The sequence below is a fragment of the Tistrella mobilis genome (assembly GCF_041468085.1).
Classification (GTDB): Bacteria; Pseudomonadota; Alphaproteobacteria; order Tistrellales; family Tistrellaceae; genus Tistrella; species Tistrella mobilis_A.
Genome location: NZ_CP121017.1, coordinates 3,533,260 through 3,587,956 on the forward strand (window position 1 = coordinate 3,533,260; position 54,697 = coordinate 3,587,956).

At 68.3% G+C, this 54,697-nt stretch carries 57 protein-coding genes, 2 tRNA genes and 2 pseudogenes (2 of these 61 running past the window's edge); 19 read left to right on the forward strand and 42 right to left on the reverse strand.

Features of this window, described 5'->3' with window-relative positions; translation table 11 throughout:
* The 5 genes from P7L68_RS21405 to P7L68_RS21425 all read left to right on the forward strand — a co-directional run.
* Positions 1-862, forward strand: partial view of a DMT family transporter gene (locus P7L68_RS21405; protein ID WP_372001500.1) — the 3' portion only. Its footprint begins 74 nt before the window's first position; the window shows 862 of its 936 coding nt (coding positions 75-936); its start codon lies beyond the left edge, outside the window; the stop codon is at positions 860-862.
* A 33-nt stretch (positions 863-895) separates the two neighbouring features.
* Positions 896-2,176 (forward strand): M20/M25/M40 family metallo-hydrolase, encoded by a 1,281-nt coding sequence (locus P7L68_RS21410; RefSeq protein WP_372001501.1) that lies wholly within the window; start codon positions 896-898, stop codon positions 2,174-2,176.
* 48 nt (positions 2,177-2,224) lie between these two features.
* Positions 2,225-3,097 carry a LysR family transcriptional regulator gene (locus P7L68_RS21415; RefSeq protein WP_372001502.1) on the forward strand — a complete coding sequence of 291 codons (873 nt, stop codon included), beginning with the start codon at positions 2,225-2,227 and terminating at the stop codon, positions 3,095-3,097.
* A 235-nt stretch (positions 3,098-3,332) separates the two neighbouring features.
* Positions 3,333-4,310 carry a DUF1852 domain-containing protein gene (locus P7L68_RS21420; protein WP_372001503.1) on the forward strand — a complete coding sequence of 326 codons (978 nt, stop codon included), beginning with the start codon at positions 3,333-3,335 and terminating at the stop codon, positions 4,308-4,310.
* Between the two features lie 46 nt (positions 4,311-4,356).
* A complete protein-coding gene (locus P7L68_RS21425; protein WP_372001505.1) occupies positions 4,357-5,394 on the forward strand; it encodes a methionine synthase in 1,038 nt (345 codons plus the stop codon).
* Between the two features lie 49 nt (positions 5,395-5,443).
* On the opposite strand, the gene P7L68_RS21430 is transcribed toward P7L68_RS21425, so the two are convergent.
* The 19 genes from P7L68_RS21430 to P7L68_RS21520 all read right to left on the reverse strand — a co-directional run bounded on the left by P7L68_RS21430 (position 5,444) and on the right by P7L68_RS21520 (position 21,774).
* Positions 5,444-6,124, reverse strand: a complete 681-nt coding sequence (locus P7L68_RS21430) for a DUF6064 family protein (RefSeq protein ID WP_372001507.1) — start codon at positions 6,122-6,124, stop codon at positions 5,444-5,446.
* On the reverse strand, positions 6,124-7,059 hold the full coding sequence (locus P7L68_RS21435) for an aldo/keto reductase (RefSeq protein ID WP_372006914.1): 936 nt from the start codon (positions 7,057-7,059) through the stop codon (positions 6,124-6,126). The genes P7L68_RS21430 and P7L68_RS21435 overlap by 1 nt, the downstream gene beginning before the upstream one ends.
* Before the next feature lie 125 nt (positions 7,060-7,184).
* Complete coding sequence (locus tag P7L68_RS21440; RefSeq protein WP_372001508.1) at positions 7,185-7,832, reverse strand: trimeric intracellular cation channel family protein; 648 nt, start codon at positions 7,830-7,832, stop codon at positions 7,185-7,187.
* A 13-nt stretch (positions 7,833-7,845) separates the two neighbouring features.
* A complete protein-coding gene (locus P7L68_RS21445; RefSeq protein WP_372001510.1) occupies positions 7,846-8,016 on the reverse strand; it encodes a hypothetical protein in 171 nt (56 codons plus the stop codon).
* Positions 8,006-8,458 (reverse strand): hypothetical protein, encoded by a 453-nt coding sequence (locus P7L68_RS21450; RefSeq protein ID WP_372001512.1) that lies wholly within the window; start codon positions 8,456-8,458, stop codon positions 8,006-8,008. The genes P7L68_RS21445 and P7L68_RS21450 overlap by 11 nt, the downstream gene beginning before the upstream one ends.
* An 81-nt stretch (positions 8,459-8,539) precedes the next feature.
* Positions 8,540-9,325: an SDR family NAD(P)-dependent oxidoreductase gene (locus P7L68_RS21455; protein WP_372001514.1), complete on the reverse strand. Its 786-nt coding sequence runs from the start codon at positions 9,323-9,325 to the stop codon at positions 8,540-8,542.
* A gap of 26 nt (positions 9,326-9,351) precedes the next feature.
* Positions 9,352-10,146, reverse strand: coding sequence for an SDR family NAD(P)-dependent oxidoreductase (locus tag P7L68_RS21460; RefSeq protein WP_014748513.1), 795 nt, complete (start codon positions 10,144-10,146; stop codon positions 9,352-9,354).
* Between the two features lie 31 nt (positions 10,147-10,177).
* Positions 10,178-11,464 carry a TRAP transporter large permease gene (locus tag P7L68_RS21465; protein ID WP_372001516.1) on the reverse strand — a complete coding sequence of 429 codons (1,287 nt, stop codon included), beginning with the start codon at positions 11,462-11,464 and terminating at the stop codon, positions 10,178-10,180.
* Positions 11,461-12,075, reverse strand: coding sequence for a TRAP transporter small permease (locus tag P7L68_RS21470; protein ID WP_372001518.1), 615 nt, complete (start codon positions 12,073-12,075; stop codon positions 11,461-11,463). Before P7L68_RS21470 ends, P7L68_RS21465 begins: the two co-directional genes overlap by 4 nt.
* A gap of 4 nt (positions 12,076-12,079) precedes the next feature.
* Positions 12,080-13,066 carry a TRAP transporter substrate-binding protein gene (locus P7L68_RS21475; RefSeq protein ID WP_372001520.1) on the reverse strand — a complete coding sequence of 329 codons (987 nt, stop codon included), beginning with the start codon at positions 13,064-13,066 and terminating at the stop codon, positions 12,080-12,082.
* Positions 13,067-13,294: 228 nt separating this feature from the next.
* Entirely contained in the window at positions 13,295-13,480 is a 186-nt protein-coding gene (ccoS, locus tag P7L68_RS21480) for a cbb3-type cytochrome oxidase assembly protein CcoS (protein WP_372001522.1), read from the reverse strand.
* A 27-nt stretch (positions 13,481-13,507) separates the two neighbouring features.
* Complete coding sequence (locus P7L68_RS21485; RefSeq protein WP_372001523.1) at positions 13,508-15,970, reverse strand: heavy metal translocating P-type ATPase metal-binding domain-containing protein; 2,463 nt, start codon at positions 15,968-15,970, stop codon at positions 13,508-13,510.
* A gap of 8 nt (positions 15,971-15,978) precedes the next feature.
* Positions 15,979-16,539: a FixH family protein gene (locus P7L68_RS21490; RefSeq protein ID WP_372001524.1), complete on the reverse strand. Its 561-nt coding sequence runs from the start codon at positions 16,537-16,539 to the stop codon at positions 15,979-15,981.
* Positions 16,540-16,616: 77 nt separating this feature from the next.
* The gene (gene ccoG, locus P7L68_RS21495; RefSeq protein ID WP_372001526.1) at positions 16,617-18,128 is read right to left on the reverse strand and encodes a cytochrome c oxidase accessory protein CcoG; all 1,512 of its coding nucleotides are present in this window, start codon (positions 18,126-18,128) and stop codon (positions 16,617-16,619) included.
* Between the two features lie 72 nt (positions 18,129-18,200).
* Positions 18,201-19,070, reverse strand: coding sequence for a cytochrome-c oxidase, cbb3-type subunit III (gene ccoP, locus P7L68_RS21500; RefSeq protein WP_372001528.1), 870 nt, complete (start codon positions 19,068-19,070; stop codon positions 18,201-18,203).
* A gap of 12 nt (positions 19,071-19,082) precedes the next feature.
* Positions 19,083-19,250: a cbb3-type cytochrome c oxidase subunit 3 gene (locus P7L68_RS21505; protein WP_081599090.1), complete on the reverse strand. Its 168-nt coding sequence runs from the start codon at positions 19,248-19,250 to the stop codon at positions 19,083-19,085.
* 13 nt (positions 19,251-19,263) lie between these two features.
* Complete coding sequence (ccoO, locus tag P7L68_RS21510; RefSeq protein WP_372001529.1) at positions 19,264-19,989, reverse strand: cytochrome-c oxidase, cbb3-type subunit II; 726 nt, start codon at positions 19,987-19,989, stop codon at positions 19,264-19,266.
* Positions 19,990-19,993: 4 nt separating this feature from the next.
* Positions 19,994-21,478, reverse strand: a complete 1,485-nt coding sequence (gene ccoN / locus P7L68_RS21515; protein ID WP_372006916.1) for a cytochrome-c oxidase, cbb3-type subunit I — start codon at positions 21,476-21,478, stop codon at positions 19,994-19,996.
* 38 nt (positions 21,479-21,516) lie between these two features.
* On the reverse strand, positions 21,517-21,774 hold the full coding sequence (locus P7L68_RS21520) for a hypothetical protein (protein ID WP_372001531.1): 258 nt from the start codon (positions 21,772-21,774) through the stop codon (positions 21,517-21,519).
* 197 nt (positions 21,775-21,971) lie between these two features.
* Between P7L68_RS21520 and P7L68_RS21525 the strand changes: the two genes are divergently transcribed.
* The gene (locus tag P7L68_RS21525; protein ID WP_372001533.1) at positions 21,972-22,880 is read left to right on the forward strand and encodes a sulfite exporter TauE/SafE family protein; all 909 of its coding nucleotides are present in this window, start codon (positions 21,972-21,974) and stop codon (positions 22,878-22,880) included.
* Between the two features lie 6 nt (positions 22,881-22,886).
* Here the strand turns inward: P7L68_RS21525 and P7L68_RS21530 are convergent, their stop codons facing one another.
* The 9 genes from P7L68_RS21530 to P7L68_RS21570 all read right to left on the reverse strand — a co-directional run bounded on the left by P7L68_RS21530 (position 22,887) and on the right by P7L68_RS21570 (position 28,851).
* Entirely contained in the window at positions 22,887-23,129 is a 243-nt protein-coding gene (locus P7L68_RS21530; protein WP_372001535.1) for a hypothetical protein, read from the reverse strand.
* Positions 23,130-23,223: 94 nt separating this feature from the next.
* A complete protein-coding gene (locus P7L68_RS21535; protein ID WP_372001537.1) occupies positions 23,224-23,919 on the reverse strand; it encodes an ABC transporter ATP-binding protein in 696 nt (231 codons plus the stop codon).
* Positions 23,916-24,668, reverse strand: coding sequence for an ABC transporter ATP-binding protein (locus P7L68_RS21540; protein ID WP_372001539.1), 753 nt, complete (start codon positions 24,666-24,668; stop codon positions 23,916-23,918). The genes P7L68_RS21535 and P7L68_RS21540 overlap by 4 nt, the downstream gene beginning before the upstream one ends.
* The gene (locus P7L68_RS21545) at positions 24,665-25,687 is read right to left on the reverse strand and encodes a branched-chain amino acid ABC transporter permease (RefSeq protein WP_372001541.1); all 1,023 of its coding nucleotides are present in this window, start codon (positions 25,685-25,687) and stop codon (positions 24,665-24,667) included. Before P7L68_RS21545 ends, P7L68_RS21540 begins: the two co-directional genes overlap by 4 nt.
* A gap of 70 nt (positions 25,688-25,757) precedes the next feature.
* Positions 25,758-26,675, reverse strand: coding sequence for a branched-chain amino acid ABC transporter permease (locus P7L68_RS21550; RefSeq protein ID WP_372001543.1), 918 nt, complete (start codon positions 26,673-26,675; stop codon positions 25,758-25,760).
* Positions 26,676-26,756: 81 nt separating this feature from the next.
* Entirely contained in the window at positions 26,757-27,944 is a 1,188-nt protein-coding gene (locus tag P7L68_RS21555) for an ABC transporter substrate-binding protein (protein ID WP_372001545.1), read from the reverse strand.
* A 91-nt stretch (positions 27,945-28,035) separates the two neighbouring features.
* Positions 28,036-28,278, reverse strand: a complete 243-nt coding sequence (locus P7L68_RS21560; RefSeq protein ID WP_014748532.1) for an Lrp/AsnC ligand binding domain-containing protein — start codon at positions 28,276-28,278, stop codon at positions 28,036-28,038.
* A gap of 225 nt (positions 28,279-28,503) precedes the next feature.
* A tRNA-Leu gene (locus P7L68_RS21565) sits at positions 28,504-28,590 on the reverse strand.
* A 174-nt stretch (positions 28,591-28,764) separates the two neighbouring features.
* Positions 28,765-28,851: transfer RNA gene (locus P7L68_RS21570), tRNA-Leu, on the reverse strand.
* Between the two features lie 546 nt (positions 28,852-29,397).
* Between P7L68_RS21570 and P7L68_RS21575 the strand changes: the two genes are divergently transcribed.
* From P7L68_RS21575 to P7L68_RS21595, 5 genes are all read left to right on the forward strand, one after another.
* Positions 29,398-29,976: a TMEM165/GDT1 family protein gene (locus P7L68_RS21575; RefSeq protein WP_372001548.1), complete on the forward strand. Its 579-nt coding sequence runs from the start codon at positions 29,398-29,400 to the stop codon at positions 29,974-29,976.
* A 124-nt stretch (positions 29,977-30,100) separates the two neighbouring features.
* Complete coding sequence (locus P7L68_RS21580; protein WP_372001550.1) at positions 30,101-31,324, forward strand: GNAT family N-acetyltransferase/peptidase C39 family protein; 1,224 nt, start codon at positions 30,101-30,103, stop codon at positions 31,322-31,324.
* Between the two features lie 4 nt (positions 31,325-31,328).
* Positions 31,329-32,834: a RimK family protein gene (locus P7L68_RS21585; protein ID WP_372001551.1), complete on the forward strand. Its 1,506-nt coding sequence runs from the start codon at positions 31,329-31,331 to the stop codon at positions 32,832-32,834.
* A gap of 151 nt (positions 32,835-32,985) precedes the next feature.
* Positions 32,986-33,312, forward strand: a complete 327-nt coding sequence (locus P7L68_RS21590; protein WP_372001552.1) for a hypothetical protein — start codon at positions 32,986-32,988, stop codon at positions 33,310-33,312.
* 42 nt (positions 33,313-33,354) lie between these two features.
* The gene (locus P7L68_RS21595; protein WP_372001553.1) at positions 33,355-35,427 is read left to right on the forward strand and encodes a TonB-dependent receptor family protein; all 2,073 of its coding nucleotides are present in this window, start codon (positions 33,355-33,357) and stop codon (positions 35,425-35,427) included.
* A gap of 32 nt (positions 35,428-35,459) precedes the next feature.
* Here P7L68_RS21595 and P7L68_RS21600 read toward each other — a convergent pair whose 3' ends face one another.
* From P7L68_RS21600 to P7L68_RS21640, 9 genes and pseudogenes are all read right to left on the reverse strand, one after another.
* Positions 35,460-35,678, reverse strand: coding sequence for a hypothetical protein (locus P7L68_RS21600; protein ID WP_372001554.1), 219 nt, complete (start codon positions 35,676-35,678; stop codon positions 35,460-35,462).
* Between the two features lie 87 nt (positions 35,679-35,765).
* Entirely contained in the window at positions 35,766-36,275 is a 510-nt protein-coding gene (locus P7L68_RS21605; protein WP_345959593.1) for a PaaI family thioesterase, read from the reverse strand.
* A gap of 40 nt (positions 36,276-36,315) precedes the next feature.
* Positions 36,316-37,974: a class I adenylate-forming enzyme family protein gene (locus tag P7L68_RS21610; protein WP_372001555.1), complete on the reverse strand. Its 1,659-nt coding sequence runs from the start codon at positions 37,972-37,974 to the stop codon at positions 36,316-36,318.
* A gap of 42 nt (positions 37,975-38,016) precedes the next feature.
* Positions 38,017-38,676: an ATP-binding cassette domain-containing protein gene (locus P7L68_RS21615; protein ID WP_372001556.1), complete on the reverse strand. Its 660-nt coding sequence runs from the start codon at positions 38,674-38,676 to the stop codon at positions 38,017-38,019.
* Positions 38,677-38,695: 19 nt separating this feature from the next.
* Positions 38,696-39,445 (reverse strand): ABC transporter ATP-binding protein, encoded by a 750-nt coding sequence (locus tag P7L68_RS21620; protein WP_372001557.1) that lies wholly within the window; start codon positions 39,443-39,445, stop codon positions 38,696-38,698.
* Positions 39,442-40,452, reverse strand: coding sequence for a branched-chain amino acid ABC transporter permease (locus P7L68_RS21625; protein WP_372001559.1), 1,011 nt, complete (start codon positions 40,450-40,452; stop codon positions 39,442-39,444). The genes P7L68_RS21620 and P7L68_RS21625 overlap by 4 nt, the downstream gene beginning before the upstream one ends.
* A 14-nt stretch (positions 40,453-40,466) precedes the next feature.
* Positions 40,467-41,363: a branched-chain amino acid ABC transporter permease gene (locus P7L68_RS21630; RefSeq protein WP_372001560.1), complete on the reverse strand. Its 897-nt coding sequence runs from the start codon at positions 41,361-41,363 to the stop codon at positions 40,467-40,469.
* Between the two features lie 114 nt (positions 41,364-41,477).
* Positions 41,478-42,780 (reverse strand): annotated as a pseudogene (locus P7L68_RS21635) (ABC transporter substrate-binding protein).
* A 615-nt stretch (positions 42,781-43,395) separates the two neighbouring features.
* Positions 43,396-44,001 (reverse strand): DUF2239 family protein, encoded by a 606-nt coding sequence (locus P7L68_RS21640; protein ID WP_372001561.1) that lies wholly within the window; start codon positions 43,999-44,001, stop codon positions 43,396-43,398.
* Positions 44,002-44,121: 120 nt separating this feature from the next.
* Here P7L68_RS21640 and P7L68_RS21645 point away from each other — a divergent pair, with 120 nt between their 5' ends.
* On the forward strand, positions 44,122-44,466 hold the full coding sequence (locus P7L68_RS21645) for a GIY-YIG nuclease family protein (RefSeq protein ID WP_372001563.1): 345 nt from the start codon (positions 44,122-44,124) through the stop codon (positions 44,464-44,466).
* An 18-nt stretch (positions 44,467-44,484) separates the two neighbouring features.
* Here P7L68_RS21645 and P7L68_RS21650 read toward each other — a convergent pair whose 3' ends face one another.
* Entirely contained in the window at positions 44,485-45,129 is a 645-nt protein-coding gene (locus P7L68_RS21650) for a rhomboid family intramembrane serine protease (RefSeq protein ID WP_372001565.1), read from the reverse strand.
* 143 nt (positions 45,130-45,272) lie between these two features.
* Entirely contained in the window at positions 45,273-46,031 is a 759-nt protein-coding gene (locus P7L68_RS21655) for an SDR family oxidoreductase (RefSeq protein WP_372001567.1), read from the reverse strand.
* A gap of 252 nt (positions 46,032-46,283) precedes the next feature.
* Here P7L68_RS21655 and P7L68_RS21660 point away from each other — a divergent pair, with 252 nt between their 5' ends.
* Complete coding sequence (locus tag P7L68_RS21660; protein ID WP_372001569.1) at positions 46,284-47,090, forward strand: SDR family oxidoreductase; 807 nt, start codon at positions 46,284-46,286, stop codon at positions 47,088-47,090.
* A gap of 224 nt (positions 47,091-47,314) precedes the next feature.
* On the forward strand, positions 47,315-48,589 hold the full coding sequence (locus P7L68_RS21665) for an ABC transporter substrate-binding protein (protein ID WP_372001571.1): 1,275 nt from the start codon (positions 47,315-47,317) through the stop codon (positions 48,587-48,589).
* 13 nt (positions 48,590-48,602) lie between these two features.
* Here the strand turns inward: P7L68_RS21665 and P7L68_RS21670 are convergent, their stop codons facing one another.
* Complete coding sequence (locus tag P7L68_RS21670) at positions 48,603-49,301, reverse strand: DJ-1/PfpI family protein (protein ID WP_372001573.1); 699 nt, start codon at positions 49,299-49,301, stop codon at positions 48,603-48,605.
* A 91-nt stretch (positions 49,302-49,392) separates the two neighbouring features.
* On the opposite strand from P7L68_RS21670, the gene P7L68_RS21675 reads away from it, so the two are divergent.
* On the forward strand, positions 49,393-50,331 hold the full coding sequence (locus P7L68_RS21675) for a GlxA family transcriptional regulator (RefSeq protein ID WP_372006917.1): 939 nt from the start codon (positions 49,393-49,395) through the stop codon (positions 50,329-50,331).
* Between the two features lie 37 nt (positions 50,332-50,368).
* Here P7L68_RS21675 and P7L68_RS21680 read toward each other — a convergent pair whose 3' ends face one another.
* Positions 50,369-51,847, reverse strand: a complete 1,479-nt coding sequence (locus P7L68_RS21680) for an FAD-binding domain-containing protein (protein ID WP_372001575.1) — start codon at positions 51,845-51,847, stop codon at positions 50,369-50,371.
* A gap of 140 nt (positions 51,848-51,987) precedes the next feature.
* Here P7L68_RS21680 and P7L68_RS21685 point away from each other — a divergent pair, with 140 nt between their 5' ends.
* Both P7L68_RS21685 and P7L68_RS21690 read left to right on the forward strand, forming a co-directional pair.
* Positions 51,988-52,413, forward strand: a complete 426-nt coding sequence (locus P7L68_RS21685) for a type II toxin-antitoxin system HigB family toxin (RefSeq protein ID WP_372001577.1) — start codon at positions 51,988-51,990, stop codon at positions 52,411-52,413.
* A complete protein-coding gene (locus P7L68_RS21690) occupies positions 52,301-52,711 on the forward strand; it encodes a type II toxin-antitoxin system HigA family antitoxin (RefSeq protein WP_372001579.1) in 411 nt (136 codons plus the stop codon). The genes P7L68_RS21685 and P7L68_RS21690 overlap by 113 nt, the downstream gene beginning before the upstream one ends.
* A gap of 16 nt (positions 52,712-52,727) precedes the next feature.
* Here the strand turns inward: P7L68_RS21690 and P7L68_RS21695 are convergent, their stop codons facing one another.
* A complete protein-coding gene (locus P7L68_RS21695) occupies positions 52,728-54,194 on the reverse strand; it encodes a YdiU family protein (protein WP_372001581.1) in 1,467 nt (488 codons plus the stop codon).
* A gap of 188 nt (positions 54,195-54,382) precedes the next feature.
* Between P7L68_RS21695 and P7L68_RS21700 the strand changes: the two genes are divergently transcribed.
* Complete coding sequence (locus P7L68_RS21700) at positions 54,383-54,634, forward strand: type II toxin-antitoxin system Phd/YefM family antitoxin (RefSeq protein ID WP_372001583.1); 252 nt, start codon at positions 54,383-54,385, stop codon at positions 54,632-54,634.
* A gap of 56 nt (positions 54,635-54,690) precedes the next feature.
* Positions 54,691-54,697: pseudogene (locus tag P7L68_RS21705) on the forward strand (hypothetical protein); its annotated part runs 143 nt beyond the window's last position; the annotation flags it as partial.

Here is a 54,697-nt window from a genome sequence, read left to right on the forward strand (position 1 = left end):
GCTCGACCGCCTGAAGGGCATCGGCCTGATGATCGTGGCGGTGGGCCAGTTCGTGGCCATGGACACCATCGCCAAGCTGCTCTCGGAAACCCAGCCGGTGCCGCAGCTGGTCTGGGCACGCTATGGCTTCCATCTGCTGTGGATGCTGCCGCTGATCCCGGTCTTCGGGCTCAGGCGGATGATCTCCACCCGCGTGCCCGGCCGTCAGCTCGCCCGCTCGGCCCTGCTGATCTCGTCCACCGTCTTCGCCTATCTGGCGGTGCACCGCCTGCCGCTCACCCAGCTCTATGCGGTGAATTTCACGGCACCGCTGATGGTCACCCTGATGTCGGGGCCGCTCCTGGGCGAAGCGATCGGCCCGAAGCGCTGGGCGGCGGTGCTGCTCGGTCTCGGCGGCGCGCTCATCGCCGTGCGCCCGGATCCGGGCAATCTCGACCCCGGCATCGTTTACGCCTTCGCCATGGCGCTCAGCTTCGCGGTCTATCAGATCATCACCCGCCAGATCTCGCCCTATGACGGGCCGCTGGTCGGGCTGTTCTATGCCGCCCTGTTCGGCTTCACGCTCACCTCGATCGCGGTGCCGTTCTACTGGGCGCCGGTCGATGCCCGCACCTGGGTGATGATGGCACTGCTCGGCCTGTTCGGCGCGCTGGGGCATCTGGCGCTCATTTCGGCGCTCCGCCTGGCTCCCGCCTCACTGATCTCGCCCTTCAGCTACACCCAGCTGATCTGGGCGACCGCGGTCGGCTTCGTGATCTTCGGCCATCTGCCCGATCAGTGGACGCTGACCGGGGCCGCGATCGTGGTCGCGGCCGGGCTCTATCTCGCTTTCGGGGAACGGCTCAGGCTCCGCCGGCGTTGAAGGGGCAGGCCATCTTTAAGGAGCCCCCCAGCCGTGAGCGCGCCCGCCAGCCCCAACACAGATACCGATACCGACGCCGCCCGCCTCGCCGACATCGTCGACCGCAATCACGAGACCGCGGTCGATTTCCTTTCCGAACTGGTCCGCACCCCCTCCGACGCGCCGCCCGGCGACTGCACCGCCATCGCCGAGGTCACCGCCGGCTGGCTGGAAACGTTGGGTTTCCAGGTGGAGCGGCTGCATGTGCCCGAAGCCGCCTTCGGGGCGGCCGGTATCGCCGCCGCCCCCAATCTGATCGTGCGCGAGGAATTCGGCCCCGGCCCCGTCATCGTCCTGGCGGCCCATGGCGACGTACCGCCGCCCGGCCATGACTGGTCGGTCGAACCCTATGCCGCGGTGGTGCGTGACGGGCGGATGTACGGCCGCGGCACCGCCGTCGCCAAATCCGACATCGTCGCCTATGCCCTGGCGCTTCGGGCGATCAAACAGGCCGGCCTCCGGCCCGGCGGTACGATCGAACTGCATGTCACCTGGGACGAGGAAAGCGGCGGCGAAGTCGGCCCGATGCTGATCCTGGAGCGGCGGGAAAGCCGGCCCGATTTTGCGATCTGCTCGGGCACCTCTCATGCCGTCGGCACCCGGCAGAACGGCTGTCTGCATCTGGAGGTGACGGTGGAGGGCCGCTCCGCCCATGCCGCCCGGCCCGAGAGCGGCGCAGATGCGATCGAGGCGGCGCTGCGGATCATGCAGGCGGTCTACGAGTTGCGCGACCGGCTCGCCGCCGACGGCGGTCCGCCGCTGGTGATCGGCAGCCTTGCCGCCGGCACCAACCCCAACATGGTCGCCGACCGCGCCCGCTTCGTGATCGACCGCCGCATCACCCCCGATGAAGATCCCGAAGCGGTGGAGGCCGAGCTGATCCGCCTGGTCGAACGGACCGGCGCCGGGGCCGGTGCGCTCAAGACCCACTGCACGCGCCTGCTGCTCGCCCGCCCCCTCACCCCCGTGGGCGAGGTCGCCCGGCTGTCGGCCGCGATCCGCCGCGCCGCCGCTCAGGAGCTGGGGGAAGAGATCGGCGAGGCCACCTCCCCGCTCTATTCCGATGCCCGCCACTACGCCGCGGCCGGCATCCCGACCGTCACCTATAGCGCCGGCCCCCGCGACCAGCACGGCGCCCATGGCCACCGCGCGGACGAGCGCATCGACCTCGACGACCTGCGCCGCGCCACCCGCATCATCGCTGCTGCCCTGGTCGAACTGCTGTCGGCGGACCCGGCAACGAATGAGAGCAACCCGGCCCGGGCATGGCCATGACAGAAGATCTGCTATAAATGTCGACCATGTGACAGGGAGTCATGTCTCATGATCGATATCCAGCCTCTGACCATCCTGCGCGAGATCGACCGGACAGGCAGCCTGACCCTTGCCGCCGACCGTTTGAATCTGACCCAATCGGCGGTCAGCCATGCGATCCGGCGGTTCGAGGAGCGGCATGGCGTCAAGCTCTGGGAGCGCGAGGGGCACAAACTTCGCCTCACACAGACGGGAGACTATCTTCTGGGGCTGGCGCTGCGGGTGCTGCCGCAGCTTGAACACGGCGCGACGGTGCTCGAAGACTATGCGCGCGGACGACGCGGCGCGATCCGTGTGGGGATGGAATGCCACCCCTGCCAGGACTGGCTGATGCGGGTGGTGGACCCGTTTCTGGCGGAATGGCCGGATGTCGAACTGGATGTGACCACGGCCTTCCAGTTCGGCGGGCTTGCCGCGCTCCTGGGCCATGAGATCGACATTCTCGTCACCCCCGATCCCGTTGAGCGTCCCGGGCTCGAATACACCCCCGTTTTCGACTACGAACTGGTCCTGGCGGTGGCCGAGACACATCCTCTGGCACGGAAACAGCGGGTCGATCCCGAAGATCTGGCAGGCGAGACCCTGATCACCTACCCCGTCTCGCGCGAGAGGCTGGACATCTACACCCGCTTTCTTATCCCCGCTCACGCCCTGCCGCGCCGCCATCGCACGGTGGAGACGACCGATCTGATGCTCAGGCTGGTGGCATCGGGCCGCGCCGTCAGCGCGACACCCGACTGGCTTCTGCGCGAGGCCAACGGCGTCACAGGCGTGCAGCTCGGCGAGGGCATCGCGAAGTCGATCCATCTGGGCCAACGCAGCGGCACGACGGCCGGTTATCTGGACGGGTTCATTCATCTGGCCAGGCGCGTGCGGATCTGACGCGCGCCCCATCCTCGGCGGAGGCTTCCGTTTCGTCCCGGACGCATGCGTTTGACGGGCACGTTTCGCGGACAGGACGATTCCGGATGCGGATCGCGTCGACATGTCAGCGAGTCATGGATCTCTGAAATATCATCATTTTTCTTCATGTTCTGGCTCGGGCATACAACAGATGTTGCCCAACCCGCCAATACAGGTCGGGGCTTGGCCTCTGAAGCCGGGAGAGCAGATCGCGATGACCAGAGACTTCACCTTCACGATCAAGAGCATTCGGTTCGACGAAGACTACATGCCAGCCGACAGCACCCGGCTCACCACCAATTTCGCGAACCTTGCGCGCGGGAAGAGCCGGCAGCAGAACCTGCGCAACGCGCTGAGGATGATCGACAACCGCTTCAACGCCCTCACCCAATGGGACAATCCCGAGGGCGATCGCTACGGCGTTGAGCTGGATATCGTCTCGGTCGATCTGGATATCGACGGCTCGGGCAAAGCCTTTCCGGCCATCGAGATGCTGAAGACGACGATCCTCGACCGCAAAACCGGCGCGCGGATCGACGGGATCGTCGGCAACAACTTCTCTTCCTATGTGCGGGACTACGACTTCAACGTCCGGTTGCCGGAATACAACAAGGGTCGCGCCGGCTTCGGCATTCCGGACGACTTCGGCGACCTGCACGGCAAGCTGTTCCAGAGCTTCGTCATCTCAGACACCTACCGGGCGCATTTCCGTAAACCGCCGGTGATCTGCCTGAGCGTCTCCCACGACAAGATCTATCGGCGGACAGCGAATCAGCACCCCGTTCTTGGCTTTGAATACCAGCCGAACGACCCCTCCCTGACCGAGCAATATTTCCGGAAGATGGGACTTCAGGTCCGCTACTTCATGCCCCGGGGCAGCATGGCACCGCTGGCATTCTACTTTTCTGGAGATCTTCTCAATAATTACACCGATCTGGAGCTGATCGGCACTATCTCTACGATGGAGACCTTCCAACGGATCTACCGACCCGAGATCTACAATGCCAATTCCGCCGCCGGTGCGGTCTATCGGCCCAGCCTTGAGCATCAGGATCATTCGCTGACCCGGATCGTCTACGACCGCGAAGAACGAAGCCGACTGGCCACCCAGCAGGGCAGATTCGCCGAAGACCACTTCATCAAGCCGCATCGGGCCGTTCTGGACGCATGGTCCGCCCGCTTCGCCGCCTGACCCGCCCCCAAGACATACAAGCCCCAACACATACAAGGCTAACTCAATGACCAGGCTCCTCCCCACATCGACCGCCGGCAGTCTCCCCAAACCCTCCTGGCTGGCCGAGCCCGAAAAGCTCTGGTCGCCCTGGAAGCTGCAGGGCGCGGACCTTATCGAGGGGAAACAGGACGCTCTGCGCGCGACCCTGTCCGAGCAGGAGCGTGCGGGGATTGATATCGTCTCCGACGGTGAACAGACGCGTCAGCATTTCGTCACCACCTTCATCGAGCATCTGACCGGCGTCGATTTTGAAAAGCGCGAGACCGTGAAGATCCGCGACCGCTACGATGCGAGCGTGCCCACCGTCGTGGGGGCGGTGTCCCGCGACAGGCCGGTCTTCGTCGAGGATGCCAGGTTCCTGCGCGCACAGACCGCCAGCCCGATCAAATGGGCGCTGCCGGGGCCGATGACGATGATCGACACGCTCTACGACGCCCACTATCGGAGCCGCGAGAAACTCGCCTGGGAATTCGCCACGATCCTCAATCAGGAAGCCCGCGAGCTTGAAGCCGCCGGGGTCGATATCATCCAGTTCGACGAACCCGCCTTCAACGTGTTCTTCGATGAAGTGAACGATTGGGGCGTCGCCACCCTCGAACGTGCGATCGAGGGGCTGACATGCGAGACGGCCGTCCATATCTGCTACGGCTATGGCATCAAGGCGAATATCGACTGGAAGAAGACCCTCGGATCGGAATGGCGCCAGTACGAGCGAACCTTCCCCAGGCTTCAGGCCTCCAATATCGACCTGGTTTCGCTGGAATGCCACAACTCGCATGTTCCGATGGACCTGATCGAGCTCCTCCGTGGCAAGAAGGTGATGGTCGGGGCCATCGACGTGGCGACCAATACCATTGAAACCCCTGAGGACGTGGCCGAGACCCTGCGAAAGGCGCTTCGGTTCGTGGATGCGGACAAGCTTTATCCCTGCACCAATTGCGGCATGGCCCCGCTCTCCCGCGATGTCGCTCGCGGCAAGCTCAGGGCACTCGGCGCAGGCGCGGAGATTGTCCGGCAGGAACTCTCTGCCTCCCCGGCTTAAGTAAATGCGAACAAGGATGACCTGTTCCTGCCCCCGGGATCTCCCCGGGTTAGTCGGCCTTCTCCCGCGGCAACAGCGTCGCCGCCACAGCCGCCGCGGCGAGGGCCGGCAGGATCCAGGCGTCGGGCCAGTCCATGGCGATCTGGGTGAGGGTCGAGAGCAGGCACCAGAGCAGCGGCACCGGCAGGAGCAGCAGGCGCAGGCGGAGCGGTTTCAAGGCCAGCAGGCCCAGGGTGAAGAGCGCGGTGGCATCCGGGGTCACCCCCACCAGTTCGGCCGAGAGCCAGGGCCGGCCCGAAAGCGGGGCGGCGAGCGGCAGCAGGATCACGGCCGCGGCCATGACCAGCAGGCCGGCATCGCGGGCGGCGGGCGGGACACGGACATCCGGGGGCTGTTCCGGCTCGGCGAAGGCCGTCGCCAGCAGCAGAACGCCCTGCAGCATGAAGCCGGCGGCCGGCCAGACCGCCGCCCAGTTGATCTCGCCATAGCGCTGATAAAGGAAATCGGTGCCGATCCACACCCACACCACCGCCAGGATCGGCAGGGCGATGCGCATCATCCGCGGCTCCACCCCGCCACGGCGCAGGATCAGCCAGGGGATCACCAGCATGGCGATGACGGCCGGGATCTGCAGCGGCCAGATCGCCTCGTGATAGCGGATGAACAGGCGCTGATAGGTCTCGGGGGCAAACAGCAGGAAGTCGTTCAGGGTGTAGCCGGTCCAGGGCATCAGACTGCCGCCTCGACATCCGCGGCGATCCGCTCCCGCAATGTGCGGTCCGGCAGCGGCCCCGATGCCGCCGCCAGATTCTCGCGGACATGGTCGACGCGGGTCGTGGCCGGAATGACGCAGGTCACCGCCGGATGCGCCAGGATGAATTTGAGCAGGGCCTGCGCCCAACTCGACACGCCCAGCTCACGCGACCAGCCGGGCAGCGGCACCCCCTCCAGCCGGCGGGTCAGCGCGCCCTGGCGGAAGGGCCGGTTGACGATCACCGCCTGGCCGCGATCGGCCGCAAGCGGCAGGATCCGCGCCTCGACCTCGCGGTCGAGCGGGTTGTAGGTGACCTGGACACTGTCCAGCGGCTGCGTCGCCATCACCCGCTCGAAATCGCCGTGGCGCCGGCCTTCCGAGGTGGTGATGCCGACATGGCCGAGTCGGCCTTCGGCCTTCATGGCCAGAAGCGTCTCCAGATGATCCTGCCAGGCGAGAAGATTATGGACCTGCATCAGGTCGAAACGCTTCACGCCCCAGAATGCGCGCGTCTCTTCGATCTGCTCCGGCCCGTCCCCGCCCGACGAGGTCCAGACCTTTTCGGCCGAAAACACGCGATCGCGGGCATCGAGTGCCGCGAGCCCCCGGCCGACCACCATCTGCGACGAGCCATACATGGGCGAGCTGTCGATCACGCGTCCGCCCCCCTCGAAGAAGGCACGCATCACCTCCGTGCAACCGGCAATCGCTTCAGGATCGCGGCCGACATTGAAGGTGATCCAGGTGCCGAGCCCCACGGCCGGCACGGCAAGGCCGCTTGACGGAATCACCCGGTTGAGCGGCCCGTCGGATGCCGCCGGAGCGCCGGCACCGGCCGCCACCGGCGACAAGGCAAGCGCCGCCAGCCCTGCGGCCGTGCGGGCCAGGAGCTGTCGGCGGGTAAGGCACATCTCCGTCATCGCCGCGGACCTCCGAGAGGCGGTCTTGGTTCTGATACGTCTGTTCTGATACGGATGTGTGCCGCAGACCCGACGCGGCAACCCCATTGCGCCATTCCGTTTGCGCCATCCCGGCCTCAGCTCCTGTCCTCCCGGTCGGGCAGGCGGGGCACCGGCAGCTGCCAGCCACGGCGGATCGCCATGACCCGCAATCCGAAACAGAGCGCCGCACCCGCCAGCATCGAGGGGGCCGCCGGCAGGTCGAGCGCATGGGCCGTGACCACCACCCCGGCCCCGGCCAGCGCCGCGACCGCATAGAGATCGGCCTTCAGCACCGCCGGGACCTGGGCGACCAGCACGTCGCGCAGAATGCCGCCACCGATGCCCGTCAGCATGCCGAGCAGCGCGGCCATGGCCGGCTCCAGCCCGGCCCCCAGTGCCTTCTGCGCGCCCGAGACCGCGAACAGCGCAAGCCCTGCCGCATCGCTCACCTGCACCGGGTTGCGGAAGCGTTCGATCAGGGCATGACGATAAAAGGCGAAAACCCCCGCCAGACAGGCGGTGAGCACATAGCGCGGCTGGCTGATCGCCGCCGGCGGCACCGCGCCGATCAGCAGATCGCGCAGAATGCCGCCCGCACTCGCGGCCGCAAAGGACAGCACCAGCACGCCGAACAGATCCAGCCGCCGGCGCACCGCCACCACGGCCCCCGACAGGGCAAAGACGAAGGTGCCGATCAGATCGAGTGCCGCCAGCACCGTGCCGGCGGTCAGGATGTCATCCACGACGCGCCCCGGCTCAGGCCCGCCCGGCCACACGCAGCATCAGCCGCCACGGCCAGCTGAGCGCATTGATCACGCCGTCTTCGCCCCCTTTGGCGGCCAGGCTGCGGCGGGTCTGTTCCGCCATCCAGAAGATGACCGGCGCCCCCAAGACGACAAGCAGGAAGCTGATCAGGTCAGGCTGCATGACGGTCCTCCCCGCTTTCCGAGACAGCGATCCTCATGTCCACGATATATGCCGTGAGCAGGACCAAAACAATCATGACCATGCCCAGCCGCCAGACCGCGAAGCTCACCTGTCCGCCCGAGACGGCCAGAACGCTGAAAAAGATCCACAGCAGCGTCGTGAACAGCACCAGCACCGCGAAAGACAGCATCACCCCATGTGTGGGCCATTTTTTCTGGCGCATGAAGTTCAGAAAAGAGGCGAGCGCCACTGATATGCCGACGAGCGAAAGGTGCCCCAGCCAGTTCTGGTCAAGGAACGGCAGGGCCCCGATTGCCACCACAAGATTTAATTCCACCAGGGCAGCAATCAACGCGTGTCCGAGGACAGGGATCAAGCCGAAGATCACCCCAACGAAAAAGATCGTCCGCTGTTCTTTCTTCGTCCGCTTCAGGTTGGACATCATGGCTCTCGGGACATGTCTGTTTCCCGGATACTGGATGCCTCGCCACAGAAACTCAACAGATTATAATACGCCCCATACTCAATCCCTGATCCCCACCGCCTGAAACCCGCCATCGGCCGCGACGATCTGGCCGGTGACGTAGCCGGCGGCATCGCCGGCCAGAAAGCGGATCACGCTGGCCATCTCCTCGGGCGTGCCATAGCGGCCGAGCGCGACCCGCTCTTCCCACGAGGCGCGGACCTCGGGGCGGTGGACGGCGCGGGTCAGGGGGGTGTCGATGGGACCGGGGGCGACGCAGTTGACCCGGATACCATATGGCGCCAGCTCCAGCGCCATCACCTGGGTCAGCAGATGCACGGCGCCCTTCGATGCGCCATAGGCGGCCCGGCCGCGATTGCCGCGCAACCCCGAGACCGAGCCGATATTGACGATCGCGCCCGGCCGGCCCGCCGCGATCAGGCCGCGGGCGACGATCTGGCCCAGCATCATCGTACCGCGCAGATTGACCCCCATGATCCGGTCGAGCAGCGCCGGATCAGTGTCGAGAAACGGCACGTCGACGCCGATCCCGGCGCTGTTGACCAGCACCCGGACCAGGCCGTGATCGCGGGCGATGGCCGCCATGGCCCCGGCCACCGCCTCGGGCTCGGAAACGTCGAAGGCGGCAGAGGCTGCGCGCAGCCCCTGCCCCACCAGTTCCGCCGCGACCCGGGCGGCCCCGTCGGCATCGCGATCGGCGGCCACGACCATGGCGCCGGCCTCTGCCAGCGCCCGGGCCGCAGCCAGGCCGATACCGCTTGCCGCCCCGGTCACGACCGCGACGCGGCCGTCACGCAAGCCATGCTCATCGCGTTCAACGGTCATGACCCTCTCCCTCTTACGCTGCGGTCTCAGGCGGCACGGCAGGACAGCCCGCCATCGACCGGCAGGCAATGGCCGGTGATGTAGCCGGCATCATCCGAGGCCAGGAACACCGCCGCCTTGGCGATGTCCCAGCCATCGCCCATCCGCCCGGTCGGACAGGCGGCATGGCGCTTCGCGATCATGTCCTCGGCATCGGCATACTGGCCGACGATCTGGGTGCGGATCAGCGGCGTATCCATCATGCCCGGCATGATCGCATTGCAGCGGATGCCCTGCTTCGCATATTCGAGTGCGATGGCGACGGTCATCTGGTTCACCGCCGCCTTGGCCGCGTAATAGGCAAGATAGGGGTAGTTGGTCCAGCGGATCGCCGCCAGCGACGACACGTTGACGATGGCGCCGCCGCCGCCCTTCAGCATCTCGGGGATGGCATGCTTGCAGGCCAGAAAGACCGAGGTGGCGTTGACGTCGATCGCCCGCCGCCAGCGCGCCTCGTCCAGTTCCACCGGCCCGCCCATCTCGGTGATGCCGACATTGTTGTGCAGCACGTCGAGCCGGCCGAAGGTCTCGACCGTCTTCGCCACCGCCGCCGCGATTTCGGCCGAAGAGGTGACGTCGGCGGTGACCGCGATCGCCTCGAAGCCTTCATCGCGGATGATGCCGGCGGTTTCTTCCGCCGCCTCGGCGACACGGTCGACGCAGACCACCCGCGCGCCCTCGCGGGCGAAGAGCACGGCGGTGGCCTTGCCGTTACCCCAGCCCGGGCCGCTCGATCCGGCACCGAAGACGAGGGCGGTCTTGTTCTCCAGACGCTTGGTCATCGGAAAGCTCCAGTATTTCGGGCCCGCGGCCTCAGCCGGCGGCAAGGCCCGGCAGCAGCAGCGAGGCCTGCGGCACCAGGGTGACGAGCAGCAGCACGGCCAGCGCCGCCGCCAGGAAGGGCAGGATCGCGACCGAGCCGCGTTCCAGCGGCGATCGCGCAATCATGCAGGCGATGTTGAGGCAGAGCCCGACGGGCGGGGTGATCAGGCCGATGCACAGGTTCAGCACCACCACCACGCCGAAATGCACCGGGTCGACGCCCAGCGCGAGCGCGATCGGGTAGAGCACCGGCACCAGCATCACCAGCGCCGCATTGGCTTCCAGGAACATGCCGACGATCAGCAGCAGCAGGTTCACGACCAGCAGGAAGACCAGCGCATCGGAGACGTTGGCGAGCACGAAGGCCGAGACCGCCTGCGGCACCCCGGTATAGGCGAGCAGCCACGAGAACAGCTTGGCGGCACCGACCACGATCATGATCACCGCGGTCGAGCGGCCGGCCGAGACCAGGGCGGCATAGATCCGCTTCAGATCCAGCTCGCGATGCACCACGCCACCCACGAGGAGGGCATAGACCACCGCCACGCCGGAACATTCGGTGATGTTGAACACGCCCATCCGGATGCCGACCAGAATGAAGACCGGCATCAGCAGCGCGAAGGCGGCACGGCCCAGCGCCCGGCGAACGGTGCCGGGCGGCCGCTTGCCCGTCCGTACCGCCGGCGCATCGCGGATCGCCAGCCGCCGCGCGATCCAGAGCATGGCGAGGGTGTAGAGCAGGCCCGGGATCACCCCGGCCAGAAACAGGTTGGTGATCGACTGATTGGTCAGCACCCCCATCACGATGAACGGGATCGAGGGCGGGATCACCGGCGCCACCACATTGGCGGCCGCGATCAGCGAGGCGGCGAAAGCCGGCTTGTGGCCGACCTTGATCATGGCCGGGATCATGATCCGGCCCAGCGCCGAGGTATCGGCCACGGCCGAGCCCGAAATGCCGGCAAAGAGGGTGGAGGCGACCACGCCGCTCATGGCGAGCCCGCCCGGCTTGTGGCCGAGCAGCGCGTCGGCGAGCTCCAGCAGCCGCCGGGTCATGCCGCCCGCGGTCATCAGCGAACCCGCAAGCAGGAAAAAGGGAATGGCGAGCAGGGTGAAGCCGTCGATGCCGCCGAAGATCGATTGCGGCACCACCATCAGATTGATGTCGCCGATCCAGAGCAGCACGCCGACCACGCCCGCGATCACCGCAAAGCCGATCGGCACCGCGATCGCCATCAGACCCAGGATCAGGATCAGCAGGATTTCGACCAGGGTCATCGACGGGCCTCTCCCTCACGCGCCGCTTCGGCGGCACGCATCGCCACCGGCACGAAGCCCTCGCCCTCGTCTTCCACCGGGGCATCCGGATCGGGCAGCGCCCAGTCGGCGCCCGGCCGCGACAGGCGCGCGATCACCACCATGATCGCGATCAGCACGCCGCCCACCGGCATCGCCATATAGGGCACCGACATCGGCACCTCGAAAGCGGGGCTGTCCTGGAAGGAATTGAGGTCGGCAAAGGCCAGGCCATGGATCACCAGCACCGCCGCGACACCCAGCATCACCAGATCCCGGACGATCCGCAGCGCAGCGGCCGGACCGGATCCCAGGCGCTCGATCAGGGCGGTGACGGCGACATGACCGCCGCCGCGCAGCACCGCGGCCGATCCGATCATGGCGATCCAGGGCATCAGGAAGCGCGCCAGTTCCTCGCTCCAGTACGGGGCGGCATCCAGGACGTAACGGGCAAAGACCTGCCAGACGATCGCACCGGTCATGGTCGCGATCATAAGAGCGAGCACCCCGTCGAGCACGCGCTCGACGAGGCGCCCCAGACGTCCGGCCCCGGCGGCGACGCCGCCGGGGCCGGAGTCGCGCTGCGGGGTCATGCGCTCACTTGACCGCGCGGATCTTCTCGACCCACGGCTTCAGATCGGGGAACTCGTCCGGCATATCGGCGAGCTTCGCCGCAAAGGCGTCACGGTCGACGGCGACGAAGGTCATGCCCTTGTCCTGAAGCCGCTTTTTGATATCGGCTTCCATCGAGGCCATGCGATTGCTGGCATCGTTCATGGCCTTGCGGCCTTCCTCGATCACCACGGTGCGCACATCTTCCGGCAGGCGCTTCAGACGCGCGTCGTAGAAGATGAAGGTCATGGCGCCCATCACATGGGCAGTCTCCATGACATGGCTCTGAACCTCGTCGTAGCGCATACTCTCGATGATCTCGAGCGGGTTCTCCTGGCCGTCGACGACCTTCTGCTGCATCGAGGTGAACAGCTCCGCCACGCCCATCGGCACGGGGCTCGCACCCAGCTTGGCCCAGGTCATGGAATACATCTTGAGCGGCGGCACGCGCAGCTTCAGGCCCTTCAGATCCTCAACCGTCGGCACGGCGCGGTTGGCGCTCAGATGGCGGGCGCCACGATAGCCCGCACCCACGATGCGGAAACGGGTCTGGGTGGCGATCGCATCGGCCAGTTCGGCGCCGATCGGCCCGTCATAGACCTTCCGGAAATGATCGAGATCGCGGATCAGATAGGGAAAGGCCTCGACACCGGCCACGATGCCATAGCGGTCGAGCGTCCCGATCGACTGCAACACGATGTCGTTGGTGCCGATCGCCAGACCTTCGATCGACTGCGGCCAGTCGCCGGTCGATCCGGAATCGGCGATCTGGATCTTCACCTTGCCCTGGGTCCGGGCCTCGACCGCCTTCTTGTAGGCTTCGGCCGTCTCGTACCAGATGTTGCCGGGGGTGTAGACATGCGCCATCTTGAGGACGATATCCTCGGCACGTGCAACACCGGTGGTTGCAAGTGCGATACCGAGTACGGTCGCACAGGTCGCGAGACCGCGACCGATCATGGTCCTGAGCATCCGGGCTTTCCTCCCTGCGCCGGTTGCCATGGTGCGCGACCCGCTTCTTGTCCGGTCGTCGATCACCATGGCCGTGAGGGGTCAGCCTAACAGCCCCGGCCTGCATACGCAGAGGCCCGGGTCCGTCAAATGGACCCGGGCCCCTATGAAATCTTGAAGATCAGCCGCCTTTAAGGTGCCGGGACCATATCGCGGACCATCGGCACCGTCGGTGGAACCCTTGGTGGATCAACGTCGCTTCCGGCTCTCCACCGGCGGTTCGTCGGCGGGCTGGTCGTCGTCATCCATCAGGATGCGGTGGGCGGCTCCTTCGATATCGTCATACTGGCCGCTCTTCAGCGACCACAGGAAGGCGGCGAGCGCACCGCCTGCCAGCAGCAGGCTGGCCGGGATCAGATAGATGAGAACGTCCATGGGACGATGGCCTTCCGGAGGGGGACGTCAGGACCGCACGCCGCGGCCCAGCCGGACCGCGTTCAGGATCACGATCAGCGACGAGCCGCTCATGGCGAGCGCGGCGACCAGCGGTGTGACGAAACCGGCCACCGCCGCCGGCACCGCAATCATATTGTACACGATGGCCGCCGCGACATTCTGACGCGCGGTCCGTTCCGCGGCGCGCGCCATGACGAGCGTGGCGACCACGGCATCCAGACGCTCGCCGCGGAACACCGCATCGGCAGCGCCCTGGGCGAGATCGGCACCGCCTGCGGGTGCAATCGAGGCAGCGGCCTCGGCCAGCGCCGGGGCATCGTTCAGCCCGTCGCCGACCATCAGCACCTTGCGGCCCTCGCCCGTCAGCTCGCGGATGCGCCGGGCCTTGTCCGCCGGCAGGGCTTCGGCCGTCCAGCCGTCGATACCGACCGCCCGCGCGATCGCCGCCACCACTTCGGGCCGGTCGCCCGAGACCAGTTCCACGCCCATGCCGCGCGCCTTCAGCGCCGCCACGGTCTCCGCCGCGGCGGGCCTGAGCGGGTCGGCGAAGCGGATCAGCAGCGGCGCGGCACCGGGCTCGACATACCAGAGTTCCGGCCCGGGGATGTCGTCGCCGGCAAGCGGCGTTGCGGCCCGGATCCCCGCCGCCGTCTCGTCGCTCAGCCCGCAGAAAGCCGCCTTGCCGAGGCGCACGGGCCCGAGCGCCATGCCATGGCCGGCGTGTTCGACTGCCGTCTCGGCCCCCTCGCCCACCGGCAGCAGCGGCATCAGATCGGCCGGCACGGCCTGAGCCAGGGCCTGAGAAAGAGGATGGCGGCTCATTGATGCCAGTGCCGCCGCCCGGCCGAGCCGGGCGCGGACGCCCTCGTCGCCGGTCAGGGCGTCCAGCCCCACCGGCCGCGGCCGGCCGAGGGTCAGCGTGCCGGTCTTGTCGAGTACGGCATGATCCACCTGGCCCAGCCGTTCCAGTGCCAGCGGGCTTTGCAGCAGCACGCCGCGGCGGGCAAGGGCCGAGGCGGCGGCGACCTGGGTGGCCGGCACCGCCAGCGCCAGCGCGCAGGGGCAGGTGATGATCAGCACCGCCACCGCATGCGACAGCGCGTCATACCAGTCGATCCCGACCAGCGCCCACCAGCCGAAAAAGGTAAGCAATGCCGCCAGATGCACCGTCGGTGCATAGGCACGCGACACCCGGTCGGCGAAGGCGACCCGGCCGGCGCGGCGCTGTTCGGCGGCCTCGATCAGCCGGGCCATTTCGGCCAGCTGGCCGTCCTCGCCCGCGGCATCGACCCGGATCTCCAGCGGTGCGCCCAGCACCACGGCACCGCCGGTCACCCGGTCGCCGGGCACCACCATCCGCGGCAGGCTTTCGCCCGTCACCAGGCTCTGGTCGATCTCACCCTGGCCGCGCAGCACCACGCCGTCGACGCCGATCCGCTCGCCCGCCGCCACCCGGGCGATCATGCCCGGCCGCACATCGGATGCCGCCAGCCGGCGCAGCGCGCCCGTGGCCTCGTCCAGGATCGACACCGGCTGGCGGGCCAGCGCGATCAGCTCCGCCACCGTGCGGCGGGCCTGACCGCGGGCGCGGGCATCCAGTACCCGGCCGATCAGCAGGAAGAACAACAGCATCGTGGCGCTGTCGAAATAGGCGTGCAGTTCGCCGCGCCAGGTATGGGCCAGAGAGGCCGCGGCGGTCAGGATCACGCCGATCGAAATCGGCACATCCATATTGGTCCGCCCGCGCGATACCGCAGCCCAGGCCGATTTGAAGAAGGGCCGGCCGGCATAGGCGATCGCCGGCAATGCGATCAGCGCCGACGCCCAATGCAGCAGGCTGCGGGTCGCCTCGCCCATGCCCGCGTCACCGGCCGCCCAGATGCCGATCGAGAGCAGCATCACATTGCCGGCGGCGAAACCCGCCACGGCCATGGCGCGGATCAGCTCGCGGCCCTGGGCGTCATCGGCGGCCGCCATGCGTTCGGCATCATAGGGCAGCAGGCGATAGCCCAGGCGCACGGCCGGGTTGACCAGCCGGTCGGCCAGTTCCGGCGCGCCCTGCCAGGCGACGCGCAGCCGCCGGGTGGTCATGTTCATGCGCGCATCCGCCACCCGGTCGTCGGCGGCGATCGCCCGCTCGATCAGCTGGACGCAGGCTGCACATTGCAGCCCGTCGACCATCAGGTCGATGGTGTTGCGGCCGCGATCATCGGTGCGGACATGAGAGGTCAGTTCGGGCAGGTCTTCGTCCGGCCGCGGCGGGCGGGCGGTCGGGTCCAGGGTGCGGCGGGCGTAAAGCCCGTCCAGCCCCAGTTCGCGGACCAGATCGGCCGCGGCGGCGCAGCCGGTGCAGCAATACCGTTTCCCGGCCGCATCCGCGGTTCCCCGCCCGATCACCGGCTGCCCGCAATGGGCGCAGGCGACCGCGGCCGCGTCCTCGCGGCCGGTACCGGTCAAGGGTATGCTCATGATTCAGGTCACTCCGTCTCGCCCGCCTTCGCCCCGGCCTCGCCCGTGGCGGGCGCGATCCAGAGCCTGTGGGTCGAAATGTGGCGATCCTTGCCCCTGGTGACAATGACGTGCAGATCCCACTGCCCCGGGCGCACGCCGGGGCCGACCAGCCGCCAGGCGCCCGCGGGCCCGCCCGGGCGCGGCATCGCCATCAGCGTCACCCGTTCGCCATCCAGCGGCCTTTGCAGGCGGGCATCGACCGTGGCGTCGGCAAGCGGGCCGTCGGGACCGGCCAGCGTCAGCGCGAAATCGCTTTCGCCCGCAGGTGCCCCCGGCTCGACCGCGGTGGTGATCGTCCAGCCGAGACGTGCCTGGGCATCGGCGGCGGCGATCAGCCGGTCGTAATCCAGGCCGCGTTCAAAGGGCTTTTCCACCACCACGCCGGTGAAGCCGTCCAGCGCCTTGACGATCAGCGTGGCGTTCACCGCCACCACCACCAGGAAGCCGCCGACGAAGACCCAGGGGATCCAGGCGCTCCTGCGGCCGGAAGCGGCGGTGCGGGGCTGCATCGGAAGACTGCGGGCCATGGCTCGTCTCCTGGTTCTGAACGAAAGTCCAGGTGCCCGGGGGGCACCTGGAGGGGGCATCGAAGATGGTCGGGTGATCAGGGCATCTGGACCGGGGCCACGCTGTTCGTGCGCTGGGTGCGGTCGCCGCCCGACGGCGGCGCCACGAAGACGGTGGCCACGCTCGCTTCCTCGCCGGTGGTGAGGTTGCGGATATGCACGTTGATCGGGGTCTGCTCTTCGGGGATCGCCTTGCGCGGCATGGCGATGAACATCCGGAGCGCGCCCTGCGTGTCGCCGCGCACCTCGACGCTGTCGGCCGGCAGTTCGCGGCCGTCGGGGGTGTGGACGGTGGCGATCAGACCTTCGGGGCCGTCGACGACGACCGCGAAATCAGACCCTTCGGGCCGGCGGTTGGTGATCTTGAGCGTGTAGCCGTTGCGGATCGACCCGTCCGACAGGGTGACGAACAGCGGCGCCCGGTCGCGGATGACGGTGGCATCGACCCGGGTGCGGGTCAGCATGGCGGTCATCATCACCGCGCCCAGAACCACGATCAGGCCGGCATAGATCAGGGTGCGCGGACGGATGATCTTCATGTGCCGCGGCGGCTCACCCTTGGCCAGCGCAGCCTGATTGGCGAAGGTGTCCCAGGTGATCAGGGCACTGGGCCGGTGCAGCTTGTCCATCACATTGTTGCAGGCGTCGACGCAGAGGCCGCAATTGATGCATTCCAGCTGAATGCCGTCGCGGATGTCGATGCCGGTCGGGCAGACCTGGACGCACTGGGTGCAGTCGACGCAGTCGCCGCGCAGGTCGAAGCTTTCACCCTTGCGGTACTTGCCGCGCGGCTCCCCCCGCCAGGCCTGATAGGTGACGGTGACCGTCTGATCGTCGAGCATCGCCGCCTGGAAACGCGGCCAGGGGCACATATAGGTGCAGACCTGTTCCCGCGCCCAGCCCGCCAGCGTATAGGTGGTGATGGTGAACAGGGCGAACATGGAATAGACCGTGGCCGAGGCCTGGCCGGTCAGGATCTCCATGGTGACGGTCGGCGCGTCACGGTAGTACATGATCCAGGCGCCGCCGGTAGCGGCCGCGATCAGCACCCAGGCGCCATGCTTGGCGACCTTGCGCCAGGCCTTGTCGAAGCTGAGGGCCGCCTTGTCGCGGCGGATGCGCTCGGCGCGATCGCCTTCGATCTTGCGCTCCACCCACATGAACAGATCGGTCCAGACCGTCTGCGGGCAGGCATAACCGCACCAGAGGCGGCCGTAGAGGCTGGTCACCAGAAAGAGCAGCACGGCGCCGAAGATCAGCAGGCCGGCCAGATAGTAGATTTCGTCGGGCCAGATCTCCAGATCGAAGAAATAGCCGCGCCGGCCTTCCAGGTCGAGGAGCAGGGCCTGATCGGGGCGTCCCGGCCCGCGATCCCAGCGGATCCAGGGCAGGATGTAGTAGACGCCGAGCATCACCACCAGCAGGGCCCATTTGATCCGGCGGACCGGACCCTGAACCGCCTTGGCATAGACCTTCAGACGGTTGGCGAACAAGGCGGGCGGTGCGGTGGTCTCGTCGTGACCGCCCATGTCGATGCCGGAGGTGGACATGGTCCTGGCTCCTCGGGGAAGAGGTCGGCCCGGCCGGCCCTTCTGACGGGACCGGCCGGACGGGGGGGGCGGTTATTCGCCGCCGCCCAGGCTGTGGACGTAGACTGCGAGCATGTTGATGGTGGCGTCGTCCAGGCGGCCGCCCCAGTTGGGCATGACACCGTGGCGGGGCTGCGCCACCTGGGCGGCAACCTGATCCAGGCTGCCACCATAGAGCCAGACCTGGTCCGCAAGATTCGGCGCACCGAAGTCGCGGCCACCCTGTCCGGTCTCGCCGTGGCAGGAGGCGCAGTTGTCTGCGAAGATCTGGGCACCCTCGGTCTTCACCGCCGGGGCCGGATCCGCTGCACCTGACAGCGACAATACATAGGTCGCGACGGTCTGGATTTGATTCCTGTCAAGAATCTCACCAAAAGCCGGCATCTGCGACGTCCGGGTATCCGCATCGGTGGCCGAGCGGATGCCGTGAAGCAGGGTCTGACGGATGGCGTGGATGTCGCCGCCCCACAGCCAGTCGTCGTCGCCCAGCGCCGGATAACCCGCCTGACCGGCACCGCCGGCGGCATGGCAGGCAGCGCAGTTCTCGGCGAAGGCGACCCGGCCGCCGGCCACCGCATAGGTGGCGGTCTCGGGGTCCTTCAGGATGTCGGACACGTCGGTCGAACGGATCTTCGCCAGAATATCCGCGCGGCCCGCCTCGACGGCTGCCAGGTTCTCGGCGTGCTCGACGCGGGTGGAATACCCAAGCACGCCCTTGAAGTAGGTGGTCCCAAGCGGGATACCGGGATAGAGCACCACCCAGACCGCCGAGAAGGCGATGCAGGCGTAGAACACCCAGAGCCACCATTTGGGCAGCGGCGTGTTCAGCTCCTTGATCCCGTCCCACTCGTGGCCGGTGGTCATACGGCCCGTGGCCGTATCCTTTTCGATCTTGGTCGGCATGGCGCCAGTCCTTCAGGCGTCGTCGTCGCGAAGCGGGATGCGGGAGGCACTGTCCATCGCGGCCTTCTGGCCGGGAAGGAAGGCCCTCACACCGATCACGACGAGCAGGATCATGACGGCGACGATCCACCACGAGCGGACGAACTGATAGACAGCGACCAGTTCCTCATAGCCAGGCATGGATGTGGCCTCCTCACTGCTGCAGTTCGTCTTCCGTCAGGTCGTTGAACCGCACCATGGTGCCCAGGACCTGCAGGTAGGCGACGAGGGCGTCCATCTCGGTCAGCTTCGCGGTATTGCCGTCGAAGTCGTCGACACGAGCGCCGGGATAGCGGGCAAGCAGGCCCTCGGCATCGCTCATCGGGTCCGCCTGGGCGGCGAGATCGGCCTTGAGGCTGTCGATCATCTCCGCCGTATAGGGCACGCCGACCATGGCGTTGGCTTCAAGCCGCCCCTGAAGACTGGAGGTCTCCAGCGGCCGGTCGGCCAGGAAAGCGTAGGTCGGCATCACCGAGCCCGGCACCAGGGCGCGCGGATCGATCAGATGCGCCACATGCCACTCGTTGGAGTACTTGCCGCCGACACGCGCCAGGTCGGGACCGGTGCGCTTCGACCCCCACTGGAAGGGATGGTCGTATTTGCTTTCCGCCGCCAGGCTGTAATGGCCATAGCGTTCCGCCTCGTCCCGGAAGGGCCGCACCTGCTGGCTGTGGCAGGTGTAGCAGCCTTCGCGGATGTAGATGTCGCGCCCGGCCAGCTCCAGCGGCGTATAGGGGCGGACGCCATCCACCGCTTCGACCGTGGTCTCGATGGTGAAGAGGGGGATGATCTCGACCATGCCGCCGATGGCGACGGTGCCGAGGGTGAGGATGACCAGAAGCCCGGTGCGCTTCTCGATCTTGTCATGCGTGAGCGCCATCGGATCAGGCCTCCACCGCTGCGGCGGCCGCGGGCTTGCGGGCAACGACCGGCTGGCCGGCACGCACCGTCATGATCAGGTTGTAGACCATGATCAGCGAGCCCACGAGGAACAGCACGCCGCCCAGGCCGCGGATAATGTAGAAGGGATGCATGGCCATGACGGTCTCGATGAAGCTGTACTGCAGGAAGCCCAGCTCGTCATAGGCGCGCCACATCAGGCCCTGCATGATGCCCGACACCCACATCGAGGTGATGTAGAGCAGGATGCCGAGGGTCGAAATCCAGTAGTGCCAGGCGACCAGCGGCAGCGAATACAGCTCCTTCTTCTTCCACAGCGTCGGCACCAGCATGTAGATCGCACCGAAGGAGACGAAGGCGACCCAGCCCAGCGCACCGGAATGCACATGGCCGATGGTCCAGTCGGTATAGTGGCTGAGCGCGTTGACCGCGCGGATCGACATGACCGGGCCTTCGAAGGTCGACATGCCGTAGAAGGCGACCGAGGTGACCAGGAAGCGGATGACGGGGTCGGTGCGCAGCTTGTCCCAGGCGCCGGAAAGCGTCATCAGGCCGTTGATCATGCCGCCCCACGAGGGCATCCACAGCATGATCGAGAACACCATGCCCAGCGTCTGCGCCCAGTCGGGCAGCGCCGTGTAGTGCAGGTGATGCGGACCCGCCCAGATGTAGAGGAAGATCAGCGACCAGAAGTGCACGATCGACAGGCGGTAGGAATAGACCGGCCGCTCGGCGCGCTTGGGGATGAAGTAGTACATGATGGCCAGGAAGCCGGCGGTCAGGAAGAAGCCCACCGCATTATGGCCGTACCACCACTGCACCAGCGCGTCCTGCACGCCCGAGAACACCACATAGCTCTTCGAGCCGACCAGGCTCGCCGGGATGGCGAGGTTGTTCACGATGTGCAGCATCGCGATGGTCACGATGAAGGCGATGTAGAACCAGTTCGCCACATAGATGTGGGGCTCGCGCCGGCGGACGACCGTGCCGATGAAGGCCACGAAGTAGCAGACCCAGACGATGGTCAGCCACAGGTCGATATACCATTCCGGCTCGGCGTATTCCTTGCCCTGGCTGAAGCCCAGCAGATAGCTGAGGGCGGCCTGGACGATGAAGAAGTTGTAGCCCCAGAAGACGAAGCGGGCGAGCGCCGGGCCGCCGAAGATCGGCGCGCGGCAGGTCCGCTGCACCACGTGGAACGAGGTGCCGATCAGCACATTGCCGCCGAAGGCGAAAACCGCCGCCGAGGTGTGCAGCGGGCGCAGACGCCCGAACGAGGTGTATTCCAGGCCGAGGTTCAGCGAGGGGAAGGCCAGCTGGAAGGCGATATAGGTGCCCGCCAGAAAGGCCGCGACGCCCCAGAACATCGCAGCGATCACGAACAGACGCACGGTCTCTTCGTCGTAGCGGGCGGCGCTGCGCACGGGCGCGGATGCGCGCGTCGTGGCCTCGCCAAAGGTTGCGGTCATCGTCATTTGGTCACCGCTCCGGTGTCAGAGGGCGCGCGTCACAGATCGGGACCGTCGGCGGGGAGATGCCCCTCGCCATCGGTCTCGACCGCCGCGTAGTGCCGGTTGATCTCGCCGACGATGTAGACGATCGCCAGCACGCCCAGGCCCAGGCCGAAGATGCGGATGCCCAGATCCATGGCGTGCCCCGCCATGAACAGGCCGACCACACCGGCCACCGTCAGCAGTGCGCCGATCACGATCGAGACGCCATCGGCGCCGATCGGCCTCTTCTCGCCCTTGTCGCTGTTGCTCATGCCCGTATCCTCGAGTCTTGGCCCATCTGCGGGTGCGGCGGCGTCAAGGGCCCGCTTCGCCCCGCCGGCTTTCAACGGAGCCCGGGGCACACGACGCCCCTGCCCGTCTCCATGGTCGGACCCTATTCCGGCGCGAAGCTCACAGCCTTGACACAGGTCAAGGCGGATCGTGACGGGGCTGGTGAGGATCGGTCAGAATGGCGTTCAGGGCCGCGGCGGATGGTCGCACGACCGCCGCCCGCGCCCTGCGATCACCCGAACGGCCGGTCCCCATGTTCGATTTCGTCGATCTCGACACGCTTGCGGCGCTGTGCCGCCCGGCCTTCGCGGGCGATGCCGCGGGGCTGGGCGGGCTTGCGACGCTGGCGGGTGCGCTCGCCCTCGCCGGCCTTGCCGGCGGGCTGATGCACTGCGCGCCGATGTGCGGGATTTTTGTGCTGGCTCAGGTCGATGCCCGGCTCGCCCGGGTGCCGGTCGCCGCCATGTCGGAACGGAACCGGCTCCGCGCCGGGCTGCTGCCCGGCTATCATCTGGGGCGGATCGCGACCTATGCCGGGCTGGGCGCCGTGGCGGGGCTGGTCGGTCAGGGGCTGGGCGACGGGCTCGCGATGGTGGGCCGGCTGCGCGACTGGGCGGCGGTGCCCCTGGGGCTGGCCGGGCTGGTGCTGCTGGCCTCCGCCGCCGCACGGCTCGGCCTGTTCGGACAGCTGCATGTCAGGCCGCAGCTTGCGATCACCGGCAGCCAGCGCCCCCCGGCAGCCGGCGGCATCGCCGGCTTCGCCGCCCGCATGCTCACCCGGGTGCGGCCCTGGCTGGCCGGCGGCGGCTGCCGCGGCGTCGGCACGGGGCTGGTGCTGGGCTTCCTGCCCTGCGGTCTGGTCTATGCGGCGCTGGCGGCGGCGCTCGCCTCGGGCCGGCCGCTGGCCGGTGCGCTCGCCATGATCGCCTTCGGCCTCGGCACCGTGCCCGCCCTTTCGGCCGTGGGCCTGGGTGGGCAGGCGGTGCTGCGCCGCCGCCCGGCCCTCGCCCGCAGGGCCGCCCCGGCCCTGCTCGGCCTCGCCGCCCTGCCGCTCATCGCCGGGGCGGCGGTGATGATCGTGGGGTGAGTGCCCTTACGATCCGCGGGAGATCACCTGCCATGCAATCGGCATAGATGCCGGATCCGTCATCACCGGCTTCTGGAAGAAGAAGAAGCCGTTCTGATTGCCGCTCTGATTGTTGAAATTGATGGTGTAGGTCACGCCGCCGGCCTGATCCAGAGCCTCGTCGGGCAGGGCGTCATCGGTGGCGGGCCGATCGGCGGCGGCTTCGATGGCAGCTTCGGGGGCGATTTCGGGGGACTTTTCGGTGGTCATGTCGGCTACTCCTGAATCAGATGGCGGCCAGCATGGCCGGTTCAGCCACGCGCCGCCAGCCCCGATCGGGCCCGAAGTCGCCGGTCGTTGACCGTCAGACCCCGACCAGCCGCCGCGCTTCGCCCCCGGCATCGGCAAGCGCCGCACCCGGCCCCGCCCAGGCGACGCGGCCCCGTTCCAGGCCGACGGCACGATCCGCCAGACGCGCCAGCGCCTTCAGATCCTTGTCGACCACCAGAATCGCCAGCCCCTCGGCCTTCAACCGGGTGAGCGCCGCCCAGATGTCGCGGCGGATCAGCGGCGCCAGCCCCTCGGTCGCCTCGTCCAGGATCAGCAGGCGGGGGTTGGTGAGCAGGGCGCGGCCGATCGCCAGCATCTGCTGCTCGCCGCCCGACAGCAGCCGGGCGCGCTGGCCGGTGCGCTCGGCCAGGCGCGGGAACAGCTCGTGCACCCGGGCCACGGTCCAGGGGCCGGGGCGCGCGGTGGCCACCAGGTTCTCGTGCACGCTGAGGCCGGGGAAGATCTGCCGGCCTTCGGGCACCAGCCCCAGCCCGGCCCGGGCGATGCGATGCGGCGGGGCACCGGTGACATCGGCACCGTCCACCCGCACCTGCCCGCCGGTCACCGTCACCAGCCCGAGTGCGGCACCGATGGTCGAGGATTTGCCCATGCCGTTGCGGCCGATCAGCGCCACCACCTCGCCCGCATGCACGGCAAGATCGATGCCGAACAGCACCCGGGCAGGGCCGTAACCGCCGGTGACGCCGGCCATTTCCAGAACCGCGGTCATGCCTCGTCCTCGCCCAGATAGGCCGCGATTACCCTGGGGTCGGCGCGGATGTCGTCGGGGCTGCCCGAGGCGATGGCATGGCCCGCCACCAGCACCGTCACCCGATCGGCCAGCGCGAACACCGCCTCCATGTCGTGTTCGACCATCAGGATGGTGGTCTCGTGCGCCAGCGCCCGGATCGTCGCGACCATGGCCGCACTCTCATCGGGGCCGAGACCAGCCAGCGGCTCGTCGAGCAGCAGCAGGCGCGGTCGCTGCGCCACGGCCAGCGCGATTTCCAGCCGCCGCCGCTCCCCGTGGGAGAGCACCGCAGCCGGCCGGCGATCGGCGGGATCGAGCCCGAAACGCGCCAGCACCGCAGCGGCACGGTCCGCCAGATCCCGGTCCCGCGCCCGGGCGGCAAAGGGCCGCCAGACGGCGCGCGTCGGCGCCAGCAGCCCGACCTCGATGGTTTCCACCGCCGTCAGGCTGGGGAACAAAGCCACGATCTGATAGGCGCGCACCAGCCCGCGCCGGACGCGGGCGACCACGCCCAGGCCGCCGACATCACGGCCGTCGAAGCGGATCCGGCCGGCATCGGCCATGATCTCGCCCGAAATCAGCGCGCAGGCCGTGGTCTTGCCGGCACCGTTGGGGCCGATCAGGGCATGGATCTGCCCGGGCATGACCTGAAGCGACAGGTCATCGGCGGCGGCCAGCGCCCCGAAGCGGCGGGTGACGCCGGCAAGTTCCAGCAGGGCCGCGGTCATCTCCGCCCCCTCCGCCGGATCCGGGCCCGGATCCGGGCCGCCGAGCCGGCAACCCCGCCCCGGTTGAAGATTGCCGCCAGCACCAGCATCGGCCCCAGGATCGCCGCCCAATGTTCGGTCCAGCGGCCGAGCATCTCTTCCAGCACCACCATGATGGCGGCGCCGGCCACGGCACCGGCGGGCGTCGCCGCCCCGCCCAGCACCACCATCACCATCAGCTCGCCCGATGTCGTCCAGGCCAGCGGTGTCGGGCTCACGAAGCCGATCAGATTGGCGTTGAGCGCCCCCGCCACACCCGCCACCGCGGCTGCGGCGACGAAGGCTGCAAGCCTGAGGCCATAAGGGCTGCGGCCCAGCGCCCGAAGCCGGCGTTCGTCGTCGCGCGCCGCCGCCAGCACCAGCCCGTAACGGCTGCCCGACATGCGATGGGCGATGCCGAGCCAGAGGCCGAGCAGGGCGACGCAGATCCAGTGAAAGACGAGATCATCGCCGGTATCGAGGCCAAGCCCGCCGATGGCCGCGGTGTTGCGGCTCCACATCGACAGCCCGTCCTCGCCGCCGTAATCGGCGAAGGCGATGGTGACGAAATAGAGCATCTGCGAGAAGGCGAGCGTGATCATGATGAAATAGGCACCGCCGGTGCGCAGGCTGACCGCCCCGATCGGCAGCGCGATCAGCGCCGCCGCCAGCGCCGCCGCCGGCAGGGTGACCAGCAGGCTGTCCGAGCCGGCGCCGGCCAGGAAGCCCAGCGCCCCCTCCATGCCCTGGGCATGGTGGAAGGCGATGCCCACCGCATAGGCACCGATGCCGACGAAGGCGCCATGGCCGAGCGAGGGCAGGCCCGCACCGCCGATCAGCAATTGCAGGCTGGCGGCGGCCAGGCCCCAGATCGCGATCCGGGTGGTGAGCGATACCAGATACGAGGCGCCGGCCGCCTCGGCGAGGAGGGGCGCCACGGCCAGCAGTACCAGCAGGACGATCGCCGCGCGACCGCCGCGGCCGGGTGCGGCGATATGCATCGACGTCGATGCATCTGCACCACGGCCCCCGGCCGGATGCATCGATGTCGATGCAGTTTCAGGATGACGGTCAGTCCCGGCCACCGAACACCCCCTTGGGACGGATGGCCAGCACCACCGCCATCAGCAGATAGATCGTCATCGATGCAAGTGCGGCCCCGATCTGGTCGGCCGCAGCCGGCGGCAGCAACTCGCGCGCGATCTGCGGCAGATAGGCCCGGCCCAGCGTGTCGGCGAGGCCGACGATGATGGCCCCGACGAAGGCGCCCTTCACCGAGCCGATGCCGCCGATCACGATCACCACGAAGGCCAGGATCAGCACCGGCTCGCCCATGCCGACCTGCACCGCCAGCACCGGCCCGGCCATGGCACCGGCAAGACCCGCGAGCAGCCCGCCCAGCGCGAAGAGCACGGCATAAAGCCGGCCGATATCGACCCCCAATGCCGCCACCATCCGCCGGTTCTGGGCACCGGCACGGATCAGCATACCGAGGCGCGTGCGCTCGATCAGCAGAGCAAGGCCCCCCGCGACCACCAGCCCCGCCAGAATGATCGCCAGCCGCCAAGCCGGATAGGGCGTGCCGGGCAGCACCTCCACCGTGCCGGCAGCGAAGGCCGGCACGTCGAGGAACAGCGGCCGCGGCCCGAACAGGATCCGCACCATTTCATTGGCGAAGAGCACGATGCCGAAGGTGGCCAGCACCTGATCCAGATGATCGCGGGCATAAAGCCGGGCGATGACCAGCCGTTCGATGACGAAGCCGAGCAGGGCCGCCACCGGCAGCGCCGCCAGGATGCCGAGCGGCACCGAGCCGGTTTCGGCCGCGACGAAGGCGGCGGCAAAGGCGCCGCACATATAGAGCGCGCCATGGGCAAGGTTGAGCACGCCCATCACGCCGAAGACCAGCGTCAGGCCGGCGGCGATCATGAACAGCATGACGCCGAGCTGCAGGCCATTCAGGACCTGCTCCAGGACAAGGGAAGACATGATCGGATGCGGGAACACCGCCGGCAGCCGTGGTGGGGACGGGGTCAGCCCCCGCCCCCACCACGGCCGGCCGGTCCGGTATCACATCTTGCAATCGGCCGCGTAGGCGTCGACGTGGTCGTCGAACACCTTCGAGACGATGCGGTTCACCAGCCGGCCCTGATCGTCCTTCACCACCTCGCGGGCGTAGAGATCCTGGATCGGGTGCTGGTTGTTGCCGAAGCGGAATTCGCCGCGGACGCTGTCGAACTTCGCGGCCTTCATGCCGGCCCGCAGCCCGTCGCGATTGGCGACGTCGCCGCCCACCGCTTCCAGACCCGCGCCCATGATATGCGCCGCTTCATAGCCCTGCATGGCATAGACCGAGGGCAGCCGGCCATAGGCCTTCTCGAAGCCCGCCACGAAGGCCTTGTTGGCGGGGTTGTCGAGATCGGTCGACCATTGCGCGCCGTTGATCACGCCCAGCGCCGCATCGCCCACCGCCGGCAGAACGTCCTGCGAGAACGAGAAGGCGGGGCCATAGAGCTTGATCTTGCCTTTGAGACCGGCCTGATCGAACTGCTTCACGAAGTTGATACCCATGCCGCCCGGCAGGAACACGAAGACGCCATCGGGTTCGGCAGCCCGGATGCTGGCGATTTCGGCGGCATAATCCAGCTGGCCCAGCTTGGTATAGACCTCCTGGACCACTTCGCCCTTGTAATAGCGCTTGAAGCCGGTCAGCGAATCCTTGCCCGCCGGATAGTTGGGGGCCATCAGGAACATGCGCTTCAACCCGGCCTGCTCCACCGCGGCACCGGTCGCCTCGTGCAGATTGTCGTTCTGATAGGCGGCATTGAAGTAGTTCGGGCTGCAGCCGGCACCCGCCAGCTGCGAGGGGCCGGCATTGGAGCTGACATAGATCACGTCGTCGCGGGTGACCTTGGGCACCACGGCCAGCGCGAGATTGGAGAAGACGATGCCGGTCATCAGGCTGACGCCGTCTTCCTTGACCAGCCGGTCGGCCGCCTGCACGGCGGTTTCGGGCTTGCGGGCATCATCGACGGTCAGCACCTCCACCGGCACCCCGCCCAGCCTGCCGCCGGCCTCCGTCACCGCCAGCATGAAGCCGTCGCGGGTGTCGACACCCAGCCCGGCGCCGTCGCCGCTCAAAGTGGTGAGCAGGCCGATCTTCACCGGATCCGCCGCCTGAGCCGCGCCCAGACCGAAGCCCATCACGATACCCGTCGCCGCCGCGATCATCCGCGAGGCCGCCTTGTTCGTCGTCATCTCCCGTCCCGTCCCTGCGAGGTGTGGCCAAGCCTTGCCCGGCAGCCCCGCGCTCCCCGCGGATCCGCCTGCCCGTTCCGGTGATCCGGAATCAGGTGAAGGCCTTGAAGGTGATCATCGTGAAGGTGTCCTTGACGCCTGCAATGGCGTGGAGCTTCTCGTTCACGAAATGCCCGATATCGCGGCCCGGCGCCAGATAGCACTTCATCAGCAGGTCGTATTGACCCGAGATCGAATGCACCTCGGAAATCTCTTCGATCGTCGCCACCGCCTGATGGGCGACGTCATAGGCCTTGCCGAGTTCGCATTTGATAAGGACGAAGATGGTCTGCATGGGGCTCCGACCGGCATGAGATCAGGGAAAATGGGCCGGCGGCAGGGGCGCACACGGCCGTTTCGCCGACCGTACCCGGTTTTGGCCGCTTTGGGTAGCGGCAGCGCCCGCCACCCCTGCCCCGGGCAGGGATAAGATCAGGGCCGGGACCGGAAACGACAAAAGCCGGCGACCGCAGACGGTGCCGGCTTGATCCGATTTTCAGCTCCTCCGGATCCGGAAGAGTGGTGCGACCAGCAGGACTTGAACCTGCACGCCCTTTCGGGCACTAGCCCCTCAAGCTAGCGCGTCTACCAATTCCGCCATGGTCGCAGCGGTGTCGTGTGGTCCGTGGTTATACGCAAAACCGTCCCGGATGCAAGCATCGTCGTCAGAAAAACGACACAAGATCCGCCATTCCGGCCCTGCCAACAAAAAACCCGCCGAACCGAGGCGGGCGTTTCGTTGACGATGACACTTCCCGATGGTCACCCTCCTTTTGGAGAGTGGTGCGACCGGTAGGACTTGAACCTACACGTCCGTACAGACACTAGTACCTGAAACTAGCGCGTCTACCAATTCCGCCACGGTCGCATCGGGCGTCGTCGTCGTGGCGGTCTTATAGCCAATACTCCGGGAGGAGCGCAAGAGGTCTTTTTCATGGGGACGCAACATTTCTGGAGTGCCCCGGGCTCGCCTGAATCCAAACCATTGACCTGTAATGAAAATGCCATATCCGCCCCCTCGAAAAAAAATGCGCGCGGCCCCCGCGCCCCTTCCGCACCCCCGTGCCGACCGCCGGTTTTTCCCGGAAACGTTGACACCCGGGGCCCCCGCGGGTAATGCTCAGCCCACTTCCGAGGGGGAGTAGCCGACCGCGACCGGGCAGACCTGCCCGGCAGGTACGGATCGTACGTCAACAGACTTGCCCGCCGGCCCTGTAAGCCGGCATCCGGCATGGCGTACGAGCGACGGGGATCATCCCGGCGCCGGCGAGACCTTCGGACGCGATCGCATCGACCGTCGACACCAGCGCGACGGGACGGCCGGACCGGCCGATGCGTGTCGTGTCCGATCGTGCTCGCTGCTTGCGCGCCAGGAATGCAGGTCCGGCCGTCCACCCCGGAGGCAGATCACATCATGGAAGCGCTCGCGGTCTCCACGCTCGTCGTGGCCCTGGCGGAAATCGGCGATAAGACACAGCTGCTGGCACTCGCGCTGACGCTGCGCTATCGCACCCCCTGGCCGGTGGCGGCCGGCATCCTGGTCGCAACGCTGGCCAACCACGCCGTGGCGGGCGCCGTAGGCGCGGCCGTCGCCGCCCATGTCGATCCGCAATGGATGCGCTGGATCCTGGGCGCCTCGTTCATCGCCATGGGCCTGTGGGTACTGGTGCCGGACAAGCTGGACGAGGATGAAGGCCCCCGCTCCACCGCCCGCGGCGCCTTCCTTGCCACGACCCTCGCCTTCTTCGTGGTCGAGATCGGCGACAAGACCCAGGTCGCAACCGTGGCCCTTGCGGCCGATTACGCGCCGCTGATCGCCGTGGTCATCGGTACGACCGCGGGCATGATGATCGCCAACCTGCCGGTCGTGTTCCTGGGCGACCGGATCACCCGGGTCATCCCGCTGAGCCTGGTCCGCAAGGCCGCCGCCACCCTGCTGATCGTTCTGGGCGTGCTCGCCCTGCTGGACGGCGGTGCGCTGCTGCACCTCTGACGGAAATGCAGGGCGGCCGTCCCGATCTTGCCACTTGAACCGGCGTCGTCGGCGGTGAACATGTCAGGGCAAGACAGTTCTCTGCCATCCGGTGACGGCAGAGCCGGAACGGAGCCCGGGTGGCATGGATGATGGCGGGGCAGGCAGATATGCGGCGGGTGTGGCGGCGGCATCGATCCCGCCCGCGGCACCGCGCCCCGCCATCGGTCTCAGGGATGCGACCCTTGCCGATATCGATGCGCTGGTGGCGATCGAGAACGCCTCGTTCATCCACGACCGGATCAGCCGCCGCAGTTTCCGCCACCTGCTGACCCGCGCCCATGCCGATACGGTGATCGCCGAAACCGCGGGCGCAGGCGGCCGGCCGGTGGTCGCGGGCTATGCCATGGTGCTCTACAACGCCGGCACCCGGCTTGCCCGGCTCTATTCCATCGCCACCGCCCCGGGCTGGCGCGGCGCCGGCATCGGCGGCCGGCTGCTCGCAGAGGTGGAGGCCCGGTCGCGGGCGGCCGAGGCCACCACCATCCGCCTGGAAGTCCGTGCCGACGCCCCCGATGTGGCGGCGATCTATGAACATGCCGGCTATCGCCGCTTCGGCCGCTATGTCGCCTATTACGAAGATGCGGTGGATGCCATCCGCATGGAGAAGTCTCTGGCCCGGCGGCTGGATCCGTCGCGCGACCGCGTGCCCTATGTGGAGCAGAGCCTGCCCTTCACCTGCGGGCCGGCGGCGCTGATCATGGCCATGCATGCGCTCGATCCCGAACGCGCCACCGGCCCCGAGGAGGAACTCAGGATCTGGCGCGAATCGACCACCATCTTCATGACCTCCGGCCATGGCGGCTGCTCGCCCCATGGCCTGGCGCTGGCGGCGGCCGCCCGCGGCTTCGGCGTCCGCCTGCATGTCACCGGCCAGGGCGTGCCCTTCGTCGACGGCGTGCGCAGCCCGGAAAAGAAGCGGGTGATCGAGATGGTCCAGGCCGAATTCGAGCGCGAGATCGCAGACGAACCGCTGATCGCCCTCGACGACCGCCCGGCCACACTCGACGATATCGCCGCCGCCCTCGCGCGGGGCGAGATCCCGCTCCAGCTGGTCAGTTCCTGGCGCTTCGACCGGCAGAAGGCGCCGCATTGGGTGGTGGTGGTCGCGGTGGACGAGGCCTGCGTCCACATTCATGATCCCTTCGTCGACCGCGACGAAGGCCGCGCCCCCATCGACTGCATCCGCATTCCCGTCCCCCGCCGCGATTTCGAGCGCATGTCGCGCTACGGCCGCGCGGGCCTGCGTGCCACGCTGCTCATATCGTCCTCCCCCGTTCCGCCCGTCTCCCGAACCCCGGATCCCTGAACCAATGCACCGGCATATCGTCATCGTCGACCGCCCCGAAGATCGGGCATCGGTACCTGCCGCCACGGGCCGCGTGGTGCTGACGGCGCGCGAATTCGTCGAGGCGCCGCCGCCGGAGAAGTCCGGCGCAAAGGTGGTGAACCTGGTGCGGGATCATCACTATCTCTCGCTCGGCTACTATGCCTCGCTGCTGGCGGAAGGCCGGGGCGACAGGGTCATCCCCACCCCGCATGCCCTGACCGAGATTTCCTCGAAGCGCATCTATGCCCATGCCCTGCCCGAGCTGACCGCGATCGCCCGGCGCCATCTGCTGGCGCCGCTGGCCGGCGGTGCGGTCACCCGCACGGTGACGGTCATCTTCGGCGAGACCTGCGAGGCCGAGACCGCGGCGCTGGGGCGGCGGGCCTTCGAACTGTTCCGCCTGCCACTGATGGCGCTGCACCTGACCTATGGCGCATCGGAACCGGCCGCCGGCGGGCGGCTGGGCTGGACGGTACGTTCCATGCGCAGCCGCAGCCTGCGCGGGCTGGATGCAGCCGAACGCCACCGGTTCGAAACCGCGCTGGAGCGCTTCACCTCGGACCGCTGGCGGGATCCGAAGCCGCGGCCCGGCAGCCGCTACAGCCTTGCCATCCTGCACGATCCCGACGACCCGCTGCCGCCGTCGAATCCCAAGGCGCTGGAACGGTTCCGCAGGATCGGCCGGAGCCTGGGCATGGAGGTGGAGCTGATCACCCGGCGCGACTATCCACGGCTGGCGGAATACGACGCGCTGTTCATCCGCGAGACCACCCGGATCGATCACCACACCTTCCGCTTCGCAACCAGGGCCGCGCAGGAGGGCATGCCGGTGATCGACGACCCGCAGTCGATCGTCCGCTGCACCAACAAGATCTATCTGGCCGAACTGCTGCGCACCCATAATCTGCCGGCGCCGCGCACCATGATCCTGCACCGCGACCGGCTGCTGGAGGCCGAAACGCTGGGCTATCCGGTGGTGCTGAAGATCCCGGACGGCGCCTTTTCGAACGGGGTCTTCAAGGCCGAGAACCGCGAGCAGCTCGTGGCCCTGGGCGCCCGGGTCTTCGCCCGCAGCGAGCTGGCGCTGGCCCAGTCCTTCGTCTACACCGCCTTCGACTGGCGGGTCGGCATCCTGAACCGGCAGCCGATCTATGCCTGCCAGTATTTCATGTCGCGCAACCACTGGCAGATCGTGAAACATGGCGGCGACGGCCGCATCGACGAGGGCCGCTTCCGCACCTTCGGAGTCGACGAGGCCCCGGCCGACGTGATCGATGTCGCCCTGCGCGCCGCCGCCCCGATCGGCGACGGCCTCTATGGTGTCGACCTGAAGCAGAACGCCGAAGGCGTGTTCGTGATCGAGGTCAACGACAACCCCAATATCGATGCCGGGGTCGAGGATGCGGTGCTGAAGGACGAGCTGTACCGCATCGTGCTGAAGGAGTTCATCCGGCGGATCGATGCCGCCCGGGCGGGCACTGCGGCGTAATGTCGCAGATCTGAGAGACGCCGCGCATCCCTACACTGCGCCGATGACGGGGCATCGGCGGCGAACCGCACACCAAGGCAGGCATGATCGACGGCCGGCGCGGCAGGTTCTGCGGCGCCTGGCCGGTTGGCTTGCGCTTGCAGCCCTGCTGGTGACCCAGCCGGCCATGCTGGCCGGCATGACCATGGCGGAGGCCGGCCAGGCGGTGGCACGTGCCGCCGGCCTGCCCGACGGCTTGTTCGATCCGGCCTCCATCTGCCATGTGCCCGATGCCTACGGCGATCCGGCCGACCCCGCCCGGGACGATGCCGCGGGCCATCATTGCGCGCTCTGCACCGCCGTTACCCCGGCCCCGTCGCCATGGGTGCCGCAGCCCGCAAAGGCATGCGGCCGTGCCGCCAGGACAGCCCGCCCCGCCAGCCGTCACCGGCCGGCCCGCCGCCGGCGCCGCCGTCCGCGTGCGCCCCCTGCCCCCTGATCCACGCAACCTTTCCGGTTTCCAGGATCAGGACCAGACCAGATGATGACCCGTCTTCCGCCCCGTGGCGGCCGCACCCGGCCGGCCATGCACGGCCTGCTGTCGGCCACCGCCCTCACCGCCCTCGCGCCCATGGCCGCCGCCGCAGACAATGCCACCCCCCTGCCCCGGCTTCAGATCGAGGCACCGGCCACGGCCTCGCGCACGGCACCCGATGCCGCAACCCGGCAGGCCGAGCTGGAGGGCCGCCTGCCCGGCAGCTTCGCCGTGCTGCCGGCAGCCGCGTTCGAGAACAGCCGCGCCTTCACCCTGGGCGACATGATCGCGACCGTGCCCGGCGTCTATGCCCAGTCGCGCTTCGGCCAGTCCGAAACCAAGCTGTCGATCCGCGGATCCGGCCTCAGCCGCAATTTTCACATGCGCGGCGTGAAGCTCAGCCTCGACGGTCTGCCGATCAACACCAATGACGGCGCCGGCGATTTCCAGCAGATCGACCCGCTGACCCTGCGCCAGGTGGAGGTGCTGAAGGGCGCCAACGCCATGTCGGACGGCGTGTCGATGCTGGGCGGCGAGATCCGGATGGAAAGCCGGACGGGGTTGAGCGATCCGGGCGTCACCGCCCGGGCCGAGACCGGCAGCTTCGGCTTCGTGCGCAGCCATGCGGGTTTCGGCGTGGCCGAGGGGCGGATGGACGCCCATCTGTCGGCAACGGTCAACCGCGAGGACGGGTTTCGCGCGCATTCGGCCCATGACAACAAGACCTTCGCCGGCAATCTCGGCTGGCGGCTGAGCGATGCGGTCGAGACCCGGCTCTATCTGGGCTATGACGATCTCTGGCAGGAACTGCCGAGCGCGCTCACCCTGGATCAGGCGCTGAACCGGCCGCGGAGCACGGCGGCCGGCAACATCACCGGCGACCAGCGCCGCGACATCACCTCGGTCCGGCTGGCAAATCGCTGGTCGATCTCGCTGGGCGAGGCGACGGAACTGGAACTCGGCGGCTGGGTGCTCGACAAATCGCTCTATCACCCGATCTTCCAGGTGCTCGACTACGACTATCTGGATGGCGGCGTGCAGGCGAAGCTTTCCACCACCACCGAGCTTGCCGGCATGTCGCACGGTCTCACCTTCGGCATGCGGCTGGCCGGCGGCGAGACCGATGCCCGGCGCTATGTGAATATCGGCGGCAGCCGCGGCGCGTTGACCGCCGAAGGCACCGAGCGCGGCCGCACTTACGAGGCCTGGGCGGAAGACGCGATCGGCCTCACCCCCTCCCTCACCCTGGTGCTGGGAGTGCAGGCGATGCATGCGACCCGCGGCTATGACGATGCCTTCCTGTCGGATGGCGACGATTCGGGCGAGGCGCGCTATGACGAAGTCAACCCCCGCCTGGGGCTGATCTGGCAGGCGGCGCCGGACTGGCAGCTTTATGGCAATCTGTCGCGCAGTGCCGAGCCCCCGACCCTGTCGGAGGTGAATCCGAGCACGGCCCCGGGCTTCGCCGATATCGACGCCCAGACCGCCTGGACGCTGGAAATCGGCAGCCGCGGCCGCATCGGCCGGCTGGGCTTCGATGTGGCGGTGTTCGAATCGCACCTGCGCGACGAACTCCAGACCTTCGGCACGATCACCGGCGGCACCACCACCATCAATGCCGACCGCACGATCCATCGCGGGCTGGAAGCCGGTTTCGACCTGACGCTGACCGAGGTGCTGGCGCTCAAGGCCTCGTATACCTGGTCGGATTTCCGCTTCGACGGCGACCCGACCTATGGCGACAACGCCCTGCCCGGCGTGCCGCCGCACCGGGTGTATGGCGAACTGCGCTGGCAGCCGGTCCAGGGCGCCTGGATCGCGCCCAATGTCGAATGGGTACCGGTCGATTATGCCGTCGACAATGCCGAAAGCCTGGACGCCCCCGGCTATACCCTGCTCGGCATCCGCGCCGGCTGGGAACCGGTCGCCGGGGTGACCCTGTTCCTGGACGGCCGCAACCTGACCGACGAGAACTACATCGCCACCACCAGCGTCGCCCCCACCGCGGATGCCGACGCCGCCCTGTTCTATCCGGGCAACGGCGCCGCGATCTATGGGGGGATTTCGTACCGCTTCTGAGCCGTCAGCCGGCGTGGGGCCTGGCCATGAGGTCAGGCCCTGCCCTCTTCATGCCCCGGAGCCTGCATACCCACTTCCTCAGCCGGCCCGTTTCTCGTCATGAGCAGACGCCTCGCGCGGGCAGCGACACACCGGGCATTGGCGATATAGGCCGCATCGCCCGTTTCCAGCGCCTCCGCCACGAACAGCGCGATACCGTCCTCGGAAAGCAGATCTTCTGCCGGATCATAAAGGCTCGGCACCTGGGTCATGCGCATCTGTCGGTTTGAGGGAAGAGCCGAAACGTCAGGGCATGCGGCAACTGTGCCACGCACCGCCTGCAAGACGCCAGAGCGGCCTTACGCCCCAAACACCGTCTTGGTGATCCGCGCCGCGGCGTAGACCGTGTCGCCCAGCCGGGCCTCGGCGTCGAGGAAGGCGACGCGGCGGCCGCTGCGGATGACGCGGGCGTGGAAACGCAGATCGGCGCCGATGGGGGCCGGGCGCATCACGCTGACGAAAATGTCGTGGGTGGAGGCGTTGGCACCCTCGGGCAGATGGGGCAGCAGGGCCAGATAGGCGGCAGGATCCAGCAGGCCGTAGAGCACGCCGCCATGGACCGTGCCGGCGGGGGTGGCATGGCGGGCATCCAGGCGCAGGCGCGATTCGGCACCGTCGCGGGTGATGCGCACCAGTTCGAACCCCATCAGCCGCTGAAAGGGCAGGCTCAGCACCAGTTCGACATCGGCGCGGCGGGCGGCCGGAAAGTCGGGGCCGAGCGCACCTTCGGGGATCAGCGGGCCCGGATGTTCGACGGAGGCGGCCGCGGCGGCAAGCGCCGCGGCCAGATCGGGGAGAGGTCGGGTCACGAGGACGGTGTTCCGTGGCTGTCTTCGATATCGATCGGCATCAGGCGGCCGCTTCGGCGAGCGCCCGGTCGCGCAGATCGCGCTTCAGCAGCTTGCCGTTGGCATTGCGCGGCAGCGGGTCGGCGCCGAAGGTGAAATAGTCGGGCACCTTGTAGTCCGACAGCCGGGCGGCGAGGAAGGATTTCAGGGTGGCGGCCACCTCGTCCTCACTCTTCTCCAGCCCCTCGCCCTTCAGCATCACGAAGCAATGGGTGCGCTCTCCCAGCACCGGGCAGGGCCGCGAGACGATGGCGCTTTCCGACACCCAGGGATGGAAGGAGAGTTCGCTTTCGACCTCGGCCGAGAAGATCTTGTAGCCGCCGCGATTGATCATGTCCTTGCGACGGTCGAAGACCTTCACATAGCCGGCCTCGTCCATCGAGCCGATATCGCCCGAGCGCCAGAAGCCCGAGACGAAATTCTCGGCATTGGCATCCGGCCGTGCCCAATAGCCCTTCACCACCATCGGCCCGCGAATCCACAGCTCGCCCGCTTCGCCCGGGCCCACCTCGCGGCCGGCTTCGTCCATGATCCGGATTTCGGCGCAGCGCACCGGCCGGCCGACGGTGTCGCCCCGGGTGGCACCTTCACCCAGCGGCATGATCGTGCTGGGCGAGGTGGTCTCGGTCGCGCCATAGGCATTGACCAGGATCAGCCCGGGCAGCAGTTCCGCCAGACGGCTGATGGTCGCCATCGGCATCGGCGCGCCGCCATAGCCGCCGATCCGCCAGGCGGCGAGGTCGTAGCCGGCGAAATCGGGCTGGAGCAGGCAGAGATTGTACATCGCCGGCACCATGATCCCATAGGTCATGCGCTCGGCTTCGGCGAGCTTCAGAAAAGCGGGCGCCTTGAAGGCGCGCATCATCACCGTCGCACCGCCGACCCGGATCATCAGCGCGACCACCGCCACCAGCCCGGTGACATGGGTCGCCGGCACCGCCAGCACCGACCGCTCGCGCCCGTCCATGGTGAGCGCCATGTGGTCGACGTAATGCTCGCAGGAATGGACGATGTTGATGTGCGACAGCTCGGCACCCTTGGGCTTGCCCGTGGTGCCCGAGGTGTAAAGGATGACCGCGGTGTCGTCTTCGCCGACCGCCGCCCAGCCGCCGAAGGGCCGGCCCGCCTCGATCTCCGCCCAGGGCAATGCACCCGCCGGGGCCGGGACCTCGCCGTCGCCCATGGCGACACGCAGGGTGAGCGCCGGCACATCCGCCGCATCGGGCAGGCGGTCGGCCAGTTCGTCCTCGAAGATCACCGCCTTCGCGCCGCAATTGCCCAGCACATAAGTGAGTTCGGGCTTCTGCTCGCGGGTGTTGAGCGGCACCGCGATCGCCCCCAGCCGGATGCAGGCCACCCAGGCGGTCACGATCTCGGCGCGATTGCCGAGCAGCAGACCGACCCGGTCGCCCTGAGCCACGCCAGCCGCCGCCAGGGCACCCGCCACCCGGTCGGAAGCGGCTTCGAGCCCGGCATAGGTCATCCGCCGGTCGCCGTCGATCACCGCCTCGGCCTCGGCCATGCGGGCGAAGGTCGCGCGGACCAGCGCACCAAGATCAGCGGGGCGGTCGGCATAGCAGGGCACGACGCGGTCGCCGAAATGGAGTTCACGCCGGAGCGTCGGGGCGGAGGCGGGAATGGTCTGGTCGGTCTGGGACATCGGTCTGGCTTCGCATCTGACTGGGGAGCGGAGGGCGGCAGCTCAATGCGCCGCGGCACCGGCCGCGGCATTGGCGCCGCGTTCGATGACGGTCACGTCGTCGTAGAGCGATTTGTCGTGGTTCATGTCGGAATGCGAGATCAGGATGGATTGCCGCTCGGCACGCAGCCGGCCGATGACATCGGCCAGCCGCTGGGCCAGCGCCGGGGCAACCCCCTCGAAGGGCTCGTCCAGCAGCAGAAGTTTCGTGCCCACGGCCAGCGCGCGCGCCAGCGCCACCAGCTTCTGCTGGCCGCCCGACAGCTGCAAGGCCCGGCGATCGCGCATCTCCGTCAGCTCGGGCATGTAGCCATAGACCAGGTCGAGCCGGGGTTTCGGCTTCAGGCTCTTCGACACCCAGACCGGCAGCAGGATGTTCTCTTCCACCGTGAGTTCGGGGACGAGACCGCGATCCTCCTGCATGAAGCCGATGCCGAGCGCCGCCCGGCCATGCTTGGGCAGGGCGGAAAGATCGGCGCCATCGAAGGTGATGCGCCCGCCGGTCACCGGCAGGTGGCCCATCACCGTGCGCATCAGGCTGGTTTTGCCGGCGCCGTTGCGCCCGACCAGCCCGACCATATGGCCGGTGCCGACGGTGAGGTTGACATCGCGCAGCACCCGGACCGAGGCGATGGCGGTGGAGACGTGATCGATCTGGAGCATGGGGATCCCTCCTCCGCCGTCAGTGGCCGGTGACGTGCCGGCGCACGCCCTCGTCGGCCATCACCAGGTCCGGGGCGCCATCGGCGATGATCTGGCCGGCATAGAAGGCCAGAACCCGGTCGGCATAGGCACCGACGATGTCCATGTCGTGTTCGACGAACAGCACGGTCACCCCGTCCTGATCCAGCGCCGCCATGATCCGGTCCATGAACGGGAATTTCTCTTCCGCCGACACGCCGCTGGTCGGCTCGTCCAGCATCAGCAGCTTGGGCCGGCCGGTCATGGCGAGGGCGATGTCGAGCAGCTTGCGGGTGCCGCCGGCCAGTTCCAGGACCGGCCGGTCGGCGATCGACGCCAGACCGAACCGCTCCAGCACCTCAAGGGCGGCATCGCGTGCCGCGGCCGAACGCGCCGGGCGGAAGAAGGGCAGCCCGCCCTCGGCCGCGGCCCTGGCCACCAGCATGTTCTCAAGCGCCGTCAACTCGGCGCAGAGCTGGGGGATCTGGAAGGACCGGGCGATGCCGCGTCGGGTCAGCCGCCGCGGATCCAGCCGGGTGACGTCTTCCCCCGCCAGCAGGATCGACCCCTCGTCGGGCTTGAGGTAGCCGGTGACCATGTTGACGAAGGTCGTCTTGCCGGCCCCGTTGGAGCCGATGACGCTGAGCCGGGTGCCGGCCTCGACCGCAACCGAAATGTCGCGCGCAGCGGTGACGGCACCGAAGGATTTCTGGAGATTGCGGGTCTCCAGCACCGGGATCGCCTTGTTCATCGGCCGCTCTCCTTCGCAACCAGCTCCTCGGCAACAGGCTCGTCGGCGGCAGGGCCGCGGTGGCGTGCGGGGCCGCGATGCCAGATCGACCCGATGCCCTTGGGCAGGAACAGGATCACCGCCAGCAGGAAGGCGCCCAGCGCCAGCTGCCATGTCTCGGGGAAGTAGAGATTGGCGAAGGAGCGCACCAGCTCCAGGATCAGCGAGGCCACGAACACCGCCACCACGCTCACCTGGCCCGACAGGATCGCCAGGAACACGATTTCGCCCGAGGTGGTCCAGTAGGCGAAGGTCGGCTCGATATGGCCCAAGGCAATGGCGGCGAGCGCGCCGCCGATGCCGCCATAGACCGCGGCGACGATGAAATTCACCGCCATCATCGACCGCACCGAGGCGCCCATATATTCGACGCGGAGTTCATTCTCCTTGACCGCAAGCGACATCAGCCCGCGGACCGAGTTGAAATGCGCCGCCGCGATCGCCGACAGGATGCCGGCGGTGACGATGGCGAGCAGGAACAGCGCGTAATCGGCAGAGGCGGCCGTGGGTTCGACGCCCAGGATCGCAGGCCGGGCGATGTTGAGGCCGTCGGAGCCGCCGAGCGCCGTCGCCTTGACCAGCAGGCCGTAGAGCACCATCGACAGGGCGAGTGTGAGCATCGCGAAGAAGATGCCGCGATAGCGGGCGAGCAGCGGGCCGAACACGGCCGCGACCGCACCGGCGGTGATGCCGCCCAGGATGAGCAGCCAGACCGCATCGGCAAGGCCCAGCCACGGCCCCGCCAGGCCGGCGGCATAGGCGCCCAGGCAGAAGGGCAGCCCCTGGCCGAAGGAGACCAGGCCGCCGCGCATCATGAAGACGAGACCAAGCGCCACCACCGCATGGGCGATGGCCATCGTGGTAAGGAACAGCAGCCAGGAGGGTAGCACCAGGCCGGCTGCGGCCAGGGCCGCCACCACCAGGGCGGCGGCCCCAAGCGGGCGCAGAACGGCGGATCGGGTCGACATCAGAGGCACCCCCGTCAGATCTTGCGCGCCTGGACGCGGGCGAACAGGCCTTCCGGACGGAAAACCAGCACCGCGGCCATCACGAGATAGATGATGAACAGCTCGGCATCGGGCATCAGATGCACTGCACCGGCCCGGGCCAGCCCCACGATCAGGGCGCCGACCGCGGCGCCTTCGATCGACCCCAGCCCGCCGATGATCACCACCGCAAAGCTCAGAATGATCACGCCGACGCTGAGGCCCGGCTGTACCGAGATCTGCGGCGCGGTGAAGGCACCGCCGAGCGCCGCCAGAAACACGCCGCAGAGAAAGGCGCCGACATAGACCCGGTTGATGTTGACGCCCATCGAAGCCGACATCTCAGGGTTGTGGATGACGGCGAGGACGATCTTCCCGATGGTGGTGCGATTGAGCCCGAACCAGACGGCGAGACCGCAAAGCACGGCAAGCCCGATCAGGGCGATGTCGTAACCCACATAGAACAGCGGCCCGGCCTCGATATTGCCGAACAGCATGTAGGGCTCCGACACGTAATAGGGATCGACGCCCCAGACCAGCTTGACCAGGTCTTCGAGCATCAGGAACAGCGCATAGGTGACCAGCACCAGCAGCACCTCGTCACGGCCGTAGAACAGCCGGAGCAGGCCGCGTTCCAGCAGCGGCCCCAGCAGCGCCGCGACACCGGCGGCCGCCAGCAGCATGGCCAGCAGCGACCATTCGGGGGCCAGCCCCAGGCTCACGAACCAGGCGACGGTGGAGGCGGCGGCATAGGCGCCGATCGCATAGAAGCTGCCATGGGCGATGTTCAGGATCTTCAGCACGCCGAAGACCAGGGTCAGCCCCAGTGCCACGATGAACAGCCAGGCTGCATAGATCAGCCCGTCCACGAGGACGGTGAGCAGAAGCTCCATCGGAGAGGTCTCCGGGAAGACGACGGGTGGGGCTTGCGCCCGAGACGGAACGGCCGGTCCGGGCGGCGGGGCGGATTGCCCACCGGCCGGACCGGCCGCGGAGGACGGGTCGGGTCAGTTGCACTCTGCGCCGGGGAAACCGGCCTTGATCCAGTCGATCGCCTTCATGTCGGCGGGCGGGTTCACGCACTTCGCCGGATAGCGGCCGATATCCTCGATCACCACCATCTTCTTGTCGGCGTCATAGCGGGTGCGGCCGAAGGCGATGTCCTGGATCGCCTGATGGCCGTCGCCATTGGCCATGGTGATGGTGCCGGCCGGGCTTTCCCAGCTGGAGCCCTTGAGCGCCGCCGCGATCTCGTCCGGGGTCGGCTTCTTGCCGCCATTCGACGCCATCGCCTTCTCGACCGCGGTCTTCAGACCAAGCAGCGCCTGCGCCATGCGGTACGGGGCCTGGACGGGGTAGACGCCATGCTCGGCGGTGTAGGCCTTCTGCCACCAGTCATTGAGCGGGCTCGGCTGGCTCATCAGACCATAGGCGCCGCGGGCGCCGATGATGGTGCCGTCGGGCATCTTGTCGCCTAGCGCCGGCAGCACATGGTCGGCGGCGGACAGTACCACCTGGCTGCGCTTGAACAGGCCGCGCGGACCGGCCTGCAGGATCAGCGCCTGAAGATCGCCGCCCCAGTTGCTGGAATAGACCAGATCCGACCCCTGACGGAGCAGCGCCGAGACTTCGGTGCCGTACTGGCCGGCGCCGAACTTCGGCAGCAGATCGGCTTCGAACTTCGCCTCGGGATAGAGCTGCCCCATGGAGGCGACGAAGTCGTTGCGGCTGTCATGGCCCCAGGCATAGTCCTGGTTGATCGCACTGTAGGTGCCGACCTTGACGCCCTTGTCCTTCATGTAGCGGACAAGGCCGACGTTATCCATCGTCGCATGCGCGGCGGTGCGGAAGACATAGCTGAACTTGTTGTCTTCGAAGATCCGCGGCGTGCCGCAGTCGAACAGGATCAGCAGCGCCTTCAGCTCTTCCGCCACCGGCCCCACCGCCAGACAGTCGCCCGAGCTGATATAGCCCACCACCGCGTCCACCTGTTCACGCTGGATCAGGTTACGCAGCTCCTGCACCTGCTTGGTGGCGCCGCCGGCCTCGTCGATGATCACCGGCTGGATTTCGAGCCCGCCGAAGCCCTTGGTCGCATAGGGGGCCGGCGTTCAGCCCGGCGATCATGGTCTTGGCGCCGTTCGCCGCCGGCACGCCGAAGGCTTCCGCCGCCTGGCCGGACAGGAAGGTGACGATGCCGAGCTTGAAGGTCTCGGCCGAGGCGGGAGCCGCCCCGAGGGCAAGGGCCGCGGCGGCGACGCCGCCGGCCAGGCCGCAGACGAAGCGGCCCAGGCGCGTGCGCATGGTCATTGGTGGTTCCTCCCTTCAGGCGCCGTCCGGGAGCGTCCCGCCGGCCCTGCCGTTTGTTCGAACAAGCGTCCGTTCGATGCATCGGCCGCCGATCCCGCCATCCCATGTCCCAAGGCGCCACATTCCGGTTACCTCCCGGATGGCGCCTCAAACAGTGTTCGGATGTCGACTCGGCCGCTCTTTTTGTAAGGATATTGCCGGGCCATCTTAGGAGCCTGAGACAGGGCGGGTCAATGGATCAGGTCGGATGGTCTGTTATATGGACCTGTTGTGCAGGTGCAGCATTCGGAACATCGGGCTGAAAGCCCCAGAATTCCTGGAGTCCGACGGCATGCCGTCTGCAAAAAAATTTTCTTATCTCGTGCGAAACTGCACATCATCACGACGGATTGTCGGACCATCGGACAATTTGAGCCACAACCTGGCCGGGATGAACGACGGTTTCGCACAAAAAAATGGCGTGCAGCCGCCGGAGGGGACGACTGCACGCCGGGAACGCCCCTCTGCCGGCAGGGGCCGCCGGCCTGGGGATGACGGGCGTTCCGATCACCTGGAACGGCCCGATCTTCCTGCACCCGGCCCGCCCCCGCAAACGAGGCTTTCTCGGGGTGAGGGTCAGGAGGATTGACCCTTTTCGGCCGCCCCCTCGTCCAGGGCACCCGCGGCCAGGCGGGACGCATGCCGGGCGATATCGGCGGGCCAGCCGGCCGTCGCTGCGTCGAAACCCGCGCGGTCGCCCGCATGCAGCGCCCTGAGCGCCGCCTCGTACCCCGGCAGATCGCCGGCCATGGCGGTCATGAAGCGGTGGGCGGCGGCCTGGGCCGCGCGGATGCGCGCCGGGCCGGCATCGCGGCGGCGCGCCTCTTCCACCAGCCGGCGCAGGGCGACGGAAGCGCCGCCCGGCTGGTCCGCCAGCCAGTCCCAGTGCCGCGGCAGCAGGGTCACTTCGCGCGCGACCACCCCCAGCTTCGGCCGGCCGCGGCCGCGCGGGGCCTCTTCCGGCACCGGATCGGGGGCAAGGCGTGCCACCACCTCGTCGGCCGAGCCGCGCAGATCCAGATCGATCACCGCGCCGCTCCGGTCGTCGAAGACCAGCACAGGACCGCCCGCCCCGGCCTCCATCGCGGCCGTCACGGCCGCGGCGACGCGGGCGAGAGGACCGGCGGCTATGCGGCGCGGGCCGTCGAAGGCGGTGCAGGGGGTGGAGGCGGTGACGGGCATCGGCCAAGCCTTTCGGTGAGCGAGGCCGATTTTATACCCGGGTATTATTCTCTTGGCAAACCGCGCGCCGGATGGTATCGCATTTTTACCCGGGTAAAAAATATCGGAAAGGACGATGTGATGGACCGACAGGATCGCAAGGCGGCGATCAGCGCCTGGAAAGAGCGCAGGAATGCTGCGGGCATCTATGCCCTGCGTTCCGCCACGACCGGTGCGGTCTGGGTGGGCGCGGCGCCGGATGTGCGGACGATCCGCAACCGGATCCTGTTCACGCTGCGCCATGGCAGCCACCGGGCGCGCGATCTTCAGGCCGCCTGGGCCGGCGACGGCGAGGCGGGGCTGGGCTTCGAGGTGCTGGAGGTGATGGATCCGGGCGAGGAAACCCCGGCGCCCTATGTCGTCACCGACTGGCTGAAGGCCCGTACCGCCCATTGGCGGGCGGCGCTGAAGGCCCACCCCCTCTGAAGGCCCCCCTCTGACGGTTCAGCGCCTGGGCATCGCGAACGGGAACAGCGCCAGCCCGGCCAGGAAGCCGCCGATATGGGCGACCCAGGCCACCGATTCACCCTCTGCCCCCGGCGTGCCCCAGATGCCGGTGATCACCGCGGTCGCGATCCAGAGCAGGGCCAGCGGCAGAATGGCACCGCCGCTGGCGCGATGGCGGCGCATGATGATCAGCACGCCCGCGAACAACCCGCTGATGCCGGCCGAAGCGCCGATCATCGGCACCATGCTCTCAGGATAGAGCAGCACATGGGCAAGCGCACCGGCCCCGCCGCAGACCAGATAGAACACCACCATGCGCAACGGGCCGATCGCCCGCTCGACCCCCGCCCCCCAGGCCGCCAGCAGCGCCATGTTCATCAGCAGATGCAGGAAGCCGCCATGCAGGAACTGGAAGGTCAGCGGCGCGATGATCGACGGCAGATCGAAACCGGGGCCATAGGTATAGCGGGCGGGAATGACCGCGCCATTGGCGATCAGCTCCCAATCGGTGGCCTGAGGCAGGATCTGGCGCACCAGATGCACGATCACATTGATGGCGATCAGGATCTGCGTCGCCCGCGGCAGGTTGAACATCGGCTGCCGGCGGCGCAGCTGCTCGGCCATGCGGGGATCGTGCTGCATGCGCAAGTCTCGTCTCTCCTCTGCGGGGCCCGCGAAGAGGGCGGGACCGGGGCGCCGGCAGGCATCCGGCGCCCCAGCATGTCGGCGATCGGGCCGCCGCTGTCAATGGTGGCGGCCCGCCCGGCTTTCGACCCGACCCCGGATCAGATCACGTTCAGCCGGTTCCAGGTCGGGCTGATCAGGATCTCGTTCAGGCAGACATGGGGCGGCATGGTGGCGACGAAGCGGATGGTCGCCCCCAGATCTTCCGACTGGAGCATCCGCGCCTTGTCTTCGGCCGATACCGGCACCGGGCGGCGGTCCAGGATCGGGGTGTTGACCTCGCCCGGGCAGATCGCGCAGGCGCGGATGCCGTTCTGGCCTTCCTCGATGTTCAGGCTGGCATTCATCGCCAGCATGGCGTGCTTGGCGGAGTTGTAGGCCGGCCCCGTGAGGCGGGTGTCGTAGCGCCCGGCCCAGGACGACACATTGATGATCAGCCCGCCGCCGGCCTTGCGCATCGCCGGCAGCACAGCATGGGTGCAATAGAAGGCGCCGTCCAGATCGACCCGGATCACCTGATCCCAGCCTTCGGGCGACACCACGTTCCAGGCGCGTTCCGGCACGTTCAGCCCGGCGCTGTTGATCAGGATGTCGATCCGGCCCTGGGCGGCCAGGATCTCGTCCGCCACCCGCTTCACCTCGGCCTTGTCGGCCACGTCGAGCAGGGCGATCAGGGCCTGGCCACCGGCATCGCGGATCCGCCCGGCCACCGCCTCCAGCGGCTCGGCCCGCCGGCCGCTCAGATAGACCACCGCACCGGCTTCGGCCAGCGCCACGGCCCCGGCCTCGCCGATGCCGCTGCCGGCACCAGTCACCCAGACGACCTGGCCGCTCAGGGGTTGGTCAGTCATCAGGCGCATCTCCTCTCCCGGATGATCGTCCGGACACGGACTGTCCGGTTGCGGATGAAATCATGCAGGAGCCGGCCGCCGACCGCCATGCCAACGCGGCTTGAAACCGGGTTGGACACGCCGGAGCGCTTCCAGCCGTCCGCCTGCCCGCCTATGCTGAACGCCCTGCCCCATAAGATGCCGGCCCCATAAGACATCGGGCGGAACCGGCGCACACCCGCGGGGCATCCGCAGGGACGGACAGGAGAGGAGATCCGGCAGATGACCGGTTTCAGTTTCGATTTTACCGGCAAGACCGTCTTCGTGATGGGCGGCACCTCGGGCATCAATCTGGGCATCGCCCATGGCTTCGCCCGGGCCGGTGCCGCGGTCGCCGTGGCAAGCCGCAAGCCCGAGAAGGTTCAGGCCGCCGTCGCCGACCTCGCCACCCATGGCGGCGCGGTCGAAGGCTATCAGTGCGATGTCCGCGACGTGGCCCAGGTGCGCGCGGCCTTCGAAGGCGCGGCCGCGGCGCTGGGCCCGATCGACGTGCTGATCTCGGGTGCCGCCGGCAACTTCCCGGCCCCGGCGCTCGGCATCTCGCCCAACGGCTTCCGGAGCGTGGTCGATATCGACCTGATCGGCACCTTCCATGTGATGCGCGAAGCCCATCCGCATCTGCGCAAACCGGGGGCCGCGATCGTCAACATCTCGGCCCCGCAGGCCTTTCAGGCCATGGAGCTGCAGGTCCATGTCTGCGCCGCCAAGGCCGGCGTCGACATGATCACCCGGGTGCTGGCCCAGGAATGGGGCCCGCAGGGCATCCGCATCAACAGCCTGGTCCCCGGCCCGATCGCCGGAACCGAGGGCATGGCGCGCCTTGCCCCCACGCCCGAGGCCAATGCCATGGTCGATCGCAGCGTGCCGCTCCGCCGCCAGGGCAGCCCCGAAGACGTCGCCCGCGTCGCCCTGTTCCTGGCCTCGGACGCGGCATCCTATGTCAGCGGCGTGGTCCTGCCGGTCGATGGCGGCTGGTCGGCCGGCGGCGTGCCGCAGCTGACCCAGGGCTGGGGGCATGGCCAGGGCTGATCCGCCCGGCCGCAGAGCCCCCTGCCCTCCAAAGACCAGAAACAGCCCGGCGCATGTCCTGCAATGGCCGAAAACGCCGGAAATCCGCCCTTGTGGACATAATCCCGCCCCCTTAGCCTCGTTCGGATAAGACGGCCCGATCAGAAGACGCAGGATCAACTTGCCGATCGGGCCGCATACGCAGGGGAAGACTGCGGAAACGGACCTCACAGGGGGACCACGACATGACGAGGAAGACGGACGACAGGTGCGTGTCGACAAGACACGGCCTGGCCGGTCGGCTGTTGGCCGCTGCCGCCATGACCATCGCCGCAGCCGGGCCGGCGGCCCTGCCGGCAATGGCGGCCGGGATTTCGGGCGATGTGGTCAGGATCGGTGTGGTCAACGACCAGTCGGGGCCGCTGTCGGATCTGGCCGGCGCCGGATCGGTGGTCGCGGCCGGGCTGGCGGTGGAGGATTTCAAGGCACTGGCGCCGTCGCTCAAAGTCGAGATCGTCGCGGCCGATCACCAGAACAAGGCCGATATCGGCGTCGAGGTGGTGCGCAAATGGTACGAATCCGACGGCGTCGACATGGTGGTCGATGTCGGCAATTCGGCGGTCGCGCTGGCCGTGCAGTCCATCGCCCGCGAGCGGAACAAGCTGGTGGTCTATGCCGCGGTCGGCACCACCGACATCACCGGCAGCCAGTGTTCCCCCACCGGCCTTGCCTGGCTGCACGACAATTACAACCTGGTCAGCGGCCCGATCCGCCGGCTGGTGGCGCAGGGCCAGGACAAATGGTTCTTCATCGCCGCCGATTATGCCTTCGGGCAGAACATGGTGAAGGAATCCGAAAGCGCGCTGAAGGCCGCCGGCGGTACCTCGACAGGCGCCGTCTTCCACCCGCTCGGCACCACCGACTACGCCTCTTTCCTGCTCCAGGCGCAGAGTTCCGGCGCGGATGTGATCGCCTTCGCCAATGCCGGCGCCCAGCTCGTCACCTCGATGAAGCAGTGGAACGAATTCGGCATGAGCACCGGCCCCCAGCGTGCGGTGGCGGAGCTGATGTTCCTGACCGACATCCACGGCATGGGGCTGGAAACCGCCCAGGGGCTGACCGGCGTCACCGCCTGGTACTGGGATCTGAACGACGGCACCCGCGCCTTTGCGCAGCGCTTTTTCGACCGGCACGGCGCCATGCCCACGGCACCGCAGGCCTCGGTCTATTCGGCGGTCCTGCACTATCTGAAGGCGGTGGCGGCAACCGGCACCGACGAGACCGGGCGGGTCGTCGCCCATATGCGCGCGACGCCGGTCGACGACATCTACGCCCCCGGCGCCCGGCTGCGCGCGGACAACAAACTGGTCCACGACTTCTACCTCGTCCAGGTGAAGCAGCCGGGCGCGCTGGACAAGCCCTGGGCCTATTACAACGTGCTGGAGACGATCCCGGCCGCCTATGCCTATCGTCCGCTCAGCGAAAGCGATTGCAGCCTGGTCACCGCTGCCGGCAAGTGACGGCCGGGCAGCTTCATTGCGGGCGGGGCGAATGTCCCGCCCGGATCCGCCGCACCAGATCCATCCGCTGCTGCCGGGCCAGCCGGAACCTGTCCTCCATCACCGCCAGCACCGCCGCCGGGGCCGTCTCGGGGGAGCCGGCATCGAAGGGCGGCGCCGGGTCGTATTCCATGCGCAGCTGGATCGTCTCGGCCGCCTCACGGTCCAGCAATCGGGCGATGATGCCGAGGCCGAGATCGATGCCGGCCGTCACCCCGCCGCCGGTCATGCGATTGCGATCGATACAGACCCGCTCCCGCGAGACCGTCACGTCGAACAGGGCCAGTGCCTCCACCGCACTCCAATGGGTCGCCGCCCGATAGCCGTCGAGCAGCCCGGCCGCGGCCAGGACCAGCGATCCCGTGCAGACCGAGGTGACGTATTGCGCGCCCGCGGCCTGACGGCGCAGGAAATCCAGCACCCCGGCATCGGCCATCAGCGCATCGGTGCCATAGCCGCCCGGCACGCAGATCACGTCGAGCTGCGGGCAGTCGGCGAAAGTGGTCGTGGGCGTGATCGACAGAACCCCGTCGCTCTGCACCGGATCCGTCGTCTTCCAGACCAGATGAACCTCGGCCCCCGGCAGAAACGAGAAGACCTGAAGCGGGCCGGTCATGTCCAGCTGGGTGATATTCGGAAAGACCAAAAGGCCGAACCGCAAGGGCTTTGACATCATACACCTCTAAATGACTTGACGGGGCTACGGTGCCATGCTCGCATTCAATCCGAAATGCCGTAGTTCCCTCGTTTACGGACAGACCCCGGTGATCGGCATCCTGATCTTTCCCGACTTTCAGCTTCTGGATGCGACCGGGCCGGCGTCGGTCTTCGAGATCGCGCAGCGTCTGGTTCCGTGTGCGGCGACGACGCGGATGATTGCGGTGCAGGCCGGCGCGGTACGCAGCTCGTCGGGTGTCGAGGTTGTGGCGGCAGAGCTGCAGACGGCAGAGGCCATGACCACCCTGGTCGTCGCCGGGGGCCTGGGTGTCGATCAGGCCATCGGGTGCCGCACCACCCTCGCCCTGCTGCGCGACCTGGCCCGGCGCGGGGTGCGGATCGCCAGCGTCTGCTCGGGCGCCTATGTTCTGGCGGCGGCCGGGCTGCTCAACGGCCGCAAAGCGACGACGCACTGGTGCCGCACCCAGGATTTCGTGACTCGCTATCCCGAGGTCCGGCTGGATCCCGACCGGATCTTCCTGTGCGACGGCAATATCTGGACCTCCGCCGGCATCACCGCCGGGATCGACCTGGCGCTCGCCCTGATGGCCGAGGATCATGGCGATGCGGTGGCGAAGGCCATCGCCCGGCAGCTGGTGCTCTATCACCGCCGCGGCGGCGGCCAGTCGCAGTTCTCGTCTCTGCTGGAGCTGAAGGCGCCCGACGGGCGTTTCGGCGCGCTGCTCTCCTGGGTGCGGGAGAATCTCGACAAGCCGCTCACGGTGGAAAGCCTGGCCGAACGTGCGGGACTGAGCCCGCGCCACTTCGCCCGGACCTTCACCGCCGAGACCGGCTCCACCCCATCGAAGGCGATCGAGCGTCTGCGGCTGGAGGTCGCGCGCGAGCGGGTCCAGTCCTCGGGCGAATCGATCGAGCGGGTCGCCGAGACGACCGGTTTCGGCGATGCCGAACGCATGCGACGGGCCTTCGTGCGTGCCTTCGGCCACCCGCCGCAATCGGTGCGCCGGACGGCGCGGCTGTCCTGATCCGGCCCCTGCTGCCGTTCCGAACCAGGCCCCGGTTCTAGAAATCGAAACCCAGCTGCCGCGGATCGACCGGCTTGCGGCGGCCGCGGCGCGGGGGTGGCGGAGGTGTGGCGGCATCGGCGGGTGCCGCAACCGCCGTGATCTGGAGACGGAGGCGTGCGGCGCGGAGGGTTGCCGCGGGGTCGGCGACCGGGTGGGGGTAGTCGCGCCCGGGCGTGATGCCGGCCGCGGCCATCACCTCGGCCGGGGCCGTCCAGGGCGCATGCAGCCAGGCGGCGGGCAGGCGGGCGAGTGCCGGCAGATGGGTGCGGATGAAGCGGCCGTCGGGGTCGTGGCGCTCCGAGAAGCGCACCGGGCTGCCCGGGCGCGGCATGCCGCCACCGGGCTGCCCGGTGGTCTGGTCGCGCAGGCGGCGCCAGTGCACCGCCGGCTCGTAGTCGACCAGTCCGCGGGCCAGCACCATGCCGGTACCGACGGGATCCAGCTCCAGATGCAGCACCGCCACCTGGATAACCAGCGCCCGTAAGGTAAAGGGCAGCCAGCCGTCGCGGGCCAGCGCCTTCATTGCCGCATCGATGATCGGCCAGCCGGTCTCCCCCCGGCTCCAGGCCTCGAAAAGCGGGCCGGCGCCGGGCAGTGGGGCAGCGCCGTCGGGCAGGTCGGCCGGCGGGTCGGCCAGGGCGGCGGCGCGCAGGTTCAGCCGTTCGCCGAACACCTCCAGCGCCCGCGGCCGGCCGCCGGTGATCGCCTCGGGCAGGTCGCGCAATTCGTCGCGGCGCCGGGCCGCCGCCGCCCGCACCTCGCCCGCCGACAGCGTGCCCCAGGCCAGATGCGGCCCCAGCCGCGACACCGCCTCTCCCGCAACCGCCGGGATCGCCTGGTCGCGCAGATAGCGCGGCAGACGCCGCTCCAGAAAGCGGGTGGTGGCGGCAAGCCCGGCACGCCTGCCCCCGGCCGGGCGACCGGGGCAGGTATCGGGCAGCCAGCCCGGCACACGATCGCCCATCACCCGGTCGATCGTCTCGGGGATCGCCCCCGGCTCGATACCGGCAACCGGCGGCAGCGCGTCGGGGACCGGCAGCGGCGCCCTGGCGGCCGGGCCGGGCGTCGTCACCCGCCAGGGGATGCCCTCCCCCGCCGCCCAGGCGGCCACCGCGGCATCGCGATCGCGGGTGCGCGGCGTGCCGTCATCGGCATGGGCCCAGAGCCCGGCGATGCCGTGGCTGCGGTGCAGCGCCGCCAGCACCTGCACGGCGGGGCCGGTGCGCAGCACCAGCGGCTGGCCGAGCGCCGCCAGATCACGCCGCAGATCGACCAGCGCCTCGCGCAGAAAGGCCCAGTGGCGCCCGGCCAGATCGGCCCGCCGCCAGAGATCGGGGTCGAAGACATAGAGCGGCAGCAGGCCGGCGCCCGCCGCCCGCGCCGCCTCGGCGGCCGCCGTCAGCGGCGCATGATCGGCCGGGCGCAGATCGCGCCGGAACCAGACCACCTGCACGCCTGCTGCCGTTCCGGCCATGCCGATTTCCCCCCTCGGTTCCAGTCGCAGGATAGCGCAGCCGCGACATGAGTCCATGACAGCCGGGATCGCAGGGCCCCGAGGCCGCCCGCCGGTTCGTCCATTGATCCCAAAGCGGGTTCTCTTCTATAGTTTCGCCCATGAGGATCATCGCCCGCAGCACGCTTCACGATCTGATCACCGACCTGAAGGGCCACAGGGACCGACGGGCGGTGAGAACCGCGCTCGACATCTGGCTCGCCGAAGTTTCGGCGGCAGACTGGCCGGATGCGGCGGCGATGGCCCGGCAATATCCGGCCGCAAGCCTGACCGGCGTCGACCGGGTCGTGTTCGGCATCAAGGACGGCGGCTATCGGCTGGTTACCGCGGTCGACTTCGACAGGGGCATCGTCTGGATCCGCTGGGCGGGCCGGCACCGCGCCTTTGATAAAATCGACGTCATGGAGGTGAACCATGTCCGCGAGCCTGAAGCCCATCCGCACCGGGGCGGACCACGCGGCGGCGCTCGCCGAGCTGGAGCAGCTGTGGGGCGCCCCGGCCGGCAGCCCCGAGGGCGACCGGCTTGAGGTTCTGAGCATCCTGATCGAGGCTTACGAGGCGCAGCATTTCGCGCGGAACCACCCCGATCCGATCGATGCCATCCTGTTCCGCATGAACGCCCTGGGGCTGAAGCGCAAGGATCTGGAGCCGATGATCGGCACCCGCGGCCGGGTGGCCGAGATCCTGAACCGGCGCCGCCCGCTTTCGATCGAGATGATCCGCAAGCTGCACGAGGCGCTGGAAATCCCGGCCGAGGTGCTGATCCGCCAGACCGAAATCGTGCCGCCCACCCCCCTGGCGTCGACCACCTCCGACAGCGACTGAACGACAGCCGCCGCCCTTACGTGCCGCAGAAGGTCCGGTAGCGGCCGCTGCCCGCAGGCGGCGGCGCCTCATAGGCTTCAAGGCCGGCCCGCGCCTCATAGGGGCGGGACACCACCTCCAGCAGGCGGCGGAACGGGGTGAGGTTGCCCTCTTCCGTCGCGGCGGCCAACGCCATTTCCACCTGATGGTTGCGGGGGATATAGACCGGGTTGGCCGCCGCCATGGCTGCCTGCTGCTCGCCCTCGGGCGCGTCATCGGCCGCGCGGCGGCTGCACCAGCGTGCGTGCCAGCCGCGGAACCCCTCATCGGCCCAGACCCCTTCTTCCGGCAGGGTGCCGGTGGTCAGGTGGCGGAAGGTCAGCGTGTGGTCGGCGCCGCGATCGACCATCCAGGCGATCAGATCGCCGATGAGTGCCGCATCGCCCGGCTGTTCCGACACCAGGCCCAGCTTGCGGCGCATCATCGCCTGCCAGGCGGTGGTGTACAGCGTCTCGAACCCCTGGATCCGCTCCTGCGCCACGGCCACCGCCGCCTCCTGGTCGTCGTCGATCAGCGGCAGCAGGGCGCCGGCCAGGCGGGCCAGATTCCACTGGGCGATGGCCGGCTGGTTGCCATAGGCATAGCGGCCGCCGCGATCGATGGAGCTGAACACCATCGCCGGATCGTGGGCATCGATGAAGGCGCAGGGGCCGTAATCGATCGTCTCGCCCGAGATGGTCATGTTGTCGGTGTTCATCACGCCGTGGACGAAGCCGACCCGCATCCAGTCCACGATCAGCGCCGCCTGGCGCCGGATGACGTGATCGAGCAGCGCCAGCGCCGGCACCCGGTCGAGGGCGGCATCCGGATCATGGCGGGCGATGGCATAGTCGAGCAGCGCCTTCAGCCCGGCGAGGTCGTGGCGGGCGGCGGCATATTGGAAGGTGCCGACCCGCAGATGGCTGGCGGCGACCCGGGTCAGGATCGCGCCGGCCAGCACCTCTTCGCGATAGACCGGCTCGCCCGTCGCCACCACCGCCAGGCTGCGGGTGGTGGGGATGCCGAGGGCATGCATCGCCTCGCTGATCAGATATTCGCGCAGCATGGGCCCGAGAGCGGCCCGGCCGTCGCCCATCCGCGAATAGGGGGTGGGGCCCGATCCCTTGAACTGGATGTCGACCCGGTGGCCATCGGGGGTCAGATGCTCCCCCAGCACGATCGCGCGGCCGTCGCCCAGCATGGTGAAACCGCCGAACTGATGGCCGGCATAGGCCTGGGCCAGGGGTTCGGCACCATCGGGCAGGCGGTTGCCGGCAAAGAGCGCCGCCAGCTCCGGAGACCGGTCGTCGATCCCGCCCGGCGGCACCAGCCCCAGCGCATCGGCAAGCCCCTGATTGAACATCACCATCACCGGCGCCTCCACCGGTGTCGGCCCCTGCCGGGTGTAGAAGGCCCCGGGCAGACGCGCATAGCTGTTGTCGAACCGCCAGGTAAGAGCCGTCATGACGTCGGGTCCTCGCTGAAGATGGCAGCCCCCGGAGGGGTGCCGACTGCACCCACCCTGCCTGGACTGGCCGGTGCCTGTCCACCTGCATGCCTGTCCACCTGCCGTTTTGGGGCGGGAGAGCAGCTTGCATTTCCCGGACGCTGCAGCAACATAGCTACACGACACGCCTTTGCCGGAGGCCGCCCATGACCATCACGACACTGTCCAGCCGGGAACTGAATCAGGATGTCAGCCGCGCCAGAAACGCGGCCAGCAACGGACCTGTCTTCATCACTGATCGCGGCAAGGTCGCGCACGTCCTGCTGACCATCGAGGACTATCAGAAGCTTACGCAACAGCGCCGCAGCATCGCAGACCTTTTCGCAATGGGCGAAGCGGCAGAGATCGATTTCGATCCGCCGCGCATGGGCCTCGGCACGCCGCCGGCAGAGTTCTGACAATGTACATCCTCGACACCAACGTGGTGCCCGAGCTGCGCAAGGTCCGCACCGGCAAGCGGA

What these genes read in the sequence shown, in the direction of transcription:
- P7L68_RS21650 (WP_372001565.1), bottom strand. Translation starts at nt 45,129, where the DNA reads ATGCAGCACGATCCCCGCATGGCCGAGCAGCTGCGCCGCCGGCAGCCG.
- P7L68_RS21545 (WP_372001541.1), bottom strand. Translation starts at nt 25,687, where the DNA reads ATGCATATCGCCGCACCCGGCCGCGGCGGTCGCGCGGCGATCGTCCTG.
- P7L68_RS21420 (WP_372001503.1), top strand. Translation starts at nt 3,333, where the DNA reads ATGACCAGAGACTTCACCTTCACGATCAAGAGCATTCGGTTCGACGAA.
- ccoP (WP_372001528.1), bottom strand. Translation starts at nt 19,070, where the DNA reads ATGCCGACCAAGATCGAAAAGGATACGGCCACGGGCCGTATGACCACC.
- P7L68_RS21550 (WP_372001543.1), bottom strand. Translation starts at nt 26,675, where the DNA reads ATGTCTTCCCTTGTCCTGGAGCAGGTCCTGAATGGCCTGCAGCTCGGC.
- P7L68_RS21460 (WP_014748513.1), bottom strand. Translation starts at nt 10,146, where the DNA reads ATGACCAAGCGTCTGGAGAACAAGACCGCCCTCGTCTTCGGTGCCGGA.
- P7L68_RS21415 (WP_372001502.1), top strand. Translation starts at nt 2,225, where the DNA reads ATGATCGATATCCAGCCTCTGACCATCCTGCGCGAGATCGACCGGACA.
- P7L68_RS21470 (WP_372001518.1), bottom strand. Translation starts at nt 12,075, where the DNA reads ATGACCCCGCAGCGCGACTCCGGCCCCGGCGGCGTCGCCGCCGGGGCC.
- P7L68_RS21425 (WP_372001505.1), top strand. Translation starts at nt 4,357, where the DNA reads ATGACCAGGCTCCTCCCCACATCGACCGCCGGCAGTCTCCCCAAACCC.
- P7L68_RS21620 (WP_372001557.1), bottom strand. Translation starts at nt 39,445, where the DNA reads ATGAACAAGGCGATCCCGGTGCTGGAGACCCGCAATCTCCAGAAATCC.
- P7L68_RS21435 (WP_372006914.1), bottom strand. Translation starts at nt 7,059, where the DNA reads ATGTGCCTTACCCGCCGACAGCTCCTGGCCCGCACGGCCGCAGGGCTG.
- P7L68_RS21455 (WP_372001514.1), bottom strand. Translation starts at nt 9,325, where the DNA reads ATGACCGTTGAACGCGATGAGCATGGCTTGCGTGACGGCCGCGTCGCG.
- P7L68_RS21630 (WP_372001560.1), bottom strand. Translation starts at nt 41,363, where the DNA reads ATGGAGCTTCTGCTCACCGTCCTCGTGGACGGGCTGATCTATGCAGCC.
- ccoO (WP_372001529.1), bottom strand. Translation starts at nt 19,989, where the DNA reads ATGGCGCTCACGCATGACAAGATCGAGAAGCGCACCGGGCTTCTGGTC.
- P7L68_RS21560 (WP_014748532.1), bottom strand. Translation starts at nt 28,278, where the DNA reads ATGCAGACCATCTTCGTCCTTATCAAATGCGAACTCGGCAAGGCCTAT.
- P7L68_RS21465 (WP_372001516.1), bottom strand. Translation starts at nt 11,464, where the DNA reads ATGACCCTGGTCGAAATCCTGCTGATCCTGATCCTGGGTCTGATGGCG.
- P7L68_RS21655 (WP_372001567.1), bottom strand. Translation starts at nt 46,031, where the DNA reads ATGCGCCTGATGACTGACCAACCCCTGAGCGGCCAGGTCGTCTGGGTG.
- P7L68_RS21680 (WP_372001575.1), bottom strand. Translation starts at nt 51,847, where the DNA reads ATGGCCGGAACGGCAGCAGGCGTGCAGGTGGTCTGGTTCCGGCGCGAT.
- P7L68_RS21690 (WP_372001579.1), top strand. Translation starts at nt 52,301, where the DNA reads ATGTCCGCGAGCCTGAAGCCCATCCGCACCGGGGCGGACCACGCGGCG.
- P7L68_RS21530 (WP_372001535.1), bottom strand. Translation starts at nt 23,129, where the DNA reads ATGACCACCGAAAAGTCCCCCGAAATCGCCCCCGAAGCTGCCATCGAA.
- P7L68_RS21445 (WP_372001510.1), bottom strand. Translation starts at nt 8,016, where the DNA reads ATGCAGCCTGACCTGATCAGCTTCCTGCTTGTCGTCTTGGGGGCGCCG.
- P7L68_RS21595 (WP_372001553.1), top strand. Translation starts at nt 33,355, where the DNA reads ATGATGACCCGTCTTCCGCCCCGTGGCGGCCGCACCCGGCCGGCCATG.
- P7L68_RS21615 (WP_372001556.1), bottom strand. Translation starts at nt 38,676, where the DNA reads ATGCTCCAGATCGATCACGTCTCCACCGCCATCGCCTCGGTCCGGGTG.
- P7L68_RS21490 (WP_372001524.1), bottom strand. Translation starts at nt 16,539, where the DNA reads ATGGCCCGCAGTCTTCCGATGCAGCCCCGCACCGCCGCTTCCGGCCGC.
- P7L68_RS21695 (WP_372001581.1), bottom strand. Translation starts at nt 54,194, where the DNA reads ATGACGGCTCTTACCTGGCGGTTCGACAACAGCTATGCGCGTCTGCCC.
- P7L68_RS21580 (WP_372001550.1), top strand. Translation starts at nt 30,101, where the DNA reads ATGGATGATGGCGGGGCAGGCAGATATGCGGCGGGTGTGGCGGCGGCA.
- P7L68_RS21600 (WP_372001554.1), bottom strand. Translation starts at nt 35,678, where the DNA reads ATGACCCAGGTGCCGAGCCTTTATGATCCGGCAGAAGATCTGCTTTCC.
- P7L68_RS21645 (WP_372001563.1), top strand. Translation starts at nt 44,122, where the DNA reads ATGGACCGACAGGATCGCAAGGCGGCGATCAGCGCCTGGAAAGAGCGC.
- P7L68_RS21525 (WP_372001533.1), top strand. Translation starts at nt 21,972, where the DNA reads ATGGCGTTCAGGGCCGCGGCGGATGGTCGCACGACCGCCGCCCGCGCC.
- P7L68_RS21640 (WP_372001561.1), bottom strand. Translation starts at nt 44,001, where the DNA reads ATGCCCGTCACCGCCTCCACCCCCTGCACCGCCTTCGACGGCCCGCGC.
- ccoS (WP_372001522.1), bottom strand. Translation starts at nt 13,480, where the DNA reads ATGGACGTTCTCATCTATCTGATCCCGGCCAGCCTGCTGCTGGCAGGC.
- P7L68_RS21430 (WP_372001507.1), bottom strand. Translation starts at nt 6,124, where the DNA reads ATGCCCTGGACCGGCTACACCCTGAACGACTTCCTGCTGTTTGCCCCC.
- ccoN (WP_372006916.1), bottom strand. Translation starts at nt 21,478, where the DNA reads ATGACCGCAACCTTTGGCGAGGCCACGACGCGCGCATCCGCGCCCGTG.
- P7L68_RS21610 (WP_372001555.1), bottom strand. Translation starts at nt 37,974, where the DNA reads ATGTCCCAGACCGACCAGACCATTCCCGCCTCCGCCCCGACGCTCCGG.
- ccoG (WP_372001526.1), bottom strand. Translation starts at nt 18,128, where the DNA reads ATGTCCACCTCCGGCATCGACATGGGCGGTCACGACGAGACCACCGCA.
- P7L68_RS21660 (WP_372001569.1), top strand. Translation starts at nt 46,284, where the DNA reads ATGACCGGTTTCAGTTTCGATTTTACCGGCAAGACCGTCTTCGTGATG.
- P7L68_RS21485 (WP_372001523.1), bottom strand. Translation starts at nt 15,970, where the DNA reads ATGAGCATACCCTTGACCGGTACCGGCCGCGAGGACGCGGCCGCGGTC.
- P7L68_RS21505 (WP_081599090.1), bottom strand. Translation starts at nt 19,250, where the DNA reads ATGCCTGGCTATGAGGAACTGGTCGCTGTCTATCAGTTCGTCCGCTCG.
- P7L68_RS21535 (WP_372001537.1), bottom strand. Translation starts at nt 23,919, where the DNA reads ATGACCGCGGTTCTGGAAATGGCCGGCGTCACCGGCGGTTACGGCCCT.
- P7L68_RS21520 (WP_372001531.1), bottom strand. Translation starts at nt 21,774, where the DNA reads ATGAGCAACAGCGACAAGGGCGAGAAGAGGCCGATCGGCGCCGATGGC.
- P7L68_RS21575 (WP_372001548.1), top strand. Translation starts at nt 29,398, where the DNA reads ATGGAAGCGCTCGCGGTCTCCACGCTCGTCGTGGCCCTGGCGGAAATC.
- P7L68_RS21625 (WP_372001559.1), bottom strand. Translation starts at nt 40,452, where the DNA reads ATGTCGACCCGATCCGCCGTTCTGCGCCCGCTTGGGGCCGCCGCCCTG.
- P7L68_RS21685 (WP_372001577.1), top strand. Translation starts at nt 51,988, where the DNA reads ATGAGGATCATCGCCCGCAGCACGCTTCACGATCTGATCACCGACCTG.
- P7L68_RS21700 (WP_372001583.1), top strand. Translation starts at nt 54,383, where the DNA reads ATGACCATCACGACACTGTCCAGCCGGGAACTGAATCAGGATGTCAGC.
- P7L68_RS21585 (WP_372001551.1), top strand. Translation starts at nt 31,329, where the DNA reads ATGCACCGGCATATCGTCATCGTCGACCGCCCCGAAGATCGGGCATCG.
- P7L68_RS21665 (WP_372001571.1), top strand. Translation starts at nt 47,315, where the DNA reads ATGACGAGGAAGACGGACGACAGGTGCGTGTCGACAAGACACGGCCTG.
- P7L68_RS21555 (WP_372001545.1), bottom strand. Translation starts at nt 27,944, where the DNA reads ATGACGACGAACAAGGCGGCCTCGCGGATGATCGCGGCGGCGACGGGT.
- P7L68_RS21450 (WP_372001512.1), bottom strand. Translation starts at nt 8,458, where the DNA reads ATGTCCAACCTGAAGCGGACGAAGAAAGAACAGCGGACGATCTTTTTC.
- P7L68_RS21670 (WP_372001573.1), bottom strand. Translation starts at nt 49,301, where the DNA reads ATGTCAAAGCCCTTGCGGTTCGGCCTTTTGGTCTTTCCGAATATCACC.
- P7L68_RS21475 (WP_372001520.1), bottom strand. Translation starts at nt 13,066, where the DNA reads ATGCTCAGGACCATGATCGGTCGCGGTCTCGCGACCTGTGCGACCGTA.
- P7L68_RS21540 (WP_372001539.1), bottom strand. Translation starts at nt 24,668, where the DNA reads ATGACCGCGGCCCTGCTGGAACTTGCCGGCGTCACCCGCCGCTTCGGG.